Source organism: Candidatus Babeliales bacterium (assembly GCA_036260945.1).
Taxonomy (GTDB): domain Bacteria; phylum Babelota; class Babeliae; order Babelales; family JACPOV01; genus JACPOV01.
The window spans coordinates 403701-460006 of the sequence record DATALT010000002.1 but is presented as its reverse complement, the minus strand read 5'-3'; the positions used below and the strand labels follow the sequence as shown (position 1 = coordinate 460006).

Here is a 56306-nt window from a genome sequence, read left to right as displayed (position 1 = left end):
TGGCATTATCGGATGATAAAACGCTCAACTGGATAAAGGAAGTCCAGATGCTTTCTCCAGAATGGCAGCAGTTTGTGTCGCAAAAAAAAATTCTTGGGTACGATGACGTTGTACGCTTTGTACACAATGCAGACTATTCTGCACCTGCGTACAAAATGCTCAATGAAACGATCGCACAAAAAACGCGTAACTATGCAAAGCGGCAACTTACTTTTGGGGCAATGATGGTACGCACTCTTGGAAATCTTGAAGATGGGCCTTCAATTATTACCATTAACTTAACAACTACCAATAGTTGCGACGCGGCGCTGTATATTAAGGAAATGATCGCACAAAAAAAAGGATTATTATGAAAGATTTACATGATATAAATTGTACTTGTAACTGCCATCAAGATCCTTGTGTGATACTTGATAGAACTCAAACGGCAGTTGCAACATCTTTATTGATCGTATTATTAATAGGTGTATTTTGCGCCGGTTATTTAATGGGTAAAAAAGCGGCAGTGGATATGTTTACGCATGATGTTAACGAACAATCATTTGCTGATCGCTTACATCATTCAATGACAACACTTTATGGAACTGAACAATCAGTTCTTGATGGAGCTACCAATCAAGATGGTCAAAATAAAGAAGAAGTAACAACTCAGGATCTACCTGCGCATGCAGCTATTCCTCATCCAAAGATTGATGCAAGTGCTCAAACAGCCGCGTCTTATTATGCTCAGTTGATGAGATCAAACGTACAAAAAGACGCTCAAGTTTTAGTTGCCCGATTGCAAAAAAGAGGAATTGCAACTACGATAGTAAAACGAGTAAGCTCAGGTCGTTCGCGTGACGGTAAACCGATCACAAAAACTTGGTATACGGTCAACACCGCATCATATACAACAAGACCTGAAGTAGAAGCACTTATTAGTTCAATAAAAATAACCGAACCGTCGTTGAAAAAAGTGCAGATACTCCAAACAAAAAATCGCACTCAATGAAAGGTAGTAAGATCATGACATCTGCTCAACAACGCATGTTGAAAAATAAATTTGCAAAAGCAATTCTCTGGATTACTTTTTTTTCTATGGCCGGAGGAAGTTTGCTTTTCTCCCCAAATCTGTTTAAGAGATTTAGCGGCGGAGCGCCAGCTATTGGAACGGTAGACCATGCTGCAATTTCAGTAAATCAATTTCGCCAAAAAGTGGTTCATGAAGCAGAGCGCATAGAACTCTTTAAAGAACAAATGGGCCCTCAAGCTGAAATGATGATGCGCATGATGGGTATCAATGAAGATCCGCGCGTACTTGCGGTGCAATCACTTATTGTAGAAGCCATTCTTAATACCGTTGCAGACGCACTCGGCATTAAAATTTCTGGTGACTTCCTTGCGCGCAAAATGCAAGATCCAATATTTGTTGTTCAAGAATTGCGCGACACGGTTCCGTTCAGTGTTGTCGATCAACGCGGACAGATCTCTATGAATATGCTCCGCTATTATTTGCAAACTCACGCAATTACGCTTTCTGATTTCGAGCAATCTATTGAAGAAGCACTTCGCCGTATTATGGTACGCGATATGATTTGCCTTTCTCATTATATTTCAAACCAGGATTTGAGAGACGCGTTTATTGCGCGCTATATTCCGCGCGAATACAGTATGCTTACGTTAAAATTAGATAAATATCTTAAAGAGTTGCGTACAAAGCCACTTGATCAAAAAGAATTAGAAACTTTTTTTGCTGAACAAAATAGTGCTTCCAAGCGTTATTGGTCATCAGAAAAACGTTCAGCGAAAGTTTATGAATTTAAGCAGGATCAATTTGGTTTGAAAATACCCGATGAAGCGATTGAAAAATATTACAGCGATCACAAACCAGATTATCTAGAATCTCCTGTAGAAGTACAAGTGCGCAGAATTTTGGTAAAGCTTGATGAAAAGCTCCCAAATCAAGCTCTTGAACTTATGCAGAAAATTAAAGAAGAGTTGAAGCAAACTCCGGGTAATTTTGCAAAACTTGCTAAAGAACATTCTCAAGATGCATCAACCGCTTCAAAGGGCGGACTTCTTGGGTTTTTCAAAAAAGGCGAAATGCACGAAGCGCTTGAAAAAGCATCGTTTAGATTACAAAACGATGGCGATATTTCTGATATCGTTAAAACAGACGCGGGTCTAGAATTGGTGCAGCGAGTAAGTCGTAAACCGGCAGTTTATAAAACATTAGCAATGGTAAAGCCGGAAATTGTTAAATTGCTTACCAAGCAAAAATTTGATGAGCAATTTACTCGTGAAAGCCGCGCTCTGACAAATCAATTGCGCACCAAGCCAGAGATGATTGATGCTTTTGTACAAAAACATCAGGGTATTTCGCGCAATGCTCAAGTAAGCAGAAAAGATACGAGCCTCCTATCTCAGCGTATTTTCAAGAATCCACTTCACGAATGGACCACTTTTACCAGCGATGAAGGTATCGGCTATATTCTTGAGACAACCGGAATTGAGAAAAGTGCCGAAGTTCCTCTAGAAACAGTAAGAAAAGTAGTGGAAGATGATCTTTACTATGATAAAGCACGTAAAGCTATGAAAAAGGTGCTACGCGAAGCTCAAGCTAAAGCGAAAACCGCTTCTCTAGCAAGCCTGAAAAATGAGCTTGGTTGTCCGGTTGAATCGACCGGCATGGTAACGCCTGACGATAAAGAATCGATAGATGCACTTGAAGCTAAGCATTTCCCAATGAGCGCAATAAGCAATCTTTCAAAACCGGGGGCTTTGCATGCGGCAGAGCAAGGCGATACCGCCTATATCTTGAAATTGGAAAGCATGAAACCGTTCGATGAAGCCCTTTTTGCGCAGAAAAAACAGGAATTGATGGCAGAACTCTCCCAGCAGCAAAAAGAGCTTGCTTATAGGGGTTATATTGCGTCTTTATATAGAAATGCTACAATTAAACTTACTCAAGATAGTAATTCACAAAATGACAGTCTACCACTGGAAGATTAACTACTATGACCGCCCAACACGAAACGAAAATAGCTCCCGCTAAAGCGGCACCAGCTTCAGAGAATAGTGAAAACCTCAATAAGAGAAAAATGCTTGAACTTACCTTTGCGCAAATCGATAAGCAGCATGGTAAGGGATTGGTTATGTTTCTTGGTGATGCAAAACTAGAAAAAGCGCCCGTTATATCTTCAGGCTCGATTTTAATTAATGATGCGGTTGGCATAGGCGGCTATCCATTGGGCAGAATTGTTGAGATTTACGGTCCTGAAGCGTCGGGTAAAACCACCTTGGCCCTTCATGCAATAGCCCAAGCTCAAAGAAATGGTGGTATTTGTGCTTACATTGATGCTGAGCATGCTCTTGATACCTCGTACGCTGCAAATCTAGGCGTTAATATAAACGATTTGATTATTTCGCAGCCCGATTACGGCGAGCAAGGGCTCGATATTGCTGAAATGCTGGTACGATCTGGCTCGGTGGATATAGTTGTGGTCGACTCAGTTGCGGCTTTGGTGCCTAAGGCTGAGCTTGATGGTGATATGGGCGATGTTCACGTTGGGTTGCAGGCACGTTTGATGTCTCAAGCGTTGCGTAAACTGACCCCGGTTGTTCATAAATCAAAAACCGTGTTGATCTTTATCAACCAGATTCGCCACAACATTAATAGTATGCCGTTCGCCAATAAAGAAACGACCACCGGCGGTAATGCGCTTAAATTCTACGCATCACTTCGCTTGGATGTTCGTCGTATTGCGTCTCTCAAAAAAGACGACAATCATTTTGGTAACCGAGTTTCTATTAAGGTGGTAAAAAACAAAATGGCGCCTCCATTCAAGAAAGTTGAGCTTGATGTGCTTTTTGGCGAAGGCATAAGCCACGAGCTTGATGTTTTGGACGCTGCATTGCATTATGGTGTAGTGGAGCAGTCCGGTGCATGGCTCGCTTTTGAGAAGAAAAAATTTGCGCAAGGAAGAGAACAGGCTCTTGCTCATATGAAAGAAAATCCTGAGTTTGTGCTTCAGGTAGAAAGTGCTATCGCTCAAGTACAAGCGGCACAAAAAGAGAAATAACACCGTATAAAGGTAAAAATACGTTGAAATCAATTAATATTCAAAAAACTGATCAGTTAGTAAATGAACAAATTCGAGCTCCTAAGGTACAGGTAATCACCCTTGATGGGGGAAATGCAGGAGTCATAACACGCGAAGAGGCGTTGAAACTGGCTCGTGCTGCCGACCTGGACTTGGTTATGGTATCTGATACCGGACAAGAAGGAGTTCCGGTTGTAAAGATTATGGATTTTGGTAAGCTTTTATATGCCAAAAAGAAAAAACAGGCAGAAGCTAAAAAGCACCAAAAGACAATTCAGGTAAAAGAGATCAAGATGCGCCCTAAAATTGGCGAGCATGATTATCTTACCAAATTGAAGCAAGCTGCCGGCTTTTTAAAAGATGGTAAGCACGTGAAAGTGACTCTTATGTTTAGGGGTCGTGAAGCGGCTACGAGCAGAGAGCGTGGTGCTGAGATTTTTGAAAAAATCGACCTAACGCTTGCGCACGAGGGGCTCACTAATCTCTCGCACGAAAAAGACATGAAGAGTTCATCTATGTGGTCTCGAATTTATTTTGTTAAATAGTTGAAAGTTTTGCTATTATGCCTAAAATGAAAACGCACTCTGGTGCAGCAAAAAGATTTAAAAAATTGAAAAGTAATTTGGTAAAAGGCGCTAAAGCTGGCCGTCGTCATTTGATGACATGCAAATCAGCTTCCAAAAAACGTGGCATGCGCCGTGCGTTATATGTAAATAGCTGCGATATTCGACATGTTAAATCGTTATTGCAGTAGTAGTGATCGATAAGGATATATTATGACTCGTGTAAAACGTGGACTCGCAACTAAGCAACGTCATAAAAGATTATTAAAACAGGCTAAGGGTTATTGGGGACAACGCTCCAATATTATTCGTCGTGCAAAAGAAACTGTGCTACGCGCAATGGCTTATGCTTATAAAGGCAGAAAGCTGAAAAAGCGTGATATGCGTGGACTTTTCATTACTCGAATTGGTGCCGCTTCTAACGAGCGCGGTATGCCGTACAATAAATTTATGCATGGTCTTATGAAAGCCAATGTTTCTCTAAATCGTAAGATGCTTAGCCAACTTGCAATTTTCGAACCAGAAGCATTTTCACAACTGGTGCAACTCGCGCAACAATAGGTTTATTGACAGCGCTTAGTGCGCATCGGTACACTACCATCAAGTAGAAAAAATGATGGTGTACATGCGTAAAAAAGGGGAGCGTATGGAAATATTGCAGGCGCTTGAGCAAAAAATTATGCACCTTGCTGTGTTAGTTAATGAGCTCAAGGCAGAAAATGCTAGGCTAAGTGAAGAAAACGAAAAATTAGTACAAAAGCTTACAACAGTTCATAGCGAAGAGCTTATAAAAGAGCGTCTGGCTACGAAATTGTTCGTTGATGATCTAATTAAAAGTATTGATTCCTTAATAAGTAATGAAAAAGCATCATGAAGCGGGAAGCAAAAAAATATACGGTCATGCTTTTAGGTGAGCCGTATACGCTGATCAGCGATGAACCTGAAATGCACATCATGCAAGCGGTTTCCCGAGTCGATGCGCTTATGAACGAATTGAGCGAAAGCCTTAAGAGCAAAGACGCTAAGCGCGTTGCAGCACTTGCGGCACTTCAATTTGCTCATAAAAACCTATCGTTTGAAGAACAGTTACGTTCTTACCAAGACGAGCTTATTGCACGGATTAATCGCCTGACGGGATCGTAGGGTTATTGTTTTTTTGTGCGTTTGCATGCGTCTTTTTTGATGCTTTCCATAATGCTTGCCCTCTTGATTAATATTGAAAGAGCGCCACATCGCTAATGCGGTGGGCTTTCCAACGAGGATATCATAGAGAGGATCAACATGATGACGTTATTACTCCAGCTTGGGGGCGTCGCAGCCGCGTTAGCTTTTCTTGGAGGCATCGCGGTACTTATTTTTGCGAAATCAAAATATAATCAAGCACAGCGTTTTTTTGATGAAGCGGTTAATACCACAAAAAACATTAAACGTGATATTGAAAATGAGCGTCGCGAATCTTTGCTGCGTCTCAAAGATGAATTGCATAAGCGAAGAAGTGAATTTGATTTAGATATGAAGCGTGAGCGGTTAGAGCTCGAACGTTTTCAAAGTAAATTGAATGCAAAATACGAAACGCTTGAAAAAAAAGAGCAGCGCATTGAAGAGCTAACGCAAGAAATTCAGCAAAAAGAACGCAATCTTTCTCGCGCAAATGATCGTTTGCTCGTGAGTGAAAACAAAATTAAAGCTGTGTATGCCGAGCTTATTGCAAAACTTGAAAGCATTACCGGTATGACGCGCGATGAAGCTCGAAAAGAGCTTTATAATACGCTTGATGAAGAAGTGCGTATGAGCAGCCAAAAATGGATTCAAAAAGTAGAAGAAGAAGCGCGCCAAACAGCTAAAGACAAATCTAATAATATTGTCGTAACTGCAATGCAGCGTTATATTGCCGATCAAGTAGCGCCACATTCCTCAGGTATTGTTCATTTACCAAGTGAAGATATGAAGGGCCGCATTATTGGTAAAGAAGGCCGTAATATCAAGGCGCTTGAAATGGCAACGGGAATGGAATTTGTCATTGGCGATATTCCAGAAATAATCACTATTTCTGGTTTCAATCCGATACGAAGAGAAGTTGCACGCCGTGCATTGGAGAAATTAATCACCGACGGTAGAATTAACCCAACGCGTATTGAAGAAACGGTCGGACAGTGCGAAAAAGAAATCGACGAAATGGTTCAGGAAATGGGCAAAGATGTAACGCTTGAGCTCAATATTCAAGGTTTGCATCCTGAAATTATGACGTTGCTTGGAAAACTTTTCTTCCGTACCAGCTTTTCTCAAAACGTTTTAATGCATAGTAAAGAAGTTGGCCTTTTCTCCCGCATGATAGCGGAAGAACTTGGGCTTGATGGCACCATGGCACTTCGCGCTGGATTACTGCACGATATCGGTAAAGCGGTCAGCGCAGAGGTCGAAGGGCCCCACGCATTAATAGGTGGCGACATTGCTAAACGATGCGGCGAAGACCCACTTGTTGTAAACGCTATTGCTGCGCATCATGAAGAAATTATATTTGCTTCTATTTATAGCCCGATTATTATGATTGCCGATACGATTTCTGCATCGCGCCCCGGTGCTCGACGAGAAACGCTTTCTGCGTATATTAAACGGCTTGAGAAACTGGAAGATATTGCCTGTTCATTTGAAGGTGTTAAAAAATCATATGCACTGCAAGCTGGCAGAGAAGTTCGCATAATTGTTGAAGAAGAAATGCTGGATGATGATGCAGCAGCAACATTGGCACGCAATATTGCGCGCAAGATCGAACTTGAAATGGCGTTTCCTGGTCAAATTAAAGTAAACGTTATTCGCGAGAAGCGTTCAATCGAATATGCGCGGTAGATCATGAGCATTGTACGAATTTTACTCCTTGGAGATGTGGTTGGGCCTGCAGGATGCGCGATGGTGCAAAAGCATTTGCCAAAATTGCGTGAAAAGTATGAAATAAATGGCGTAATCGTTAACGGTGAAAATAGTGCGGATGGTCGCGGCATTACACCTAAATTAATGCACTTTTTTAAACATTTGGGTGTTGACGTCGTCACGAGCGGAAACCATATCTGGCATCACAAAGATATTTTTGAATATTTAAAATATAACACCGATTTATTGCGCCCTGAAAATTTCCCTAATGAATGCCCCGGAACTGGCGTTACTACTTTTTCAATTCATGGCCAAACAATTGGGGTTATAAATATTCAAGGACGCGTATTTATGCGAGAGCATCTTGCCTGCCCATTTAAAACGATGGATTCTGCGCTCACTTTTTTGCAAACAAAGACAAAAACAATCATTGTCGATTTTCATGCTGAAACAACAGCAGAGAAAATTGCCATGGGCTTTTTCTTGGATGGAAGAGTTAGTGCAGTTGTCGGAACTCATACGCATGTACAGACTGCGGATGAACGCATTCTGCCAAATGGTACCGCGTTTATTACCGATTTAGGAATGGCCGGTTCTCTTAATTCTATGATCGGCATGAAAAAAGATGCGATCATTAGGAATTTTATAACGCAAATGCCGGTAAAATTTGTTGTGGAAACAGAAAAACCATATTTTATGTGCGGCGTCGTTATCGAAATTGATACTGCAACTGGAAATGCGCTCAAAATTGAGCGTGTCAGGTTGGATGATAACGAACTCGTTGTCTCTTAGAGGGATGATCATGCGCGTATGCAGATTAAGTGTTTTAACGGTTGCATTATTTTTTGTATTGACTCAAAGTAGTGCTATGGATACGGGGATCGATTTTGAAGCATCCAAAAAAAAGATTGTATTTATTGCTTTCATAACGGCGGGATACCGAGACGAGGATATTAAGAAGTTCATGGAAATTGATCCCGAAGAGATTATAGATATTAAAATAAAAGCGGATTTCCAACACGAGGGAAGCACGATCGGGCGTGTCTATAGCGCTAAACTGAAAAAAGGCGGTTTGATTGTTGCCGATTATTGCAATTTTGAAGGTAAACAAACGAAAAAGTGCACTCGGTACGTTCCTAACGTTCAAGTACCCTTAGTTTTAGAAGAGGGTGAAAAATATTATACGATGATTGAAGAAAAATATCTTGCCCAAAAATCTCAGCGATCCACCATTCAACTTTCCAATAAAAACTCTCAATAATAAATTATTTTAAAACGATTTATATTTAAATATTGCAAATAGATTATTTTTCAATCTATGCTAGAACTATTGGTTGCATGCATGCGCTGGATTGAAAAATAAAAAAATGAGGGGGAGGGATGAGACTAATTCGATTTATTTTTTTGCCAATCTTTTTCTTATCTTTTTTTTATTACTCTTGCGCGATGGAAAATTCAGAAGTATCAGTGGTTAATGACCAATTATCAGATACACCACTTATAAAAAAAGAAACTGCATCTATTAAAAAACTTAAAATAGTTTCGATCACCAAAGAGCAAAATCTCGAGAACGGTATCTTCGAAAATCCGCACGGTGGTATTTATTATACCGCTAAATTGAATGATGGCACCGAATTGATCGCTGCACAGCACCGAGATGAAAAATTTTGCATTAAAAGAACCGATAGCGACGAGGGAATTATCATATCCGAGCCAATACCATCAGATTGTTTTGATGAAATTAAATTATTATTTGATCAACAAAATGGGATAAGGCCGATCAAATGATTCGAATATTAATCTGCATTTTATTTTCTATTTCAATCACCGCCATGGAAGCCGATATGGATGAGTCAAAGAGGCAGGAGTATGCGCAGATAGCGCTTTTTCAAAATGGATTTTCAAAAGAGGCAATAGAGAAACTTTCTATTGTTAATGCTGATGATATTGCAAAGGTAAAGCGTCTCACGTGCGGATTGGATACAGAAAATCAAATCCATAAAAATAAAATCTATATTGCAGAATTGAAAAACGGGGACGTTATTGTTACAGATTATTGCGAAGTAAAACAAAGAGTAACGTGCAAAAGGTTGGTGCAAATTCCTTTAGACCCAAAACTGATTATTGAGCTTCCCCTTAAATCATCGTACTATGAATTAATAGAAAAGCAATTTAAAAGTTAGCAAAGACTGGGTTAAATCTGTATCATAATAATATGAATTCATTCTTTTTTTTGCAGTTTTTCTTCCGCTTCTAAAAGTTTATTGAGGTATATAATATCTTCTAAGCGGCTGAGAGTACTAGGATGAGTTTCGCTACCGTCATCTTTCTCTTCTTTATGTAATACTTCCAGATGTTCCTGAACGAAAGCTGCATACTTTTTATCAGTTGAGGAAATGAGAAGATCCGCTTGTCTTTCTACTAAATGATTCATTGCTTTTGTAAAAAACAAATTTTCTTTTTTCAACCTTTCTTTCATCCAGGTTTCCCCTACAATGGCGTGCGTTATCTCATGAACTATTACGCCCTTGTTATATTCTTCGTTAGAGGTAACTTCAATATTCAACTGGATTTCACCATTTTTGATGAACGTAATGAGCTTGCCATCGCTTTCTTTTAATGTTTTCGGTTCATCTTTGAATGTTTTTACGTAAAAATATTTTTTGGATAATAGAGAATGACTATCAACGATGTTATTAATAAGCGATTGCAAGTTAGCCGGTATAGAATCTGAAAACTGGACGGTCGGGGCAGGGTCAATCATGGCATTATTTAAATCAGATGATTCTTTTAAGAGGGCTACTGTTTTCAGCTTAGGATTTTCCGTTTTGTTTTTTACCAACATATTGAAGTAGAGATGCATCCAACGGTAATTAAAAAAGCTAGAAATGAATTTCGCAATCGTAAGATCCTCTTGATGAATTAGTTTTACAATATCTTTTACGTCGTGCGTCTTATTGTACGGTTGCAAAATAGAAGTAAAGCGCTCATGAGACCCGCAAATCAGTGCTTTTTTGATAGGTAGTTGAGCAAGATCGTGAGTAGCATTATTATTTAAGGAACTTTGAAATTGGTTTTTAGTATTTTTAGAGTTTCCCTCCTCCATCGGGAAGAGTACGTGTGGAATTCCAAAAAGCGCTAAAAAGATGAGTGATTTTTTCATAGATTTCTCCATTTATTTACTATTTATTAATATTATGCCAAATAGGAAATAAATGTCAAGTGGGCTATTTTTCGAGCTCACTATAAGATTAGTTGGGCTTATCTATGTTTTTTTGATAAGCTGCTTCTGTACTGATGGGAAATGCACAATCTGGCTAATCTTCTTGATCATCGGAAAGATTTAAAGCTCTTTTATCACGAGCTTGCACTTCGGCAATTCCTGGTTGTGCAAGCGCTAAGAACGCTTCGCCATGCTTGGCGAAATCTTCTTGGTGCGGCAACCCATATTTTTTATAAAAAGCGTGCACCGCATTTTGGTACATTAGAGAATGTTCACTGTTCATTAATTTTCCGTGATCACCAGATGGAAGTTCGAGTAAATAAACATGCTGGTGCCCGGTTTCTTTCAATTTTATATACAATTTTCGCGAACACTGAACTGGAACGACTTTATCTTTTGCAGAATGCACAAATAATATTGGAACATGCTGCGGAATATATGAAGCAACTTTGCACGGAGCGATACCGTCCAGATTGAGAGAAGGGAACTGTGATTGTGCGATTTTGGCACCTATTTTTTCTGAAAAAGGAAGCCATTGTACGCCAAACCGCTTGAGAAGATGATTGATTACAGATTTGAACGAATCAAACGGAGATTCAAGAACGACTGCTGCAACATAATTAGGTTGCGCGAGTGCTAGCAAATTAAGAATCGTTGCCGCTCCGCGTGAAATCCCTGTTAGAACCAAACCAGCTCCGGGTAATTGAGCGAGCGCTGCCACGATAGTAGCATGGAGTTGATCAATATCTTTTTTTTGACCTAAATTTACATGTTCTTTTAGATACTCGCCTTTATCATTCTTTGCATCTGGAAAATTAAAAAGAACTACGGGATCATAAAGAAACCAATTCTGATTTTTTTTTAAATCTATTTCGGGCACTTGCGCAAAAAGAGCGAATTGTTGCTGAGTTGCGCCTAAACCGTGAGCAAATAAATAAGCAAATTGCGGTTTTTCTGCTTGTGAAAAACCTTTACCATCTTCAGCAGCACCAATAGCTAAAAATAAGCATATAAAGACGCAAAAAATACCCCATGCGCCTCTGCGCATTTGGAATATGCTCATTACTTAACTCCCCTAAACTATCCCTTGATACTAGTATAAAGAAGTTTTAAAGAGGCTCTCAAGGATTTAATAGATCATCAATAGAGCAAGCCTAATAATTTCTTTTTTCTTAAGCTAATTTCTTTATTTATTTGACACATTAACTATCTCTTTCTGAATTAATAGAGAAAACCAATAGGGCTTTAGTTAAGGGCTAATTTTATATAAAAAACCTAGCTGAATCGTTGATTTTGCGTGCTAGCCTTTGTTATCATTGTAATTAGGAGATGGGGAGGTAGTTAGAAGCTAAGCTCTCTACATGCGTAAGTATAGACGAGAGACGTAGGGTTAAACCTATGAGTTCCCATCTCACTTTCAATAAAATCGCCAAAATCTGGCGTTTTTTTATTTTAGAACTATTTTCCAGCACCGTGATTGCATGGATGATCAAAAGTGCCATTCTCAAGGTCTTTAATGCATCCAGGACAAACGGGCACGAATGCATCTTTAATCTTTTGGGCATGTTCCTTAAGTTTTGCTATACGCTCTTCAACCAATTCAGGATTTACTGATGGGGTGATAAATTCACGCTCGAGTGAATCGTAAGCATCCTGAGCTTTCTTGAGATTTGCATCCTGAGCTTTCACAAAACCGATTATGCATGCACGTATTTTTTGAACGAGACTTTTCTCCGCTTCATAATTATTCTGGGCCTGTTTTTCATTTTCTTGTGCAGTTATCGTTTTAGATTCTGCTGATTTCACTTTCGATTCAGCCAAATCGATTTTTGATTGAGCGATTTTTGCGGTATTTTCTGCGTCAATTAATTTTTTCTGATAAGCATAACTCGCCAACTCTGCCTGTGTTTGTCTAGCTGTTGCGTCAATTAATAAAGCTGCAGCTTCTTGTTCTTTTGCTTTCACTTTACGCTCTTTTTTTACTTCCAACTCCCGGTGATGGCGTTCCGTTTCTCGGCGGGTAAGCTCTTGCTTGTATTCAGGCTTTTCGCTCAATTTTCCTAATTCAGCGTTTAATTTCGTTATTCTGATTTCAGCATTTTTTTGAAGCATTTCAAATCGAGTGTTCTTTTTATCGCTTAATAACTCTTTTGATTTATTAAGCGTCTCTATTAAATCGGCGACTTCATTATTCAACATACTTATTTTGCGCATATGCGGATAAGGATTGGAAGCATCCGGCTTTGCAATTGGAAGCTCAATATAATTGTTTGCCAAATAATTGTTTATTTTAAGAAATGGCCAGCGGCTTTCGACTAAAATTGATAATTGTTTTGCAGCACTTCTATTTTTATTGATTTCTGAACGCATTTTATTAAGAAGTTCTTTTTTTTCTGGATTCAAATCTTTAAGTAGATCTGGTCGCATCGATTCTTTCAAAAGTGCATCCGATTCTGTAAAAAATTCTGAAATTTTTTCGGTTAATCTATCGGCTGCATTCCTATTGCTAAAGAGATAGTTTTCTGTTTCTTGCTCATCTTTAAAACTGATAATAATTGGATCTATTTTCTCTTGCAGTGCATCCGCTTTTAAAAGAAGTGAATCCACATTGGGCGGTGTTGAAGAATTATACCACCATAACCCAGAAGCGACCGATCCACCGATTGAAAGACCTGCAAGCCCAGCAAAAATCGGATTTTCATACCATTCTGTGCATTGAGCAGGTGCGGTAATTATCAAAAAAGTGGCCATAATTACATTCGAAATTTTCTTTTGTGCAGATACTGAATGATTCATTTAAGTTCCCATTTAATTCTAAAGAGCGTTTTTTGTTGAAATAATAGCAAATCTTAGCTTAAATAACCAACCGCTAGATCAAATAAATACTTACAATTAAGCCCAATAATTAAGGCAGCAGAAAGCCACGCAAGGATCGTGATCAAGCGAGAATTAACGTGCGGGCCCATTTTTTTTCTGTCGCTTGTAAACATGATAAGTGGAATAATCGCAAAACCTAACTGAAAGCTCAAAATGACCTGGCTTAAAAGAAGAAGTCGTGCAACGCTCGCATCCCCATAAAATAGAACACATATAATTGCAGGAACGAGCGCGATCGATCTAGTTAACAGTCTTCGCATCCAAGGTCTGAGACGTATTTCCAAAAAACCTTCCATTACAATTTGACCAGCTAAGGTCCCGGTCAACGTTGAATTTTGGCCTGACGCAAGAAGAGCCACAGCAAAAAGTGTGCTTGCAAGCGGAATTCCTAAAAGTGGGCTCAAAAGCTGATACGCTTGCTCAATTTCTGTTATTTCTTTGTAGCCTCGTGAATAAAATACTGCCGCAGAGACAATTAAAATTGCTGCATTTATGAAAAAGGCTATCGTCAGCGCGACAGTTGTATCTATCGTGCTGAACTTAATCGCTTCACGCTTACCCTCTTTTGTTTGATCATGTTTTCTTGTTTGCACAATTGACGAATGAAGATATAGATTGTGCGGCATTACGGTCGCACCCACTATCCCAATTGCTATGTACAGCATTTCAGGATGAGAAAATATTTCTGCTCTAGGGAGTAAATTTGAAATGATTAAGCCAATGTTGGGAGATGAAATAGCAATTTCGTACCAAAAGCAACCAGCGATGACCGTCATCAATAGAATTACTATTCCCTCAACGTATCTAAAATGGAATTTTTGCAAATAAAGCAATGCAAAAACATCCAGCGCTGTTAAGCATACGCCAATAAACATTGGGAGATTAAAAAGTAAATTTAAAGCGATTGCAGAACCTATAACCTCTGCCAAATCTGTGGCACAAATTGCTATTTCACACAATACCCATAAACCCAGCGTAATCGGTTTTGAAAAGTGATCTCTGCATGCTTGTGCCAAATCTCTTCCTGTAACTATCCCCAACTTTGCTGCTAAATGTTGCAGCAGGATCGCCATGAGATTTGAAAGCAGAATAATGGAGAGTAAGGTATAGTTAAACGCAGATCCAGCAGCAAGATCGGTTGCCCAGTTTCCCGGATCCATATATCCAACCGCTACCAAATAGCCAGGTCCACCAAAAGCAAGCATCTTCCGCCACCAAGGCCATGCAGGATTTATTGGAATCGTGTGATAACTTTCCTGCAAACTTGGGGTCGTGCGATTTTTGCGCCAAGCGTTAGCAATTGGTATGGTCAATTTTTCTGTAGTAATCATTGTTATCGCTTTATTCGTAATGTTAGTCGTTCTTCTATGATAAGCGAAAAAACGAGTTATCGATACTATTTTTTATATGGAAGTGTATGGTAAGATCTTTACATAATCAGGAGAGAGCCTTTATGAAAGCAATCAAAAATTTAATCTTGGCATTATGTATTTTTTCGAATGCCCTTAATGGGATGGAACAGAAAAAAGGTGAATTTGCATTAGAAAGAAACGATGATGATGTCGCACTCTATCCCGAACTTAACCGAAGAATCGATAGAAAAGGGAATGTGATCGGTACTGCCAACGGTCATATTTACTGGCAGCCAGATAGCAGCGTTGATAAAAATAGTATTAGTTTGAGCCCGAATGGAGAACGACTTTCCTATTGCAGTAGCGATGCGAACGGCAAAAATAGAATGTTTTGTTTTTATAACTTGCAATCCGAGAAAGCCGAAGCGCCTATAAAGCCAAAAGATAAGCCCGAACTCGATTCTCATTCATCAGCTTTTTTCGTAAGCAACGATCTGGTTTATCTGCATTCTGAACATGGGTATCCCCTGCACCCGGGAAGTGCGGTGGCGGATGATTTGCCGGTCTACACATTTTATGATCTTTCTACGCAAGGATTTACCAAAATAAAAAATAGAAAACTTTTGCGCGGGTTTGCGGCTATTAATTCAAAATCTGTTTTGTTTGCTGCAAGCGAAAATAAATCTCCCTATCGAATTTATGCAATAGATCCCCAAAATAAAACAATTAAAGAAACCGGTATTACCACGCGTATAACTCCGCATGTTGAATCAACGCAGGATGGATCGGTCGTTGCTATTGGCGATTTAGAATGTGTAAAGGCATATAGAGAGAAGAACGGCATGTACGATAGAGTTGGGACATGGAAGTTTTTAAGAAATCATATAACAGCTTTTGCTTTCGACAAAAACAATCGCTTAATCATTGCAACTGAAAATGGCGATATTTGCTTTTCTGATACTGAATTAAAAGCATCGCTTATTCTTTTGAATATTAACACGATTGCAAATCATGCAATAAAGGGTATCGAACAATTTTCAGGAATTGTTACAAAAATGATGCCACTCAATAATACGATTATTGCCACTATCATGGATACTAAGACGAAAAAGCGCGACTTATATCTTATTAACGGGGATTTTAATAAAAAACTAGAAGAATTAATAAAGGTGTGCAAGAAAGAGCTAGATAAAAGAAAAAATGCGTGTGTCACTTTATAATTTATAGTTATTAAAAAATTTTATTGTTTTTCTTTTAAGCTTTGGGCAAGCGGTTTTATTAAAGACATTCTTTTCCATTTTTCAACCATGCGTGCAATTGAACGGCTTTCGGTTGGTAATTCATCGTTCATGCCAAACCACTTGAGTTCTTTCGATTCTGAGTTTTGTACAAACGAATCATTACTGTTAACTGCAAGAAGAAATCGAACATCATAATGATAATGTTCTTTTTCCTTCTTATTTGCGGGAATGAGATGAATATCGATATCGAATATCTCAGTACTTACAGGCGCAATTTCATCAATCCCAGATTCTTCTTGCGCTTCTTTAATCGCGACCGCCAACACATCTGATTCACCATCGCAATGGCCGCCCAACTGTACCCACAAATTTAATTTGGCGTGGTGCATTAAGAGAACTCTTGAATGATCTTTATTTAATAACCATGCAGAGGCAGTAATATGCCCAATTTCTAGTGATCGTTCAAAGCATTCAGGATTATCGAGAATGAATGCGAGCATGCGACTTTTATATATCGCTTCTTCATTGGTTGGTACATAATTATTAAGGCATTGCAGCAATTGGTTTCTTTTCATTATTTTCCTTAATTTTCGATGTACGTTGTATATTTATCTGAACGGCCTTTAGCCTTTTCGATCGGATATTTTTTTCTATTGTGTTCCAGTTTTCGTTCAATCGCTTTTGCAATATCGGTATTAAATCTATTTGCAAATGCGAGCGATGCAATTAAAACATCGGCAAGTTCATTCTCGATTTCTACCCGTTTGCTTTCATTATTTTTTTCTTGAGATGCGTCGGTCCATAGAAATGGTTCCATGAGTTCTGCTGCTTCAGCAGCAATTGCCATGCTTAAATTCTTTAAACTATGAAATTGCGCCCATTCTCTTTCTGAAATGAAAGTTTCGACCTCATTTTTTAGATGAGCAATTGTGACGGTGGTATCTTGAGAAAACGGCTTTTTAATAATTTGCTCAATTTGACTTGCTAGAACTAGGTCTTTTTCTGTAACCCCGGCGGCGCTGTGTGTCCAGAGCGCCAAGGTTACCTTATTGTACGAGATGGAGATATCAGGGTGATGATTAATTTTTTGTGCATACTCACCAACTGCATTAACAAACCGCAGCGCTGTAGCAAAATCGCGCAGTTCAAATTGTTTGTTCATGAAGTTGTGGGTTGGAAGATGATAGGCGCGCCAACCTGGTAAATTCGAAATAAGATCATTAATTTCTTCCAGCGTTAAACGTGTTGGATTCATGACAGGTCTCCAGGGTCAATTTTTACTTTTTGAGAGCTTTATAGTATTTTAACATAAAAATATATTAATCGTAGCCGAATGGACTTTTATCAATGAGTACCAAATTGCCAGATATCAAGACCCAGTTTTCCGAATGGTATAATGAGGTTGTTTTTAAAAGTGAGCTTGCTGATCACGCACCGGTTCGCGGATGCATGGTAATTCGCCCGTACGGCTATGCACTATGGGAAAATATTAAAGAAATTCTTGATAAACGCATAAAGGAAACGGGCCATCAAAACGCCGCTTTTCCTCTTTTAATTCCAAAATCGTTTATCGAAAAAGAAAAACAGCACGTAGCTGGCTTTTCGCCGGAATTGGCGGTAGTAACCATCGCAGGCGGCAAAGAACTTGAAGAGCCATTGGTGATTCGCCCTACCTCTGAAACAATAATTCACTCTATGTTTGCGCAATGGATTAAATCCTGGCGCGATTTGCCAATGAAAATAAATCAATGGGCAAACGTCGTTCGCTGGGAAATGAGAACGCGGCCTTTCTTGCGTACTACTGAGTTTTGGTGGCAAGAGGGCCACACCGCACATGAAACAGCTCAAGAAGCCAAAGACGAAGCTGAGCAGATGTGGCGCGAATATATTAATTTGTATCAAGATTACCTTGCAATTCCGGTTGTTTTTGGCATGAAATCGGAGAGTGAAAAGTTTGCAGGAGCGGATGCAACGTACACGGTTGAAGGGATCATGAGGGACGGAAAAGCGTTGCAGCTTTGCACTTCCCATATTATTTCCCAGAATTTTGCGAAATCTTTTGGCATCATGTTTCAGGATCGCCAAGGAAATCAAGCATATCCGTATTTAACAAGCTGGGGATTTACGACGCGTTCCATTGGTGCTGTTATCATGGTGCACGGTGATGAAAAGGGCTTGGTTATTCCTCCAAAAATTGCGCCAATTCAAATTGTAATCGTGCCAATTTTCAGAAAAGATGCGGATACTCAGATCATTAAAGATGAAACGAATAAAATTGCCAAAAAATTAATCGGCCATGGTTATTCTGTTCACGTAGATGATCGAGAAGATGAAACGCCGGGTGCAAAATTTTATAAATGGGAACTCAAAGGAGTTCCAATGCGCATAGAAATCGGCCCGCGTGATGTTGCAAATGGCACCGTAATGCTGAGCGATCGCTTGGGGCTTGCAAAAGAAGCGGTTCCTATGGCCACCGTAGAAAAAGCGGTTGAAGGACGCACATTGCTTCTCCAAAAAACAATGTTTGACCGTGCAAATGAACGGCAAAGTGCATTGTGGCACACCGGCAAAAAACTAACTCAATTTGGCCCTTTGCTTGAGGCAGATAATGGTTTCTATAAAACCGGTTGGTGCGGTAAACCTGAATGCGAGGCACAATTAAAACATTATAAAGCGACGATTCGTTGCTTATTGCAAACCCATGAATTTGAATATTGTTTTAATTGCGATCTCAAGAGCAAAACTGATACGGTTGTGGCAAAATCATATTAAATAATTGCGCACCCTTCGATACAATTTTTAACTAAGTTAAAAATCATTCAGGGCGAGCTCAATTGGCTAGTTCTTCTGGTTATTTGCATGGAAATATCGATTTCAGTTTGGACAGTGCTGCTTAGGCTTAAGAAGTTTCCCACCCGGCGCTCGTCCTGAGTGATTTCGAATGCAATGAGAAATAGTATCGAAGGATAGCGCCTCTTAAAGAGACCAATTATGAAATCGGTAGTGAATCAATTTGAAGCATACTTGCTCACAGAAAAGCGGGTTTCCAAAAATACGTTTGCAGCATATCAAAGCGATATGAACCAATTTGTTCAATTTTTAAAAAACGACGAAATTGAGCTTGAAAACGTTACGGCAGATAACTTAAAATCTTTTTTGCATTTTCTTAAAAACGAAGAGATTGGGGCGCGCAGCATGGCGCGTAAAATCTCAACACTTAAACTTTTTTTCCGCTGGGCAAACGAACGGCTTTCATGGAAGGTGCAAGCTCATCAGCTTCGCGCTCCCAAACTGGAAAAAAAATTACCGACCTATTTAAAACCTTCAGAAATTGAACTGCTTTTGCAAACTGCTCAAGCAGATAGTTCGATTCACGGTAAACGCAATAGTGCCATCCTTTATCTTCTGTATGCGACAGGAATGCGCATTAGCGAATTGATTAATTTAGAGCTTGCACATCTTCAGCTTGAAAGTGGACTTATTTACGTGCTGGGAAAAGGCGGAAAAGGCAGACTCGTTCCGATTCCGGAACATATTACTTCAATGATCAGAAACTATATTAATACAGTGCGCCCACAATTAATGCCAGTGGAAATGGTTAACGCAACACCTTTTTTATTTCCAGTGCTTTATGGAAAGGTTGCAAAACCAATTTCGCGTCAATCGTTTTGGATGATTTTAAAAGAGTTGTGCGAACGTGCTGGCATCAAGAAATCTATTTCGCCGCATATGCTTCGCCATTCATTAGCGACGCATTTATTGCAGCAAGGGGCAAACTTGCGTTCATTGCAAATGCTTTTAGGCCATGAGAATTTAGCGACGGTGGAAATTTATACGCATTTAGAAAAAAGCCATGTACGCAAAGTGTACGATAAAAAGCACCCAAGGGCATAAAATTATTTAATTTGTTTGCGTCGATTAATTTCTTGCTCAATATTTGCAATGCGATCTTTAAACGATGGATGAGTTGCGGTGAGTTTTGCATAAAGATCGTTTCGATCTTTATGCAAATGACGCTTAAGGAAATTCTTCGCACCTATGAGTTCTGCATCTGTCGCATGCTGAATCATAAAATCATCTGCCTCTTTTTCAAAATGTCGTGAACATTTTTTAAATGCCAAGTAACCCGTAGCCGGCCCTAGAAATAAAAGTGAATAAGTAGGGCGTGAATAAATTAATTCTGGCCAGATCGTCCAATATGCTGCACCCAAAAGACCCATTTTAATTGAATGAGAGTAATCTTGATGGCCTTTTTCATCAAGAGTGATAGCGGATTGTTCTGCCGTTATAGGCCATATGGCCATACGCGCAGCTTCTTCTTTTGGTATATAGATAGTATTAAGTATCGTCGCCCATTCTGGCCCACAAGCAAATTTTTGCTGTTCATTCGGTTTAAGCAAACCTTTGGTGCGAAGAATTTTTTCTAGAGCTGTTTTTGTTGCGGGCGGGATATCGCCCGATTGATTATAATATGAATATGCAACTGCTCCCACAAACGAAAAAAAAGAGGTGCTGGCAAAAGTTTCTATTATAGAAGCAATTCTTTGCGTATAAATTCTAGGAATGGGAGAAGAATTGAGTGGTATCATAACGAGAATGATGAGATGCAGTATACGTTTTTTCACAGTAACCATTCTTGAAATTATTAAAAGAGATCCATACTCGTAAATAATTGATTACTTCTTCTCTTAATTTCTTCTTGCTTCAACTGACTACAATGATTATCCCATGCTTTTTCATAACCAACAACATATTTTTCATATTGCTCAGGTGTGAAACGCGGATAAGATTTTCCATCTTTTGCACGATGTTGCGCTTCATGCAATTGGCGAATGGTTTTAACAGCTTTATAACGGTCAAGACTATGTGGATGCGTAGAAGGCATCGTATTATATGGTTTCTCTTCGGCAAGAAATTTCCAATCATTCTCCATTATTTGAGCAGTTTTTAAATTTTTTGCTGCAGGTTCCTGATCTGAGCGATATTCCTTAAAATGGGAAATTGGGGCCCTTCCAATCTCTTTGCCTCTCATCCCAGTAACTTTGCTCAAAGTATCGGTAAATACGCCATCTCTATGAACTAAATGATTTATTTCATGTTCAATAGTCGCCTTTTGATTAAGTAGGGGGGAGTTAAAAAACATTTCTCCAACTACAAGTGCTTTGAACCCTATTACATTTGGATGCTCATATGTCGCAGCAAGTCCCGGGTCCGCATAACAGTCATAAACAGGCGCTGTGAAAAATATTGTTCCTGGAAGTTTATGTTCATCTACTAATTGTTTTATATATAGTTTTATTTCGGGATGAAGTATTTCTTTTACTGAATCGTCGAAAATAAGCTTTCGCTTCAATAATGACTCTTGTTCGTCAAGCATCTCAATTCGAGGACCAACCAATGATTCAAATTCTTGGATCCATCCTTCAAATTTAGGTCGCCATTCTTCTTTTGTGGAGTCCAACCATTTCTGTTTACTCTGCACAAAAGCCTCGCGGCCTTGTTTTTTGTGGATATCCTTAACGATTTCTTTTATAGAAATAGAGTTTTTTTCCATCTCTCGCGCAAGAGTATCCATTGGATGAGTTGAGCAGTTGCCTCGCAAAAAACAAGCTTTTTGCTCTCGATAATTTTTATCTTTGACCAAGTCGTATATGGTATTAAATTCTTTATTAGAAACAGTTTTTTTTATGAACTCTTGGCGCGCAGCTTCTTTTTTATCAGGCCACACATATGAACGGGCCAAACTCCACAGATCTTTGTGCTGTTGCGCGTCGCAAACATTCATAAATAGTAAGCAAGAGAGAGTGAGCAGAAAAGAGCGTTTCATCGTTTTTCTCAGTTTAATAACTTTATTAATTTTTATTTGCATCGTTCCATTGAGAATGAACACCAAAAGACGCGTAAATGAGTGATGTTCCCAATGCTATTGGAAATGCAAACCCAGAAACTGTTCGTGCAAAGCCAAAGCGTGTAGCGCGTAGTGCATGCTTGCCAAGTTTTCCAAAAAGATCATGTTCATAGGCGTTTAATTGCGTATATTTTTTATTTGCTATGCTGAGTTTCTGCATCTCTTGCGCGCATTTCATCGTCGCATTACCATTCTTATTTGCAGCGTAGCCAAAGTAACTTTTAAGGCCAAGGAATGCTGCCGATGCACCGGCAAAGTATTTGGACATAGTAAAACATTCTTCTGCTTGAAGATGAGAAGCGATGCGATCACTTAGGTTTTTATCTTGCGCGTTTAATCCTGCGGTCAGCGAAGCCGATACCAAGAGCGCAGCTATTATTCTTTTCATTTGTATTCCTGTTTAATAAAAAGCGCACTTTTTACAGTGCGCTTTTTAAAGATTGTTTAATTTCTAAAATTAAGCATTTTTCCATTTGTTATAGAAATGGGCTGCGCCAAATCCTAGTGATGTTATCATAGTCGCGGGCAGTGCCTTTGCAGATACATTGTACGAATAACGGAACAGTCTATTAGGCATAGTTCCGAATGTTTGCTGATTTGCTTTTGGTGCAGTTTTATTCATACCGTATTTGAAGATACTCTTTGCTGCAAAAGCGTAAGTACCGAACGTAGCAAATTTGCCTGCATTCTCTTGGTACGCTGATTTATCAGTTGCTGTTTTGTACAAGTATGCATACATATTTGATGCATAATTTTCTGCTTTAGTTTGAATACTCTTTAAAAAGTCGTTTGAAAGAGCAACGTTTGTAACGAGAGTAGATATCATTAATAGTGATAGTATTTTTTTCATAAGATAACTCCATTTTCTGTAAATTAAGTGTGAATGTAACTTAACACTATTAAGTATACCCTATGGGCATATATTGTCAACTTGAAAAGATTTTTTGTGCTTAAAAAGGCAACCTTACCAGTGGGGTTCAAAATAGGGATAGTTATAGGAGGCTAAAACAAAAATAGCCTCTATAAAAGAGGCTATTTTCTAACGTTGCTATACAAAAGGGATTTAGTGGCGGGCGTGAATATGTTTTACGGTAGGCGCAAGCATAATCCAGGTCCATCCCGTAAAAATTAAATCGATCCCTACAAACGTGCCGATTACCCATAATCCAGATACTGGCCATTGGTACCAAATTAATGCGCCAAGCAATACTGAAATGATACCATTTATGAGAAGCCATGTTTTATGGGGGACATTTCTGGTTAAAGCTACTGCGATTCTAAATATACCAGCGACGACAAAAAATATTGCAAGAACGAGCGTGAGCGTTATTGCATTGATTGCAGGATTAAAGAATAAATAAAGGCCTGCAAGGATATAAAGAATGCAAAGAAGGGCGTGCAGGAAAAAGTGGCCAGCACGATTCATTTTGAATGCTTTAATGCCTTCAAAAACACCACCGATAAGCAAAAAGAATCCAAGATACATTACTGATATAAGGGTACTGGTAAATGCGTAGATAACAGCTAAAACACCCAGAATTACCAATCCAATACCTAAAAGCATAAAAAGCGAGGCATGTTCTCGTAAATATTTAATTGTGGAAGCATTACTCATAGCGATTTCCTTTCTTATTTTTACTGTAGCTTAGCGATTTTATTTTTTAAAAAGCAATACAACGAAGCTTTCAGTTACAACGATTATTAATTGAGGTACGCTACTAAAAAAATCGCGACACTTTTTTTGGGAGAGCGAGTATGGAAAAAATATCGTGCATATTTAATTGCAAAGCGCCAAGCAGCATTGTTATTAATGAGTCTGGATATGAAGGCAATAAATGTTTTAATTGCGCACTCATTTATATTTCGCCGCGACCATCGATGCAAGAAGTATTGGATATTTATGGGCATAATGATGCGCATATTTCTGCACAATCGCACATCACGCAATCTTATTTTAAATATTTGCATAGCGTCCATACACTTTCTATTATAAAAAAATATAAAAAGTGCGGAGCGATTCTTGAGATTGGAGCTGGCGGCGGGCATTTTCTGGCGCAAGCAAAAAAAGATGGTTTTGAGCCGTATGCGATTGAACTTAATCCAGTACAAGCAACATTTATTTCTGAAAAGCAAAAAATTCCATGCGAAGAAAAGCCGTTTTCCCTTTCATCATTTGGGGCAACAAAGTTTGATATTATCTATCATAGCGATGTTATAAGCCATTTGCATGATCCGCATGCCGCGTTTTCTATGATGCATGAAAAATTAAATGAGGGCGGGTTTATCATTTTTGAAACGGGCAATTTAAGCGATGTTCACCCTCGCTATTATTCTCTTTTTAACTCATTTCAATATCCTGATCACCTTTTCTTCTTTGGCGAACAGAGCGTTAAAACACTTTTAGTGCAAAACGGTTTCGTTTTTAAAAAGATGTATCGTTATTCTATCGTTCTGCATTTAATGGTGTTGAAGCTTATTGGTTTGTTGAGCAAAAAAGATAAGCAGCAAAAAATTTCTCCTAATGCATCGGGCAATGCACCAGTAAAAACAAATCCTGTAAAGGATTTATTAAAAGATACCTATCATATTATGCTTTACACGATGCGATACAGACTCGGTGCATTGTTGCCTAAAAAAAATCGACCACAAACTATAATTGTTATTGCTCAAAAAAATTAACGTTTCAAATACGAATCGAGCGAATATTTTCCGCCGCCGGCAATAAAGAGGCCAATAAAAACAAAAAGCAACGTAAGAGCAGCTGAATACACTTGGAATGCATCACCTTTATTCCAATGCATCAAAAATGCTACGATCATGGTGAAAGTGAGAAAAGCTGATGCGATGCGCGTTCCTAATCCGAGCGTTAATGCAAAACCGCCAAAAAATTCAGCGCATGCAGCACAAAAGCCCCAGAAGGTTGGCCATAAATGAATACCTAGATTTGCCATGGTGGATCCCAAAAATTGCCACGTTGCTACGCCGCCCATTATTTTGGGAAATCCGTGGCAAATCATTAATATGCCGATCGTGATGCGGATAAAAGCAAAACCGTATTCTTTTAAAGCCGGTGATGATGAAAGTAAATTCTTGATCATAAACATTTTCCTTATGCGTAGAAGTTTTTAATAGCCAGCAACAGCAATAAAAAATTAATAATATAAAGCGATGTGCAAACTAAACAAAGAGCTTTAATTTTAAAATAAAGAAGGTAGGCAAGAAAGCATGAAAAGAGTGCGCCACCAATCGCCATTATCATCACAAGCAGAGGTATATGAAAATACGCAAGAACTGCTAGAGTTGCATAATAAATCATGCCAGTAAATGAATTTGAAATATAGAAAAGATGCGCATATTCGCTTTTCATTGGTTTGGTGCAAGAAATAGTATCGGTTAAATCGCACGCCGCTTTATAATTCTGATCCTCACTTACTTTTCGTTCAGTTAGAGCGGCATAGAGAGAGATGAAAAAACCGATTGCTGCAAGCAATAAAAAAAGCATAGATGATCTCCTTTTTTGATCAATCTATGCAATACAATTTCTTTAATGCAATAAAAAAATAAGCTGCGATAATTACCGCAGCTTATTAAAATAGTTAAAACAAGAAAGTCTTATTTAGTATTTTGCGAATTCCAAGCGCGGCTTAGCTTTTCAAGAAGCGTTTCTTGTTTTGCGTATCCAGCAGTTCTGAATTTAGCAAGTTCTTGTTCTTGTTTTTGAAAGAGCTTTTGCGCTTCTTCATGTTTTTTTTGCCAGAAATCATGCATCGCCTTCATATGTGTTTCATGCAATGCTAAAAGACTTTGAGTTTGTTGATCCGCGAGTTCTTCTTGATTTTTGCCAGCGGTGTTTTGGGCAGCCATTAAATTCTTAATGCTTTGGGCATTATCGCTCAAATGCTGTTTCATTTCTCTGACGTTGTGCTCCAAGAGATCATATTTTTGCTGATGGGTTTCGCCTTCCCATTTAAGCCATTGCGCTTTGTGATCAAGAATGGTTTTTTTCAAATCAATCAAATGCTGGAAACCATTTTGTGCATCGATTAATCCAGCGCTCATCACAAACGCTGCAATAAGTACGTATTTTATCATCTTCATTTATTATCCTTTTTTTATATTAAATAAATGCCCTAGTCGAAAAAGGGCTTCTCCTACCTCTTAGGATAATGGAATAAAAGGCCTGAAATAAAGGGTTTTTTACTATTTCGAGGATGTTTTTTATTGTTTTGGCAAGGCCAATTGTGTTAAAATTATAATTGTATTAAATAAAAAAAAATTAAGGAATTTTTAATGAAAAAAATTATGTTTTTATTAATCGCATTGAGTGCGTTTTCTTTTTCTCTCGTTGAAGCGTTTACTATAAACAAACCCCCATGCTCTTCGGAAGAAGCGTGCGTTAATGATAATAATTGCGAATGCTATTGTTCAGTAAAATGTGGCTATAGAAAAAAAGAGCTAGCAAAGGGCGATAGACCTGTATTTAAAGACGGTGTGTGTTGGTGTAAAGATTGGGATTATCAAAATTATCGTAAGCGCCATTGCGACTTAAAAGAGCAAGCAGCGGGCCAAGCGCCGACGCTTCCAGCTGCGCAACAGACGACGGCAGCTACTTTACCAACCCACAACTTACTTGATTATTAATCAGGCAGCTATTGTTTCTTTTTTGTAAGACTAGAAATAATATTTGAGATATTTGCTGTTAAAAACTTTTCTAGAAACGCGCCAATTTTTCTTTGCCTACCCGAGCGGGTGAGCGGAACGCCGATTTTGCGTCCAACTTTTGCTTTAAACCCCGAAATGCCAAGAAGTCGTTTCCACGAAAAACCACCAAAATTCATAGAGATCCCCACCTTAGTTAGTTGTCTTTTTTATCAGCTTAACCAATAAGAGAGTAAAAAGGCAAAAAATATGTTTTGGTGTTAAGACTGAAAGAGCGCCATAAGATCTTTGTTATTACTTTCTTTTGCATAATCGGCAACTGTTTTACCGTGTGCATCTTTAATGGTTGCGTTTGCATTATGCTCCAGTAAGTATTTCACGTTTTGAAGTCGCCCATTTTGTGCAGCAAGCATCAGAGCGGTTTGGCCACTTTTGGGATGTTGGTAATTAACAGAAGCATGGTGCTTGATAAGTGCGTCAACAATGTCGGTTGTTTTTCCCTGCGCCGCCATTAAAAGGGCGGTATTTCCTTTATCATCTTTCATGTTAACGAGTGAGGGATGGTTTTTAATAGCAACTTTTACTTGTTCAAGATGTTCTTGTTTGATTGCTGTAAAAAGATGAAGGAGTTCTTTGCTCATTTTGTTCCTCGTTATTTTTTTAGGGCAGTTGATAAATATATACAATGGTACTGTTTGACCACGTCATAGGTAGTTGAAGTGTATCAATAAGTTTAAAGTTATGCGGCTCTGGTAGCTTGCGCAAAGTGACAACTCGCAAGCCTTTTTTTAATTTTCCTAATTTATCACTCAACGATTTCATCAATTGATCAGAAAAACAGGTCGAGCACATAAAGACTACCGTTGCTTGATCCAATGGAACATCGCTTATGTTTTTATTAATGAATTTGATCTTATCTTTTTTGGCAAGATTGCGCTGCTCGATCTCTTTTTGTACAGAAAGAGCATTTTCGTACCGCGTTTTGGAAAGTTCAACGCCAACTACTTTTGCCGGAGTGGTGAGCCCAACTTGTACTACCAATTTACCAACGCCAGATCCTAAATCGTATAGCACATCGCTTTCTTTTAAATTAAGCTTGCTTAAAAGTTCTACGGCGCCCTTATGCGTAATCTCTCCATACGTTGGATTACCGCCTTGCTCGCGAATAGTGCTGCGCTCTTTTTCCGATATTGAAAAGCCATTTATATTTTTATAGAGATCATCGATAATCATAAAGCTGTCACTATTTGATAATAGAGAACTATCTTTGCTGAGCGCAAAACTTGAATACACGCTGCATGCAACTATACAGAATATCAATTTTTTCATAATAACACATCCTCTGGTATCACAGAAAATAGTGATACGACGTAAGAATATCTCAGATTGTCTTTATAACAGCTTTAAAATGAATTATTTTGACCATACTTCTAGTACTCGGTATAATCAAGAAAATAGCGCAGAAAATAAAAATGATTATAAAGGAATTTGTTCATGGCACACACATTTATTGTTGCGCAGAAAGAACTTTTCTCGATTCTTTCCTCGATGCAACCAATTTGTTCCAAGCGTACGACGCTTGATACAACATCATATATTTTATTCCAAGCTGGTCACCGTGAACTTATTTTAAAAAGTACCGATCTAGAAATTAGCTTGCAATCGAGCTGTTCGCTTATCTCAAGTTCTATTAATGATACCCTTACGTTTCTTGTTCCAGGAAAACGACTTTTTGATTTGGTTAAAGAACTTGATGGTGATATTGAATGCACTTTGAAAAATAATCAATTTTTTATTAAATCTGGCGCTGTTAATGTTGGTTTACATATTAAAGATGCACAAACATTTCCTCCATTTCCAGAACGCATCGAAAATCTCATGCATCTTGAAGCTTCATTCTTTGTTGATTTAATTGATAAGGTTGCGTTCTTAATACCGCCTAACAATGCAAATCCAGCGCTTAACGGTCTCTTTCTAGAAATTGATGGCCAAGCGTTTAAAATGACCACAACCGATGGTCATTGCTTGGCACAGGTGCGTACAAATAAATATGTGCTTGAAGGCATGCATCGTTGGTTGATGCCCCGGAGAGCTGTTTTTGAAATAAAAAAGATTTTAGAAAACGTCACAAGCCCTGCAATATTTTTGGGAACCTGCGGCAATCAATTAGTATTTTCAGGCGATACATTTAATTTTTTTACCAAGCTATTAGCTGATCAATTTCCGCACTATTCAGCAATTCTTGAAAGAAAAGATTTTGTGCCGGCAGTTCTTGATCGCGCACAATTTTTAAAAGCGTTGCGCCGCTCAACCTGCTTGCTTTCTGGACAGTTTTTAGCAACACAGTTTGGATTTGATGCTGAAAAACTTTTTGTTTCGATGGAAAATAAAGAAGTTGGATCGCTCAATGAAGAGCTTTCGCTCGATCAATTTACTGGGGCGCGTTTAGATATTCGTTTTTATTCTCCGTATTTGCTTTCAGGGCTTCCTGCCTTTGCAGACGATAAAATTACTGCTTATTTAAAGAACTCCACTAAGCCCATTATTTTTGAATCGGAAAAAGACGCGTATCAAATTACATATTTGGTGATGCCAATATCACCAACGCAAAATCTTTAGAGAAGTTGAGTGCAGATAAACTCGGTAGAACTCAAAAACTTTCGCTGCTTTCCTTCGTATGAACTTGATTTTCAAGCCCCCCTGGTACTTATTTCTGGCGCGAACGGATCAGGAAAAACATCGCTTTTGGAAGCACTTCATTATGCTTGCTATTTGCGATCGTTTCGTACGCATGTTCCTAAAGATCTTTTATTTTTTGGACGAGAATCTTTTTTTTTGAAAGTTGCGGTCGCAGCTGATAGCTTGGATCATGAACTTCAAGTTGGGTTCTCTTCAAGAAAAAAGTTGGTTAAAATTGATCAGCAACCGATAAAATCTTATAGAGAACTTATTGATTATTATCGGACTATTACATTGACTGAGGATGATCTTTTACTTATTAAAGGCGGCCCTGAAGAGCGCCGCCTTTTTATCGATCAAGCGGTGATGCTGCACAGGCCAGAATTTTTACAAGAATTAAGAACGCTCCGCTCCATTGTAGCGCAACGCAATGCGCTTGTTTCTCGCGTAGATGGCGCAGCGGATGAATCGTATTGGCTTTGGACGCAGCAGCTTTTTGAGCATTCACAAGAAATTGCGCGAATGCGTGCAGCGCTTTTATCATCGATCGAGATTCGGGTGAATCAGTTATTGCATCATTTTAAAGTCGAGAGCGGCATCGCACTAAGTTACAAATCTAAATGCGAAACACTCGGTAGTTCCTGGAATGAGTGGGTGGCAACGCAAGATAAATTGCCGTTTAAAGAGTTTGCAATGGGCAGAACTCTTTTTGGTGCGCATCTTGATGAAATAGATATAAAATTCAAGGGACAAGTGGCCAAAAGCTTTTCTTCTCGCGGGCAGCAAAAACTCATTCTAATGCTCCTTAAAATAGCCCAGCTTCAGGAGCTTAAAGCAACCAAAGGGCCTGCGCTCTTATTGCTTGATGACTTTATGAACGACTTTGATGAACCGACCGCCTTCAGGCTCATTGAACTGATCAAAGAAAATGCCCAACAGGCAATATTTACATCCCCCTTGGTAATAGGCCATTTTGAAGCGGCGCTGGTGGGGCAAGGGTGCCATAAGATCTCTTTGTGATTGTTTTATCTTTTCAGATGGAAACTTTGGGCGTTTTATAGGGCCTTTTGCAAATCAAGGCCGTTTGACAACTATCGAAAAAATAGGTACATTATCAGTAATAAATAATTGAAAAAAGCTTTAAAAAAGAGCTTTATTAAATAAAAAATTATTTGACATTCTAGCAATTTTAATCATAATGAATGATGTGTTGAAAAAGCAATTTTTCACGCATTTAACTTAGGCTTCATTACTACTCTCCTTTTTTCCACCGCACCGATGGTTCGCCATCAGTGCGGTGGTTTATTTTTTACCTATTTTTTCGCTTTATTTATCTTATCTTGAATTGATGTTTTGGTAAGGCCACCAGCCTGTCGAAGCTCTTTTACTTCTTGTCCATTTTTAAATACTAAAAAGGTAGGAAAAGCGTTTACTTTGTGCGCTCCAAAAAGCATTGGCGCTTCATGATAACTAACACGAACAAATTGGACATCTCGATTTTCTTTAGCAAGCGCCTCGAATGTTCCCGACTTATTAAAAGTTATGCAGTGGCTGCATGTTGGGCTGTAAAATTCTACAACAGCAATAGGCGCAGCCTGAAGATGAGCAGCGAATTCGTTATGATTTTTAGCAGTAGCTATTTCACCTGCATGTGCAGAAAAAATAACGGAAAGGCTCAGCGCGCAAATCGCAGAAAAAGAACGAATGTTCATAGGGATCTCCTTTGTTAAACAACATATACTACAAACTAATTTTACTATCTGAATTAATGCAAAATCAATTAATCCCTTTTTTGTTTTGTATGTGTTTTTTATTTGCTTTTTTTAAGAGTTCTTTCTAAATTGTAGGACATCTTTTACTCCAGAAATTTCAAATTTAATTATTGGAGTAATAAAAAAGAGGACGTATTAATTAACTCCAAAGGGAGGCGGGTGGATAGTGAAGTATCATACTATAAAAATTATGCTCCTTGCATTCAGCGTTTTCTCTGAAATTTTTTCGCTGAGTCCGATCGATATTCAACAGCAAGAACCTCTCAGACATCTTATTCTTCATTTTCCTTCCGTAGTGGGTAGTGAGAGCGATGCGCACCGGTTGGAAATAATAGAAAAAGATGCGCTTACAGAGATTAATAACGCCTTAATTGTGCAAAATTATCTCATTCCTTATGAAGACAATAATACTGCACGGCATTCCATTTGGGACTCAATTTCGTACCGTCTTAAAAGATTTTATTATTCACTGTTTTATTATAAATACTGCTCTGAATATCCGGATAAGCTTAATTACGCTTTTTATCCACGGCGCGATCCACATTTTGGTTTTTATACGATATATATTCCTAATGGTGTGCCGTATGAAAAATTTTCCTCCATTACGCATGATGTGTTTAAGAAAAAAAATCTTGAATGTTATATCGATGCTGATATTCCGATCTATTTAGCTGCGCAAGAAGAAAAAAATGAAAGAACACTAGGAGAGGGTTACTTTTCGCTCGATCAATTAAAGCATTTGAACGATAAGAATGTATATTGGTATCAATCTTTTCCCACCACTGGATTAGTGCTTGAAGAGCCTTATTATCCTCCAAAGTATCCTTATCTTCCGCATTTTTTTTCACTTTCTCAACTTGCGCCGCATCAGGGTTCAGGAATTACAATCGCATTGATTGATACGGGAGCATGTGCTTTTAAAGTGCAAGATAATCCCCATTATTATAAACACCGAGATATTGCGATTAATTATCCTCGAATTGGGTTTGAAAATTTAACCATTAACAATAGCACGAAATCTGGCCAAGTTTCTCAGTTGGTAACAGCTATTCAACCGCATTTAAAAAAAACTGTTCCGCCTGAATCGCTTGAGCAACTGATCGCACATTGGATTTGCGATTATGCATCTCGCAAAAGCAAAGAAGGGATTGAGAAATTTTTAGCAAAGCATGGCAATCAATCTATTTGCGATGCATCGGGATCTCTCAACAGCCAGGGTACCGCTCTCGTGCAAAAAGTTACAAAGGCGATAGGTACGTATTCTGTCGGTTGGCTTGATGAACCATATAATAAATATGCAGTACTTAATTTTTTACCGACTTCATATTTGAACGATCCGTCACAATTATTAGTAGCGACTCATGGAACACATACGCTTAGCCTCATTTCTGGATGTCCACCACTCAACGATCATCACATTGGAGGTGTTGCTCGACAAGCAACCGTAATGATGATTAAAGCCTTTAATGAAAAAGGGTTGAGTACCAAATCGCTCCTTATCGATGCGGTAAAAAAAGCGATCTCTGGCAACGCAGATATTTTAAACTTAAGTCTCAAAATTGCAGATCGTATTGACTTATCGCACGAATCGTCAAAAACACTTGCGCAATTAATTGGATTGACTCCGTATGTTGTCGCTGCATCGGGCAATGATGGCGGCAATAGCAGGCGGCCTACGCTTTCGTACCCGGCCCGATTTGAAACGGTAGCCTTTGATGTTGGCGCGTTTGGATTAGAAAATCATACGCCGGTTATTCCTGAATTCTCCCAATACGAAATTAATAAAGGACCGCTCTTTGTTGCACCGGGTGTTAATATTATTGGAGCAGGAATAATTCCAAACTTGCCTGAATCATCTATTTATATGTATCGCAGCGGTACCTCGATGGCAGCGGCGCTTACAAGTGGCTTTTTGGCATTGCTACTGGGTGAATTTAAAAACGATTTTACCAAAGATGAACTCTTAAATGTTTGCTATCATGCAACGTTCAAACTTGCGCCAACGCCCGATTGGAAAAATAAAACGATACTTGGCGTTCTGGATATGAGAACAGCTCTTTTTGTTTTACATTGTATTAAAGCGCTCAAAAAAGAATTTCCAGCGCAATCGTTTGAAGACTTAATGGCGGCTGTATTTATTAAACTATTAGAGCCTCTTGAACTCTATAGTAAAAAATATTTGAATAGCGTGAATCCTAAAGATAATTTTATAGCATTTATTAATCAAACACATGCTGAGCCGTTCCCAGAAAGCTTCAATGTGCCAACATCGGTTCAAGAGGGCATTAATCATATTATTAGTTCGATACGCTCAGAGATAGTAAGCCCGGAACGTAAAAGTTTGCTTCAATCATTAGGATTACCAGATCGTGCTCAGAAAAAACTTGCACATGATGCATTAAAAAACGATTCATGGGTAAAGCAAGCGCGGGGGATCAAAAATCGTTTGATTGCTGCACGTCAATTTGCGGATAATGTCGTTTAATAAAATGAAAAATAAGTAGCCAATACTGCCAAGAGAAAGAAAAGCGGCCAATAAATAAGTTTAGGGACTAAGTTATTTTTATATTGAATGAATTGGCCACCGCGTCCCATAACAAAAAGGGTGCTATTAATCGCAATAGCGGTGAGGAAGAAATAGCAAATGAAATAAAAGCTTTCTATGTAGCTTATTCCGATAACGCCCAACGCTTGCCGTAACGATACTTGGCTTAAAATAAGAACAAAAAGTAATCCACTCAACGCTATGAGAACATCCAGGTTGGTGAATCCCATCAAGTTTTCTTCTTTTGAGAAAGTAAGCAATAATATAAAGAGGAAAATGATCGTCAAGATAAGAAGAATAAGATAGGTAATGAATTCACCAATCAGCGTACGCTGACAAATAAATGAAAAATTAAATTGCGGTAAACTCATGAATGCAGTATTTGAAGAATCAAGCGTTGCATTATAATGATTTTTTCGATAATTAAAAAATGAACTTTGAAAAAACCAACTACTGATAGAAACAAGCGCCGAAATGCCGGGCAACGTTTTAGGATCGTTTTGCGTATAAGCATCCAGATCGGGAATGAGAATTGTATTTTCATTAAACACCGGGTGCAAGATGCGCAAATTAATATGGCGATGATCAAACGGATAGGTAAGGAACGTGTCGATCGCATATAATTTACATGAAAACTGCCAGAGATAATAATCTTCATGACCTCGCGAAGAGCTTTGAAGAAGATCGGTTTGTAAACTGAACGCATCGGGCATTATAAATGCCGGCTTTATAGTCAGTGACTTTGCGTAGCGCTGCCAAATGTAGCCACTTACCAACACACTTGGAAGCACATCGTTGGACTCTCGTGAAAAAATTATCTTTTCTAAAAAGACACCGGTGGGAACAAAATTCACATGCTTAAAAAGGGGCGACATAGAATATTTTTCCTGGAGCGATCCGATGAGAACATTAAGTTGGTTTTGGTCGGCGATCACCGTATAATCGGAATGGCGCTCCAGCCCATGTTTTATTTCCTGATTCCACAAGAAAAAAAGTTGCAGCGTACAAAAGAATGCAATAGCAATTGCAGCAAGCCACCATGCAACAATTGTGAAAAACCAGCTCGCTAAAAGTATACTTGCAAGGCACGCGATCAAAAGGCAGCCCATCGTGATTTGAAATATTTTGTGTCGTAAGGTGGTGCTGTGCCGTTCAGAAACGCCAATTGGATAGCAAATGCCCGCAATCTTTAGTGAATCAAGGCCCAGTGGGCTCACAACAACCCATGTTTCTTGGCCGCTCACCTCGTTTGGGAAATTAATGACGCCGCCTTGTGGGTTTCTTATGATTTTTTGTATGTCTTGATAACGCGCATCTCCCGGAAGCACAAACAGAATATCGAAAATAGAGCGTTCTCCTCTGTAGCCAATATGCGGCGTCGATGGATGCACAATAATAGTTCCATCTTCATGAATCAAAAAATTGAGGCTTGTAACAAGGGGATTGAGCGAAATAAGATGTTGCTGCACCGCAGAAAGTGGCAAGAGGAATAATATTCGCTCATTAGTTGAAGTAACAAGTTGATATGCTATTGCTTTTGTATTTAGGTTTTCAGAAAAGAACGGCTCTGTCCATTTGTTGTCTTGTGCAGATTGCGGCACGCTCACCGATTTTTTTTGATCTATTGTATCATTAGTCGTTTTAATAAGCGCAAAGGCGCTTTGTGTTGAAATATAATCGATCTCTTTAATGAGGGTAGGCCCTTTAAGAAATTTGATCGCATTATTGATAAATTCAGTTCGCGGTAATGATTTATTAAGAGTATAAAATTGAGTAATCTGTTCAGCTAACGTTTTGAGCTCTACGGTAATCGCTTCGGTAACGGAGGTGGTATTAGATTCTATAGCTTCTACCAAATCGGTGTTGAGTTTTAATTTGTAGTGATAATAATTAAAAATGAGCATGCTGGTACCGATGATCATTAAAATCAATAATAAAATGCCAATCAAAAACGGTATTTTGTATGGTTTATAATCGGCTACTGCAATTTTATTATTCACGGCGCACCCATTTTTTAACATAATAATGATTATCGGAACAAGTTTTTTTCAATTTGAATTTTGACTCGACGCTCTTTTTCTCTTAAGATTCTGCGTAAAAAACCATGTTAATAGCAATAGATTTATCGTATGTAGCCGATTTGCACCAATTCTTTGCCCATTGCATCATAGATTGCCCAATCTTCGGGTGTCCATGTTGCCAGTCCGTCAACATAACGGTTGTACATGCAAAAAGCTGCGGCGATAAGAACGGTATCGTGAATTTCTTTATCGGTAGCCCCCGCCTCTTTTGCTCGTGCAATATGTGCCGGTGTTACTGACTTTCCATTTTTTTTCACTTGCTGCGCGATTGCCAAGAGTGTTTTGAGTTTTTCCGATATCGGTGCTGTTTGGTAATCGTTCTTAACTGCGTCCACCGTAGCCAATGCGCCATTATCCAACCAATGGGCAGCTGCCGCGCTGTGACTATTGCAGCAAAAGTTGCATTCATTAAGAAATGAAACATAAGATGCTATAAGTTCACGTTCTCCTGAAGATAAAGTGGATTCGCCGCGCAATAATACTTCTGCTAGCATGGAAAGTGGTTTTGCAGTTTCTGAACAATAAGCCAGGAGGCTAATGATTCCAGGAAGTGTCTGCTGCAATTCTATATGCGGAGCTGAATAGATTGCTGAATTAATGAGGAAAATCAGTACATAGAAAATAGAATATTTCATTTTTCATCCTCGAGGATAAATAAAGATACCGTTCGGGGGTATATTTATTAGAATGAACTACTTTTTAGTAAACAACACCGGTTTGCTTAGTTCTCATGGCTCGATATTTGTTATGTCGATTGCGTTTTTTAGGACCGGGGTAGTTGTCTAAATCCCATTGTTTACAATAACAAAAAACACCGTTGGGATCATTTTCGACATATACGAGATTATCGTCAGCTTGTCTTTGTCTAAAATCACCTTTTTCTGAGCAAAAACATTCGTTTGAGCTTTCGCATTGCTCGCGAGAGAAATGTTTTCTTTTTTGGTGATATGCATCAATCTGACCAAAAGCAACAACAGCAAAAATTAATAAAAATGCGTATTTTTTAAAAACCATAAATGCTCCACGTTTAAAGGTGTTTTGATACTTGAATCGATCATAACTGCTAGCTAAATCGAAAAACAAGAATCAGAATAGTGCTATTTTATGTGCATTCTTAGATATTGTTGTGCCAAAGAATTATTCTGTTTACCTTTCCAAAGCCCGCATAAACTGATAGCGATTGCATCTGTGACGTCCGCTTTTTGCACAACACCTACAGTAGGAAACAATCGATAGACAACTCGGGCAACTTGCTCTTTTTGTGCGCTGCCTGATCCGGTTACTGCAAGTTTCACTTCGCTTGGGGAAAGTTCGTGGAGCGCCGTTTTATACGTGTCGGAAAGGAGATAAACAATACCGCGTAAATAACCGAGCTTTAAGAATGTTTGCGTGTTTTTTCCCAAAAAAGGTGTTTCAAGTGCAATATCGGTAACCCCGAATTTCTGTATTTTTTCTAGAAAAAGCGCGTGAAATATACCGACGCGTTCGGGCAAGCTTTTCGTTGGGGACATTTTAAGGAAACCATAATCAATAAGATGAGCCCTGCCCCCTTCATGCTTAATAATCGCAAATCCTGTTACTGAAAACCCTGGATCGATGCCTAAAACTATCATTGCTCTTCCTTAATTAACATCCTTGGCGATTTGATTATATATCAAAAAAATAATCAGTCATCTTTTGCGGTTTTTTGTTGAATTAGCCTAGTTTATGTCTTATTTTTTTTAGATGTACGACCATTCGCCTCGCGTAATTGCTTATGGCATTTTATGCGTTCCCTTATTTCGTTCAATAAAGCTATGAGTTGGTTCTTAAGAGGATCTTCATCTTTTTTGAGATGCATTTCGGATTGTCTCAGTTTGGCAACTATTTTGTTTTTTAACTGTTCCAATTCTCTATATGAAAAACGACCCAACTCTTTGTCAAGATTAAGATTTAATTGACCATAGTGGAGCATGTTAGCTTTTAGTTTAACTTGATCGGTCGTTCTTGTTGCTTCATTAATTAAAAATTGTTCTTCCAAAATAGACTCAAAGGTTTCAGAAAGAAAAGGAGCCCGCTCTGCAAATAATTCATCTAGCGAATTGATATTACTTTCGCCTGACACGGTTTCAAGAACCGGTGGCGATGCTAATGGTTCTGCTGAAAGATGAATCATAGGCGGGGGTTGTGTAACTAATTCTTCATTGTGCTGAGGTGAAACATTTAATTCTCCTACAAGAGGTTTTTTTGCAGCAGTTACATCTTTCATTTGCATTTCAAGCTCAGCCAGCTTGGCAGATCTTGATTTCTTTTTCCAATTTTCATGAGGACCCTTCGCTGAAGGTAATTCCGCTAGAGGGTTGACATTGCTTTCATCTGAATTAGTTGCAAGTAACGGGGGTGATTCTGTTTTTGGAATAATTATAGGTGATGCTAATACTTTAGGGATGATAGCATTAGAAGCTCTAAGTACCCCAATCTCTGTGCCTAAAATTTCTCTAAAATCTTCTTCTAGGTTGCCTGAATATTTAATTACGTGTTGTGGGTTTTCAAGACGAATTTCAGATCTATTATCAAATTCGACCAATTGTCTTTGGGCAATCGTGTTAAGAAACATTTCGCTGAGGAATAGTTCCATAAGCTTATTCGTTTTCGCCTGATCTTGCTCCATAGTGAGCAATAAGAGAGATTTTGTGCAGAGTGCCACGAGGCAATATGATTTGTGGGGCATTAGCGATTTTCCCGATAACAATGTTACGGGCAAAGCTGCAAACAAGAATTACACTTTTTATCCTACCCAATCAGCACTTGCAGAGTCAATTTTATTATTGGCAATATTTATTCGTCGTAATCGAGATCTTCAAAACGAGTGAGCTCTCGGATGAAATTGAGCATCACCGTCCCGGTAGGCCCATTCCGTTGTTTACCAATAATTACTTCAGCAAGAAGTGGATTTTCTGCATCGGGATTATAAACGCTGTCGCGGTATAAAAACATAATAAGATCCGCATCCTGCTCGATTGCCCCAGATTCTCTTAAATCTGAAAGCATAGGCCGTTTATCCACTCGACTATCCACAGCACGTGAAAGCTGTGAAAGTGCAACAATAGGTACCTCAAGTTCTTTAGCAAGCGCTTTGAGCGATCGAGAAATCTCTGAAACTTCTTGATGGCGGTTTTCATGTTTTTTTGCGGTGCGAATCAGCTGCAAATAATCTACGACGATGAACGAAAGTTTGTGTTCATTTTTTAGTTTGCGCGCTTTTGCGCGTAATTCCATCAATTCAACCATCGCCGTGTCGTCTATAAAAAGTTTCATTGATGCTAATTGCGCTGCCACGTTGGTCAATTCAAGCCATTCGTCTGACGAAATCGTTGCATTTCGTATATTATGATGAGAAATACCCGCCTGGGTTGAAAGCAAACGGAGCGTCAGTTGCTCTGCAGACATTTCAAGAGAAAAGAAACCGACCGTGTACCCTTCGCGCGCCGCTTGCGATGCAAGCGCGAGCGCTAAAGCGGTTTTGCCCATTGATGGTCGCGCAGCAAGTACAACAAGATCACCCTTTTGAAAACCGGAGGTCATCGCATCAAGCTTTTTAAAACCCGAAGGAATACCAGTGATTCCTTTGCTATGGCTTTTGATATCAGAAAGATACTCAAATGTTTTTTTAAGCCAGATATTCAGCTGAACAAAATTTTGGTTTGTCCGTTTATTCGAGATCTGGAAAATCGTTTGTTCTGCAGCATCAAGTACAACATCGATGTCTTTTTCATTTTGATCGTAGCAAGTGGTGATAATTTGCGTTGCAGAACTAATAAGCGAACGGAGCGTAGACTTTTCTTTAATAATGCGCGCGTGATGGGTCACCATCCCAACAGCGGGAATATCTTCTTGCAAAGCAAGTAAGTATGAAATGCCACCGATTTCTTCAAGCTTATTATTTTTTGTCAGCGCATCCTGCAGCGTCACCAAATCTACGCGTTTTTGCTCTTGGGTGAGTTGCGTTATTGCTTGAAAGATTACTTGGTGCGCAAGGTTATAGAAATCTTGCGCGCTGATAATCTCGATTACGTTGTGAATATACTCATCATTGAGCAAAAGAGCACCAAGGACCGCCTTTTCAGCTTCCAGGCTATAGGGCATGGTTTTGCCAAGCAATTTTTCGGGTTGTGCAACCTTGTGCTGACTGCGCACGGCATCATAAGCCATAGCTTCCTTGTATTATTCAGGTGCCGGAGCAACCGTTAATTTAATTTTTGGTTGTAAACGCGAAGAGAGCTTAACGATAACTTCGTAACTTCCTTTTTCCTTAATCGGCTTTTCAAAGATAATTTGGTTTTTTGCAACCTTAACACCCTTTTCTGCTAAAAGTTCTGCAACTTCTGCTGGTGCAATAGATCCAAAAAGTTTCGTGCCGTTGGCCATTTTTCTTTTGAGCGTTACATGAATAGATTTGATTTTTTCAGCAAGCATTGAAGTTTCAGTGGCGATAACTTCTTTACGATGTTCGACCGTTTTTTTCTTTTGCTCATAAAACGATTGATTTTCTGCAGTAATTTGGACGCCAAGTTTATGCGGGATTATATAGTTTGCTGCAAATCCATCAGATACTGAAATGATTTCGCCAGCCATCCCAACTTTTTCGACATTTTTTAGTAAGTAAACTTTCATACGATGCCTTTCTTAGCCATTGTGTTCTTTTTTAATCATACCGGTTTGATCAAAAAAAAATAGGTATCGGTTTTGATGGGGCGTTTTAAAAGAGCCTTTTTTTAGGGGCAAAAAAGACAACATTGTCCGCAGGGTGTACCTTTATGGTTGGCCAAAAAGGAACCTTTAGGTTGCACTTCTATACCCGCTCACGATAAATGTGGTCGGCTCGTCAGGCTTTTCGGTTGCTCTTTTTTCTATAGTGCATGAAAATGATCGTTGTTTGTTTGCCCTAAGATTAATAGTTCCGTTCAGGAGAATGCAGGAATTCGTTTTTTTTGAAAATCCCAGCTCAGCATTTGTTAATGTCAGCTTTGTTTTCTTTCCGTCAATGGGCAGTAAAAGTTTGTGCCCAGCCGTTGCCAATTGCTGCATAATTTGATCAAAGCGATGTTTTGTCAGCCCTATTGCCCAAGAACTTAATGCATGGGTTGCCCCAACCGCTAGCAGGTCTTGTTGATGCGCCGTTGCTAGTTCATCGAGGTAGCCCACCGATTGCCAAACAATACTGGTATAAAGAAGTATAAAAGCGATCATTATAAGAATCATAAGGGTTGCAAAACCTGCTGACTTCTTTGCCATTAGATCGCTCCTGAGATTGCATACCATTGCTCCGCTTGGTAAGTTTTTTTGTTTGGTAACTCAAATTCAGCCTTTAAAATAAGCGAACTCACTACAATTGGCTGTTTATTAATAGTTTGTATTTCAAACCGTGCCTGTTTTACCTTATCAAAAATGAGTGATTTGCTTTTTTTAATCCACTGATTTTTTTTGGGTGAATAAATGCCGCTTAAATACCACAATTTGCTTGCTTCAATCAAAAAACCTCGGTGTTCTTGCCCGTTGCGGGCTACAATAATTTCGTTAGCCGAACGCACGCTCCAATGCTCTATCGGTTTTTCAAAATGCTTAATAATTTTTTTGAGTGCAGCAAATGATGTATGAATTTGAACGAGGCGTTGCGCCGTTTGTTGCTCCTGGCTCATAACGGTAATTCTGCGCGCAGTAAAGCTGATAATAAGCCAAGAAAGAAAAAGCGCGAGAGCAACATATATACTTAATTCAATTAACAAAAATCCGGAGTGGACGCTCTTCATGCTAGGGGCCCTTGAAATGTTGAAGTACGCTCTACCCCTTGAGCATCGTGCCAAATTACTTTTAGTTCAATAGTGCTGCCAAAGCCGGGAGTTATCGATTTGCCAAAGATCTGATCGGCCAACTCGAATGAAACTGAATGAACTCTCCAGATATATTCATAGCTTTGATTTTTCATGCGGCCCGTTTGACGAAAATGATCGTCTACTTGAAGCCGCTCAATAAGGCTCGAAGCTTGGCGGATCATATCAAGCTTTCTTAAAGCAGTTGCGCGATGAGTTGCAAGAACGCTATGCCATTTTATAATAAGCGTTAAGCTCACGAATGCAATCGCTGTTGCATATATGAGTTCTGTGGTTAAAAACCCTTTTTTTTTAGTAACACATCGCATTTTTTGGGTCACCGGCACAAAGATTAGTGTTTGAAATTAGGCTCGTCCGCGAGTATGCTGTAAATTAATTTTTACCCATACCATAGTATGAGGACTTTTATGAATAAATTTCTACTTATAACTTTTTTTTCATTATCAATGGGCTTTGGCATAGTGCCACTTTGTGCCCAAATAGCGGGAGGCTCCACATCCGCAGCAACGGGGCAAGGAATGCGCGATATTCCCGATCTTCCTCCATTAAGTGAAGAAGAACTAGAGCTTTTTTCACAAATTTTTGAAAACATGGATGAAAAAACTCTTGAAGCACTTGCACAAATAGGTGAGGAATACATCAAAGAAATGGAAGCGCAAGGAAAAGATCCGTACGAAATTTTCCGCGAACCGATGATTCCAGCAACCCCGCCTGCAGCAGTTACAAAGCCGATCGAACCCAAAATTCCAACGGGCCATCCGATCATTTTAATGCCACCAGCAAAAACAAAAGAAATGCGTTTGATCCTGCAAGAACTTGCTGATCAAATTGAGCGTATTGCGCGCAAGGCGGAAAGCGATCGTGAATTTGCCGATGCACTAAAGCCATGGAAATATCATTTTGAAGACATTGTGTATTTTGCACATCAAATTGAGCAAGAAAAAATCGTAAATTATCTTTTTGATAAAGATTTTGATACGCTTCTTTCATCAATTAAAGAGCTTCATCAAACACTCGGCATGCTCGAGCCGCAATTTTATGTTCCAGAAATTTCGATCGATGCCGATAAATCGTACGGAATTTTGGGAGTAACTTCTCGTACACCATTTCCAGAAATTCAGCTGGCGTATCAAAATTTATTACGCGAAAAAAGCCCGGCGCTTATTAAAAAACAATTAGAAGGCAAACCGATAGATGAGCTCGGCGTTGCGCTTGATATCAACGAAGATCAATTGAATGCTGTCAATAAAGCATATCAAACTATTTTAACGCGAGAACAATCAAAGCAAACACTTGGCAGTATTTTGCAAGCGGTGCAAAAAGCTATTTATACGCAAGAATTTATAACAAATGCAAAAAAACTTTTGCAAAAATATGAGCCTGAAGCGCTTAAAATAAAAGAAGAGCAAGAAAAACGCCAATCCGCTGCGCGAAAGGAACAAGAAGAAGCGATTAAGCGCCGCCCACCATTAGCGCCTCGCGTTTTTGAGCCTGCATTTGGACGAGTAGGTGGAGATTTGGGGTACACACCTACCGGCTCTAATTATCCAAGTTATCCTTCGTTTCCTTCTACTGCAGTAAATGCTGGGCCAGGAAAAGCGGCCGATAGCACAAGCCCTTCAAAAGCTGATAAATCTGGGGATAAAAAGAAGGACGAGAAGAAAAAAGACGACAAAAAGAAAGATGATAAGAAAAAGGATGATAAAAAAGAGGAAAAGAAAGAGGGCTCTGAAAAACGAGTAAAAGTTCCTGAAGCTGCATCTGAACCGGTAAAAAAGAAGCTCGAAAAAATACTAGAACAACTTGAAGGCTTTAGCGATTATTTGACTAAGAAATCTATAACGCGCGGCGGCGGGGTTGCACCGGTTGCCAAGGTTTCTCCAAAGGATCTTTTCAAAGATCTTGAAGGATTCTTAACTGGCCCTGTTGCTTCACCGTACGATCCGAACATGCCGCTTTTTGTTCGCGCGAAAGACATGATCTCTGCGTTAACTGAAATGACCGAAGCGGTTCACAAAATCAAGAAAGAGGTACGAAATACTGGCGACCTTTCGCGGCTTGAAAAGCGTGAACTAAAAAAACAGGCACAAGCGCTCTTTCAAGATTACGAAAAGCTTCTGATGCAAGAAATACCCGAACTACTGCGTATCAAAGTTACGCCAGATTTTAAAATTATTCCTGCGGCAGGCGGTGCGCCAAAAGATATTAGCAAAGAAATGAAATATCTTCTTTTTGGCATAAACGATGGGCTTGATACAACGCTGAGCCCGCAAGATTTTGCGGTACTTATGCAACTCAATCCGCCAATTATACCTGCAGGCCCCAGCACGCCATCGCAACAAGCAAGTTATATGGGTCAATTCATGGATGCTTATCAGGAAATGCTGAAAGAGCTAAAACCTGAGCCGATAGCAACAGGAGGAGTCCCTGTCATTGCAACGTAAACATCATTTTTTTCAATAATAGAAAAACCCCCGAATGAAGTCGGGGGTTTTTCTATTATTGAGTAATTTTTTAAGGATTATTATGATTCTTTGGCTGTAGTTCCAAGAAAACACGCAATAATTTTGGGCTTAGCTTTCTCAACATTCAATGCGGAAAATGCAACTTCTTTATATTCTTCAAGCGCACCATTCAGCTTTTTTATCAAGTCTGACCTTTTAAAGGTCATATTGCCAACTTGTTCAGTAAAGTTTGTTTTTTCCGCAAAGTCTTCGAATCCTATTCCCTCTAAAAGCGATTCTAAAGCTTCCTGTGATGGTAATGTTACCAACTTATCCATTCCATTGCTCATTGAAGAAAGCGACAACAAAACTAAATTAATTATTATTTTTTTCATATTGCCTCTTCTCTTTAACTTCAAAAATTTATTTCAACTCGCCGATCTCTATAAGGAACTCAATAGATGGCTCAGGGTCTTTCAAAACGCATCTTAAGAGTGCGGCTTTGGTTCTTTCCTTATAGGATGCCTGATAATTGTCAGCTGCAACTGTTACTTCGGTAAAAACCGCTATAATGTCTGTTTTATTTTTAATATCACCAAGAAAATTTGTATTGTCTGCCAAATAGCTGAATCCATTTTTCTTAAGATTTTCTCTTATTGTATCAGTTTCGAGTAAATCGACATTTATATCCTTGGAAACCATTCCTTGAATAGTTGTTAAATTAATCAACAACACGGCAAGAATAAGAATTTTATTCATGTATTCCTTTAACAAATTTGCAGCATTACGTTAATACTTCTTTGCAGCGATTGCATAAATGATATTCGTTATTATTCTCTTCCCATTTCCAGCAGCGAGGGCATTTATTTCCGCGTGCGTGTTCAACTATTAAAGAAAAGCCTTTCAAATCCGATTCTTGCAAGTTTTTTGGCGAAAGCTCCACTTGAAATTGCGAAACGATCAAGAATTCTTGAAAGAATTCCTCAATCTTTTCATGATGGCGTTCAAGTGATGCAAAAAAATCGTTCAGAATTTCATTTCGATGCTCATCAAAATTGAAATAGACCGATACGCGGGCTTCAAGCGAATGCTTAATAAGATTTTCGGCACGTTTTTCCTCAATCGCTTTAAGTATCGCGCTACGAATTTCTTTTAACAGTTCCCATTGTTCTTGCGACTCAGTAACGAAACTGAGCTTGCGAATTGCATCTGCCGTTTCTTGCGCACGCCCTTCAAACGGATACCAATCGATTCCTTGCACCGATGATTGAGCGGTTCGCGCAATAATTGATTGCCAAACATCGGCCAGGTTGGTAAACGATTGCAGATGAATGGAGTCTTTTTTCTCTTTTTGATAGACATCCGAAATATTTTCAGCTGTAAATGAAAGTACTGGAGCCATTAATCGCGTCAATGTATCGAGAATATACCAGCAGGCAGTTTGCGCCGATCTGCGTGCTTTACCGTCGGCTCGCTCGGTGTACAAACGATCTTTGATGACATCAAGATAGAATGAGCTTAATTCTTTTGAGCAATAGTCTGAAAGCTCGTGAAATACTGCAGTTAAATCTGCCATTTCATAAGCGGCACGAATCGAGGCGTTTAAATAATAAAGCTGCTCGAGCGCATAATGATCGATTACCATCATTTCATCAAGAGGCACTAAATCTTTTGCTGCATCAAAATCGTAAAGATTTGAAAGCAGGAACCGGCACGTATTGCGAATTTTACGATAAACTTCTGAAACGTTTCCGATCAATTCCTTAGAAACGATCGCATCACCAGAATAATCGATGCTTGACGCCCATAAGCGCAATCCATCGGTACCTATTTGTTTGATCATCTCGTCGGGACTTACCACGTTTCCAATCGATTTGGACATTTTATGCCCTTTTTCATCGACTGTAAATCCGTGCGTTAAAATGCTTTTCATAGCCGCCTCTTTTTCAAGCACTAAGCTTGTGAGCAATGAACTCTGGAACCATCCACGATGCTGATCAATTCCTTCAAGATACATATCGGCAGGAAAGCGGAGTGCTGGATTTTTTTTTAAGACTGCATAATGGCTTATGCCAGAGTCGAACCATACATCCAGAATATCTTTTTCTTTAGCAAACGTTGTTGATGAACATTTTGGGCATTTAAGCTTAAAAGGCAGTTCATGCATTTTAAGATCTTGCCAATATTCAATCCCCTCTTTTTCAACACCCTTTGCGACAAACTCTACGAGTTCTGGAGTAATTATTACATGCTCGCATTGTGTGCAAAGTACCGCAGGAATTGGCACACCCCAACTGCGCTGGCGAGATAAGCACCATTCAAGGCGCCCTTCAATCGTCGCTTTCAAAAAATTACCGCTGCGTTCAGGTAGAAATGCTATTTTTTCAATTGCTTGAAGCGCTTTTTGCTTTAAGTTGCCATGGGATAAATTGCAAAACCATTGGTTTGTTGCGCGGAAAATAAGCCCGTTATGGCAACGCCAGCAATGCGGATAATTATGTTTTATTGAACCTTTGAACCACATGCGATTGAGTGCAGCTAATTTTTTAATTACCCAAATTTGCCCGTCGGTAACCAACATGCCTTCCAGTTCTTTTGGTTCAATACTAGGTAGATATTTGCCATCGGCACTAATTGGGCTAAAAATCTCAAGGTTATTTTTTACGCCGACTTCGTAATCCTCAGGGCCACAACCGGGAGCGCAATGAACGAATGCGGTGCCATCATCAAGCGAAACTGAGTCGTCAGCAATAATTGGTACTCGCAAATTTTCAATGAAAGGATGTTCAACCTGTGCGCCCGCAAGTTGTTCCCCCTTAATTTCTGCAATTATTTCCGCTTTTGCATTATTAAGCGCCATTACTTTTTCAATAAGCGATTTTCCAATAACTAAATACTCGTCCCCCGCTTTGATAACGGCGTACATGGCACTTGGTTTTGCAAGTACCGCGCGATTGAGCGGAAGCGTCCAAGGCGTTGTTGTCCAAATCAGGAAGCTTATTTCGTTTCCCGCTAAAGTAGGAAGCAGTTTTTTTACTGCGTCAGCGGCGAGTGGAAAACGAACATAAATTGAAGGATCTTTGCGCTCTTTGTGTTCGATTTCAGCGGTCGCGAGTACCGTTTGATCGTGAAAACACCAAGGCACTGTTTTTTTCTTTTTTTCCATATACCCGTCGGCAACGAAAGTGCCAAAGGCGCGAATGGTTTCTGCTTCGTATCTTGGGTTCATCGTCAAATATGGATGATCCCAATCCATTACAACGCCAAGCTGTTTAAATTCTTTGCGTTGTACATCGATCCACTGCTGCGCATACGCGCGGCATGCTTGCAAAAGTGCAAGGCCATGAAGCTCCGGCTTTTCTTTTGTTACTTTAATTTCTATTGGTAAACCATGGCAGTCCCAACCTGGGGTTACCGGCACATGTTTGCCAGCCATGCGCTGCGATTTGGTTACTATATCTTTCAAAATTTTATTGTAGGCGTGCCCCAAATGAATATGCCCATTTGCGTACGGAGGGCCATCGTGCAAAATAAACTTTTCGTTTCCTTCATTCAGTTTAAACGCTTTTGCATAAAGATTTTCTTTTTGCCAGCGCTCCAGGAGTATCGGATCATCAATGTTATGATTAGGGCGAATTGGAAACGTGGTCGTCGGTAAATTGAGTGTATCTTTAAAGCTTATTGGTGATTTTTCGTCGACCATGAATATCCTTCATAATATCAATTTTTTGCAAACAGCCTTTAAATAAGTATACTATCGGTATTCTTTTTAGCCAATCGTATTGACAGGGTTAGGGTTTTTAATGTTTTTTTTCTTGTTATTGTGCATTTTTTTGAGCAACCAATTGATTTATACAATGGAGAGTAAAGGGCACAGTGCCGCTAACACAATTATTCTTAAAAAAGGAACGGATAAGATTGGCATCGTTTCGCTCGGATCTGAAAAAAATATACGCAAGATTTTTGGTGATCATATTGCAACCGCCCTATATGCAATTGAAGAAGAAAATCCTGGCTTTCCCGGAGAGCTTTTACTTGAACTGCATCGCGATATTTATCCCAAAATTGATCAACGAATCTTAAAAAATGTTAATAACATTACTTTTTTTGGAGAAAAGAGGAAAAATAAAGACCAATTTTTATTTTCCGTGCATATAGATTCTGAAAAAAAAGCAACGTACCATTTCTCTCCGGCCGCTCTCGCAAAGAGTTTTGACGTGCCGATAGAACAAATTTTTAAGCCAAAAGAGATCATCGATGATATTTAAGACGCTTTTTTTAATGGGTATCTTTTCTCCATTATTTCCAATGGATTGGAACGAAAAGCCATCCCTTTTGATATCGTTTGAGAAAAAATCGACTATAGCACATATTTTTGGCCTCAAAGCTGGCAATGAATTGATTCTGCAAGCTCAAAATAATAAAACTGAGCAACCTTTTACCCCATTCTATAAGCATGAGATGATAAGCGGTATTCCTAAAATAATTCCTAAAAATTGGTGTACGTATAAACAAATAATTTTTGCTGATCCTGAAATGCGACCGATGTTTGCAATAATTCCCGTAAGCACCGAACAGTATAGATTTCTGTTTGACCGAAACAAAATTAATTTTGAATCATCTTCGAAAGTATATCTTGCGATAATTAAAGGAGGTTCAGCTACTCATGGCACTAAATGATCTTCTGACTTCTCGTAAGTCCCTGGGAATTTGGGGGTTTGGTGTGGTCGGTAAATCCGTTGCGCAATTTCTTACCGATTATCCGGTAAAATTATCGGTAATGGAGAAGCGATCACTTTCTGATCAAGAGAAAGAATATTGCACTCAGCATTCGATTACTTTTTTTAGTGAAGAGCAAAAAAGTGAGTTCCTAAATTCTAATGATGTTATCATCCCAAGCCCAGGAATTGATCTGCGCGATGACGCACATTATCGTTCTAAATTCTTAAGCGAACTAGACATCTTTTCTGAAATTTTTACAAAACCGATAATCTCGGTAACGGGAACAGTTGGAAAAACTTCAACAACCCATTTTCTTTCTACCTTTCTTTCTCAATCGATGCGAGTTGCAACCGGTGGTAATATTGGGACCGGGATGCTGGATTTAATTGCTCATCAAGAGAATAAAGATTGTGCTGTTCTTGAGCTCTCTAGCTTTCAACTTGAATATTGCAAAATGTTCGCACCGCAATTGGCAATTTGGACAAATCTCTATCCAAACCATCTGGACCGACACGGCACGATGGAACAATATTTAAAGGCAAAGTTGAATATAATGTGCAATCAAAAGAGTGGGCAACATGCCTTAGTGCCGGTGGACCTTTTAAAATTTGATGCGATTAAAAATTATTTGGCCTGCGCTCCGCAATTAGTATCTTTTTTTTCTGAACAAAAGATCGATATACATGAGTTGAATGCAATAAAAACGCATAAATTATTTTGGATTGAAGATGATAAAATAGTGGTGCATCAAAATGGCTTAACCAAACCACTCATTGCAATTGAAGAATTACCTAAGCATTCATTTGTGGAAAATTGGATTGCTGTTGTGGCCGCAGCAGAAATTTTAAATAAGCCTATCGATCCCATACGTACTATTTCTTTTGAATCTGATGTACTCAGCCATCGGCTGGAGGCAATTAAAACCAAACAAGGAATAATTTTTTTTGATGATTCCAAAGGGACCATCGCGCAATCGACGCTCGCGGCAGTTCGATCATTTAACAATCAACCGTTGGTATTAATGCTTGGTGGATTGAGCAAGGGCGTCGATAGATCTGCATTAATTGCTGAATTGCCATCCACGATCAAAGCGATCATTTGTTTTGGAAAAGAGGCTGATCAGCTTGCACAATGGTGCGCCGCGCGCAATTTCATACATTATTCTTGCCCAACCCTTGAAGACGCCTTTCAAGCATGCACCAGCTATGCCGACGCTCAAACGCCGGTTCTTTTCTCGCCCAGCGGCTCAAGCTACGATCTTTTTACCGATTACAAAATGAGGGGTAAACGGTTTAAAGAGTTGGTCGCGCAGCATTACACGATTTTATAATTATTGACCCATCTCTATATATTGGTGCCACGCCTCGTTTATTTTGAAAATAAACCTAGAGGAGTTATATGAAGTTCGTGCATCATTATTTTATTTTATTCCTTTGTTCTATAGCGCCAGCAGATCTTTTATCCCAACCTCCACGACTTATTATTACGTTTGTTATCGATCAACTTTCATGTTCGAATTTTATGAAGCTGTCGCCCTATTTTACTGGTGGATTTAAACGTTTACTTGAGAATGGTGTTGTGTTTAGGAATGCAACATGGCCCCATTCACTACCAAGTACGGGCCCAGGACACACGGGATTGGTGACTGGGACTATTCCATCGGTTCACGGCATTATCGGTAATGATTGGCCCGATCAAAATGGCAATAAGGTTATGTGCGATGGCGACACTCCGGAAAACGCGGCAGTTTTTTCACCTGATGGTTTTTATGATTTTGGTAAATCAACGCGCAATACGATGGCCGATACCGTTGGCGATCAAGCGATGATTGCATCAACGGCAGAGCGTCCGTTTGCTGTCTATTCTATTTCAGGAAAGAGCAGATCAGGAACTGCAATGGCCGGAAAGCTTGGTAAAGCAATTTGGTTCGATGATAACTCCGGGCAATACACATCGAGCAAAGCTTTTTTTGATGAACTTCCCACCTGGCTCACTTCATATAATGATCAGATCAAAAAAAAGATTACTGCGTATACGTGGCAACCGTATTTTATCACTTCTCATAAAGCATATTCTTGTACGAATCCAAATAGTAACAAATATGCGCGCGCAGAGGAGATTTTGAACGTACCCATGGAACTAAATGAGGAGAATCCAAAAGAATTTTATCATCTGATTGAAAGAACCCCCCTTTATCACGATTTAATTCTTGGCTGTGCCACAGAATGTTTAGATCACTGCCTGAAGCAAGATCCCGTGCCCACGATTATTTTGTGGATCGGATTGAGCGGCACCGATAAAATAGGCCACCTTTTTGGCAACAGCAGCAAAGAATATTGCGATATTCTTTATCACCTTGATGCACAACTTGATAGATTTATGAGAGAAGTTGGCACCAGAATTAACCCAGTCGATACCCTTTTTTTACTTACATCAGATCATGGCAGTATGCCAATTGTCGAACTCCTTACCGAAAAGAAATTTAATTTAGCAAAAAGAATTAATACGGTTGATTTAACAAATACCTTAAATAAAACTGTTGAAGAAAAAATCGGAATACAAAATCTTATAACGTTAGTTGATACGCCCAATATTTATTTTGATCAGAAAATATGGAATTCCCTGGATCAAAAAAAACAATCCACGGCCCTAAAGTTACTAAAAAAAACGATCCGTAAAACACCTGGCATTAAACAGGTATGGACCTACAAAGAGCTAGAAAAAGCTTATTTTCATTTGTGGGATAAGGGGCAGCTTTATAAAAATCAACTATTTCCAGGGCGATCAGGCCAATTAATTTTTCAGGTTTACCCGTATGTTTACGCAAGTAAATATACAACTGGCGCGGGACATAAAACGCCGTACGAATACGATATACACGTTCCGCTTATCTTCTATCAGCCAAACATTATTTCAGATAAACGGGTAGATAAACCGGTCTTAGTTCCGCAAGTAGCGCCGACCATTACCTCCATTTTGCAAATACCGCGCCCATCGGCTGCTTTATTTGGCGAATTGCCAGGTATTTCGCATTAAAAAACGTGCAATGAATTCGAGAGTAATTTACACTTATCGCAAATCATATAAACCTTTTGGATGCACCATGTTAAAAAGACACACAATCATATTATTCATTATGCCATTTTATCTGAACTCGATGGATGATAAACAACTTATACTTGGATCCCAATATTATTTTACCAGCGGTAACTTGCAAGGAACAATCGTGACCATTGAGGATACCGCTGAACGACTTATGGGTAGTACTTTTTTATTACATATAAAAAATACGTCGCTTAACGATCCAGACGGTAAACCTGTTAAAAAAGAGAAATCTTTAAGAAATGTTTACTTTGCAAAAGATGAAAACGGCCAAGGATATTTTATTGATTCTTCTATGGTTGAAAAAAAATAAAGGAAAAATATGTTGAAAAAATTATTAATTCTCAGCGTCATTCTACAGAATACTATTCTAGCCCTGGAGTACGAAAAGCAACTTGAAAATGAATCAGTTATCGTTTCACTGATAAAAATAATGCCCCAAGAAGAAATTGGTCTGCATTACGATATTTTTCCACAAGTGGTTTTCGCGCTTCAAGGCGGCAAAATTACGCGACTAGAAGCTGATGGCTCAACGACTGACGTTGAATTCCCAACGCAGCAAGCAGTATTTAGGCCTTCGGAAGATGAATCCAAAATTCATAGAAGCGTCAACAATGGATCTGATGCAATCGAGCTTATTATTGTACAATTAAAAAACCAACTCACTAAAAACCCATAAATGAACCTACATAATATTCAAGACGATGAACTTCTAGATATTGTAAACGATGAAGATAGAGTAATCGGTCAGCAATATCGCTCTGTAATTTATGTAAATAATTTACATAATTATCGTGGCATTAACGGATTTATTAAAAACTCTCAAGGACAACTGTGGATTCCGCGGCGGACGGCGCATAAAAAACTTTTTCCTTTAGCACTTGATACCAGCGTTGGCGGGCACGTAATGTCTGGAGAAAGTTATCTTGAAGCATTTGCGCGAGAGACGAAAGAAGAATTAAATCTTGATATTTCAGAATTAAAACATAAACAAATAGGTTATTTTACGCCAGCAAACCATTCAGTTTCCGGTTTTATGCACGTATACGAAATAGTATTGGACACAGAGCCGCATTATAACAAGGCTGATTTTATTGAATCATACTGGCTTTATCCGCATGAAATTATTGAGCGGTTGCATAACGGCGATAAAGCCAAAGATGATTTATCAAAACTCATAAAGCTTTTATATAAGTGCTGACGGATGTGGTTGTTCTTTCATTCATAAAGAATTTCATTGGGTTTTTATCTATGTTCCAGATGTTTTGCTTAAACGGAATGGAAATAGAATCCAGTTTTGAAGGTATAACTATAGCTAATTATTATGAAGCTGAAATTGATAGGCTTAAAAAAGAAAATGAAAGATTAAGAATAAAATATGCAAAAATAAAAAAAGAAAGATCAGAGATCACCACGGAAATGATTTCTTTTCGTTACAATTTTCTAGCGAGTTTGGACAGAGAAAACAAACTTAAAGATCTATTAAATGATAGGTCCAATAGTCCTTCCTTTAAAGAAATATGTGAGCGGTTCAATCGTGCTTCACTTCAAAACTTCTCGATGAATCAAGTTCGTTTTTTGAGCGCTGTCGCAAACCTTGGGGATGCGATGGAAAAATCTCGGTGGAAATTAATTGAAACCAAACCAATTGATGACTTTATGTGGATACATGATTTTACAACGAATTCTTTAACAAAAGCTCAAAAAAAAATAACTGAACAGAATGCTCAGATTGCTAATTTAGAAAGAAGTATTGCCAATAATTTTCAAATACCGAAACGATACGTGATGTATACTATTATCGGTACCTTAGGAATTACCTGGTTTTATACACAATTTTTCCCCTTACCTTGCGTGGTTCTGAAGTGAAACTAGAATTCGAGATTAGGGCTAAAGACGATTTATCAAGACTGTTAAACATTTGTATCTATAGTCCTCCAATCATCGTGAGTGATTTTTTACACAGTTAAAAATTGTATCGAACGATTATACGCTTCCTACGGTCAAGAAATTTGACAATGCAAAAGTTAATCGCGTTCCAAGCAGATGATTTGCTAGTGGTCCGAGCGTAAACGAACGATCTGGCGAAAAATATGGATCAAATTCTGCGTTATTATCCAGCATGCAATCGGCGCTATATGCTCCAAGTGCAGCTGCCCAAGGCAATCCGGTAGCGGCTGCAATATAATAGACCGATTTCATAGTTTGGTCTCTTCCGGCAAGCGGAAACAAATCTTTGCTGACGCCTATTAAGCCTGGCCACATATATTCAAATGAAACTGGAAAATGGGGATATTTTTTTTCAAAATAATTTTCAAGCAAAGCTGCTGTGCTCATATTATTATGCGTTTCTTTTTTTGCATAGGTATCAATCAGCCGAGCTCCGCCAAGAAGTAATCTGTTTTCGCCCGTAATCCTATAATAATGGTAGACCAAATCTGTATCCCACACCATGCAGAGCTTATCAGGAAAAATTTTCTGTATATCGGTATCAGAAAGCGGCGCCGAAATCATAAGATTTGTTTGCACATGATACAAATTGTTTTTTAAAGCGGGAAGCGAACGCGCAAATCGGTCGGTGCAGATAATAATGTGCTCAGCTTGTACCTTTCCTCCAAACGTCGTCACTACATGATCTTTTATATCGATCACCGGCGTTTCTTCGTAAATACGAACTCCGGTTTTTTCAAGCACCTTTTTCATGCCAGCGCAATAGCGATAAGCATGGATGCCAAACGTATCTGCGTAGCGCACCGCACCAGAATAATGCTCACCAGTTATTACTTGACCGATTTCATCATGCGTATACAAACGACTTTCATAATTAAGTTCCTGGCGCGTTTGATATTCGCGTCTAATTTCGTTTGTAAAAGCACGATCACTGGTGGCGACTACCAATGTATCCTGTTCTTGATAATCGCAATCGATTTCATGTTTTTTGATGTTTTCTTTAATGATGTGAACGCCCGAGAGTATGAAATTCCAAAGTTTTCTCGCTTCTTGGGCACCATACTTTTCTTTAAATGTGCGAAGTGGCAATTCCGAATCGGGCGTAATAAATCCAGAACTTTTTCCGGTTGCGCCGGAGCCACAGAAATTTTTCTCAAGCAGAACGACTCGCAGACCACGCTGGGCAAATGCTTGCGCCGCAGAAAGGCCCGCCATACCGCCTCCAATAATGACAACATCGGTTTTAATTGATTCTTTCAGAGGACGGACTTCATTTTTTTCTAAATACCAAAAGACTTGATCGTACGGTAATAAGTTTGGATAGTTCATGTATATTCCCTTTTTTTTCATATCTTCGAATTTAATATTGTAGCAAGAAAAAATAATCGGTAAGCTTGCAGCATAAGATCAAGTTAATACATTTTTTTATAGTCAAGCAGTTATTCAACTAAAAAAGGAATACATGATCAAACCAAAAATAATGACAATCTTGTGTATTTCAACCTTTACTTTTAACGTTGTTTGCCAGGATCCACAGTCCTTCTTTAAATCATGCAGAAAAGCTATTTACGGCTGGATTTCTGGATTTAAACCTCGAAGAAGTATGCCGCACGCCCATACTGCGAATGATCCTCGAGTAATGAAAATTTTTAATGGGCCATTCAAAAATGAGGAATTTTTTTTTGAACAGCCTCTTCCTAACTCCGCGGTAAATCTTTTTGACTTAAACGACCAATTTCCGGTTGGTTCTTATGTCCAAGTGATAAGTGAGCAAGATCTTAAGCCTCATTTAGTGGAAGAATTTAATAAATATCAGCGTGGTGAATTTTTAGGCAATAATGCTTTCTATAAAAGTGAACCTCTCTTTAAGGGAAGAATCTTTTATGGCACGCTTTTGAGTAATAAGCGATCCGTATGTATTCACGAAAGTTGGCTCGAGCAACCCGTTGGTGTGAAATAAAGAAATGTATATAGAGCAGAAGCGACTCAAGACCGATCTGCGTATTTTCTTAGGAGTGGTTTGCGCGCTCATTGTACTCGGATTAATTTTCGTGTACTCATCAAGTTCTGTTTTCGCGCTTGAAAAATGCGGATCAGCCCACTATTTTGTCAAAAAACAATGTTTTGGGATCCTGCTTGGTTTTTTCGTGTTATTAATTACCCGTTTTTTACCATTATCACTGATTGAATCTTGCTCATCTCTCTTTTATCTTGGCGCGTTAGGATTAACTGCGCTTACCTTTGTTCCCGGTTTAACTCTTAAAATTCACGGTTCAAATCGTTGGTTATCGTTGGGCGGGTTTTCTTTTCAGCCAAGCGAACTTCTGAAAATTACCCTTTTAATGTACCTAGCTGCCTATTTAACTAA

The 56306-nt window shown here is 38.9% G+C and carries 65 protein-coding genes (2 of these 65 cut by a window edge); 33 read left to right on the top strand and 32 right to left on the bottom strand.

The window, feature by feature from the left end:
* The 14 genes from miaA to VHO47_02870 all read left to right on the top strand — a co-directional run.
* Nucleotides 1-353, top strand: the final stretch of a protein-coding gene (gene miaA / locus VHO47_02935; GenBank protein HEX2978049.1) for a tRNA (adenosine(37)-N6)-dimethylallyltransferase MiaA. Its footprint begins 667 nt before the window's first position; only the last 353 of its 1020 coding nucleotides appear in the window; the start codon falls outside the window, past its left edge; its stop codon occupies nucleotides 351-353.
* Entirely contained in the window at nucleotides 350-991 is a 642-nt protein-coding gene (locus VHO47_02930; protein HEX2978048.1) for an SPOR domain-containing protein, read from the top strand. The genes miaA and VHO47_02930 overlap by 4 nt, the downstream gene beginning before the upstream one ends.
* Nucleotides 992-1005: 14 nt before the next feature.
* On the top strand, nucleotides 1006-2991 hold the full coding sequence (locus VHO47_02925; protein HEX2978047.1) for a peptidylprolyl isomerase: 1986 nt from the start codon (nucleotides 1006-1008) through the stop codon (nucleotides 2989-2991).
* Nucleotides 2992-2996: 5 nt separating this feature from the next.
* Entirely contained in the window at nucleotides 2997-4061 is a 1065-nt protein-coding gene (gene recA, locus VHO47_02920) for a recombinase RecA (protein ID HEX2978046.1), read from the top strand.
* Nucleotides 4062-4084: 23 nt separating this feature from the next.
* The gene (infC, locus tag VHO47_02915) at nucleotides 4085-4627 is read left to right on the top strand and encodes a translation initiation factor IF-3 (GenBank protein HEX2978045.1); all 543 of its coding nucleotides are present in this window, start codon (nucleotides 4085-4087) and stop codon (nucleotides 4625-4627) included.
* A gap of 17 nt (nucleotides 4628-4644) precedes the next feature.
* On the top strand, nucleotides 4645-4836 hold the full coding sequence (gene rpmI / locus VHO47_02910; GenBank protein ID HEX2978044.1) for a 50S ribosomal protein L35: 192 nt from the start codon (nucleotides 4645-4647) through the stop codon (nucleotides 4834-4836).
* Nucleotides 4837-4858: 22 nt separating this feature from the next.
* A complete protein-coding gene (gene rplT / locus VHO47_02905; GenBank protein ID HEX2978043.1) occupies nucleotides 4859-5206 on the top strand; it encodes a 50S ribosomal protein L20 in 348 nt (115 codons plus the stop codon).
* Between the two features lie 85 nt (nucleotides 5207-5291).
* Entirely contained in the window at nucleotides 5292-5519 is a 228-nt protein-coding gene (locus tag VHO47_02900) for a hypothetical protein (GenBank protein ID HEX2978042.1), read from the top strand.
* Entirely contained in the window at nucleotides 5516-5788 is a 273-nt protein-coding gene (locus VHO47_02895; protein HEX2978041.1) for a cell division protein ZapA, read from the top strand. The genes VHO47_02900 and VHO47_02895 overlap by 4 nt, the downstream gene beginning before the upstream one ends.
* Before the next feature lie 138 nt (nucleotides 5789-5926).
* Entirely contained in the window at nucleotides 5927-7492 is a 1566-nt protein-coding gene (gene rny / locus VHO47_02890) for a ribonuclease Y (protein HEX2978040.1), read from the top strand.
* Between the two features lie 3 nt (nucleotides 7493-7495).
* Nucleotides 7496-8305, top strand: coding sequence for a TIGR00282 family metallophosphoesterase (locus VHO47_02885; GenBank protein ID HEX2978039.1), 810 nt, complete (start codon nucleotides 7496-7498; stop codon nucleotides 8303-8305).
* Nucleotides 8306-8315: 10 nt separating this feature from the next.
* A complete protein-coding gene (locus VHO47_02880) occupies nucleotides 8316-8774 on the top strand; it encodes a hypothetical protein (GenBank protein HEX2978038.1) in 459 nt (152 codons plus the stop codon).
* Nucleotides 8775-8893: 119 nt separating this feature from the next.
* Nucleotides 8894-9301 carry a hypothetical protein gene (locus tag VHO47_02875; GenBank protein ID HEX2978037.1) on the top strand — a complete coding sequence of 136 codons (408 nt, stop codon included), beginning with the start codon at nucleotides 8894-8896 and terminating at the stop codon, nucleotides 9299-9301.
* Complete coding sequence (locus VHO47_02870; GenBank protein ID HEX2978036.1) at nucleotides 9298-9696, top strand: hypothetical protein; 399 nt, start codon at nucleotides 9298-9300, stop codon at nucleotides 9694-9696. Before VHO47_02875 ends, VHO47_02870 begins: the two co-directional genes overlap by 4 nt.
* A gap of 38 nt (nucleotides 9697-9734) precedes the next feature.
* Here VHO47_02870 and VHO47_02865 read toward each other — a convergent pair whose 3' ends face one another.
* The 4 genes from VHO47_02865 to VHO47_02850 form a co-directional block, all read right to left on the bottom strand.
* Nucleotides 9735-10676, bottom strand: coding sequence for a hypothetical protein (locus VHO47_02865; GenBank protein ID HEX2978035.1), 942 nt, complete (start codon nucleotides 10674-10676; stop codon nucleotides 9735-9737).
* 154 nt (nucleotides 10677-10830) lie between these two features.
* Nucleotides 10831-11799 (bottom strand): prolyl oligopeptidase family serine peptidase, encoded by a 969-nt coding sequence (locus VHO47_02860; protein HEX2978034.1) that lies wholly within the window; start codon nucleotides 11797-11799, stop codon nucleotides 10831-10833.
* Nucleotides 11800-12194: 395 nt separating this feature from the next.
* A complete protein-coding gene (locus tag VHO47_02855) occupies nucleotides 12195-13532 on the bottom strand; it encodes a hypothetical protein (protein HEX2978033.1) in 1338 nt (445 codons plus the stop codon).
* A gap of 53 nt (nucleotides 13533-13585) precedes the next feature.
* Nucleotides 13586-14944 (bottom strand): Nramp family divalent metal transporter, encoded by a 1359-nt coding sequence (locus VHO47_02850; protein ID HEX2978032.1) that lies wholly within the window; start codon nucleotides 14942-14944, stop codon nucleotides 13586-13588.
* A gap of 122 nt (nucleotides 14945-15066) precedes the next feature.
* On the opposite strand from VHO47_02850, the gene VHO47_02845 reads away from it, so the two are divergent.
* Nucleotides 15067-16185: a hypothetical protein gene (locus tag VHO47_02845; GenBank protein ID HEX2978031.1), complete on the top strand. Its 1119-nt coding sequence runs from the start codon at nucleotides 15067-15069 to the stop codon at nucleotides 16183-16185.
* Between the two features lie 20 nt (nucleotides 16186-16205).
* Here the strand turns inward: VHO47_02845 and VHO47_02840 are convergent, their stop codons facing one another.
* Nucleotides 16206-16781 carry an NUDIX hydrolase gene (locus VHO47_02840; protein ID HEX2978030.1) on the bottom strand — a complete coding sequence of 192 codons (576 nt, stop codon included), beginning with the start codon at nucleotides 16779-16781 and terminating at the stop codon, nucleotides 16206-16208.
* Between the two features lie 8 nt (nucleotides 16782-16789).
* On the bottom strand, nucleotides 16790-17461 hold the full coding sequence (locus VHO47_02835) for a 4a-hydroxytetrahydrobiopterin dehydratase (GenBank protein HEX2978029.1): 672 nt from the start codon (nucleotides 17459-17461) through the stop codon (nucleotides 16790-16792).
* 92 nt (nucleotides 17462-17553) lie between these two features.
* Between VHO47_02835 and proS the strand changes: the two genes are divergently transcribed.
* Together proS and VHO47_02825 are read left to right on the top strand one after the other, a co-directional pair.
* Complete coding sequence (gene proS, locus VHO47_02830; protein ID HEX2978028.1) at nucleotides 17554-18978, top strand: proline--tRNA ligase; 1425 nt, start codon at nucleotides 17554-17556, stop codon at nucleotides 18976-18978.
* Between the two features lie 219 nt (nucleotides 18979-19197).
* Nucleotides 19198-20100, top strand: a complete 903-nt coding sequence (locus tag VHO47_02825) for a tyrosine recombinase (GenBank protein ID HEX2978027.1) — start codon at nucleotides 19198-19200, stop codon at nucleotides 20098-20100.
* A gap of 2 nt (nucleotides 20101-20102) precedes the next feature.
* On the opposite strand, the gene VHO47_02820 is transcribed toward VHO47_02825, so the two are convergent.
* The 5 genes from VHO47_02820 to VHO47_02800 form a co-directional block, all read right to left on the bottom strand.
* The gene (locus tag VHO47_02820) at nucleotides 20103-20831 is read right to left on the bottom strand and encodes a M48 family metalloprotease (GenBank protein ID HEX2978026.1); all 729 of its coding nucleotides are present in this window, start codon (nucleotides 20829-20831) and stop codon (nucleotides 20103-20105) included.
* 20 nt (nucleotides 20832-20851) lie between these two features.
* Nucleotides 20852-22033, bottom strand: a complete 1182-nt coding sequence (locus VHO47_02815) for a hypothetical protein (protein ID HEX2978025.1) — start codon at nucleotides 22031-22033, stop codon at nucleotides 20852-20854.
* A gap of 25 nt (nucleotides 22034-22058) precedes the next feature.
* Nucleotides 22059-22502 (bottom strand): hypothetical protein, encoded by a 444-nt coding sequence (locus VHO47_02810; protein HEX2978024.1) that lies wholly within the window; start codon nucleotides 22500-22502, stop codon nucleotides 22059-22061.
* A gap of 69 nt (nucleotides 22503-22571) precedes the next feature.
* A complete protein-coding gene (locus VHO47_02805) occupies nucleotides 22572-22964 on the bottom strand; it encodes a hypothetical protein (protein HEX2978023.1) in 393 nt (130 codons plus the stop codon).
* Between the two features lie 213 nt (nucleotides 22965-23177).
* Nucleotides 23178-23729 carry an HdeD family acid-resistance protein gene (locus VHO47_02800; protein ID HEX2978022.1) on the bottom strand — a complete coding sequence of 184 codons (552 nt, stop codon included), beginning with the start codon at nucleotides 23727-23729 and terminating at the stop codon, nucleotides 23178-23180.
* 140 nt (nucleotides 23730-23869) lie between these two features.
* Between VHO47_02800 and VHO47_02795 the strand changes: the two genes are divergently transcribed.
* Nucleotides 23870-24793 (top strand): class I SAM-dependent methyltransferase, encoded by a 924-nt coding sequence (locus tag VHO47_02795; protein HEX2978021.1) that lies wholly within the window; start codon nucleotides 23870-23872, stop codon nucleotides 24791-24793.
* Here the strand turns inward: VHO47_02795 and VHO47_02790 are convergent.
* From VHO47_02790 to VHO47_02780, 3 genes are all read right to left on the bottom strand, one after another.
* Nucleotides 24790-25212 (bottom strand): DoxX family protein, encoded by a 423-nt coding sequence (locus VHO47_02790; protein HEX2978020.1) that lies wholly within the window; start codon nucleotides 25210-25212, stop codon nucleotides 24790-24792. The genes VHO47_02795 and VHO47_02790 overlap by 4 nt on opposite strands.
* Before the next feature lie 11 nt (nucleotides 25213-25223).
* Entirely contained in the window at nucleotides 25224-25616 is a 393-nt protein-coding gene (locus tag VHO47_02785; protein ID HEX2978019.1) for a vitamin K epoxide reductase family protein, read from the bottom strand.
* A gap of 110 nt (nucleotides 25617-25726) precedes the next feature.
* Nucleotides 25727-26212: a hypothetical protein gene (locus VHO47_02780; GenBank protein HEX2978018.1), complete on the bottom strand. Its 486-nt coding sequence runs from the start codon at nucleotides 26210-26212 to the stop codon at nucleotides 25727-25729.
* Nucleotides 26213-26404: 192 nt separating this feature from the next.
* Between VHO47_02780 and VHO47_02775 the strand changes: the two genes are divergently transcribed.
* Nucleotides 26405-26755 (top strand): hypothetical protein, encoded by a 351-nt coding sequence (locus VHO47_02775; GenBank protein HEX2978017.1) that lies wholly within the window; start codon nucleotides 26405-26407, stop codon nucleotides 26753-26755.
* A gap of 8 nt (nucleotides 26756-26763) precedes the next feature.
* Here VHO47_02775 and VHO47_02770 read toward each other — a convergent pair whose 3' ends face one another.
* The 3 genes from VHO47_02770 to VHO47_02760 all read right to left on the bottom strand — a co-directional run bounded on the left by VHO47_02770 (nucleotide 26764) and on the right by VHO47_02760 (nucleotide 28102).
* A complete protein-coding gene (locus VHO47_02770) occupies nucleotides 26764-26952 on the bottom strand; it encodes a hypothetical protein (protein HEX2978016.1) in 189 nt (62 codons plus the stop codon).
* 81 nt (nucleotides 26953-27033) lie between these two features.
* The gene (locus VHO47_02765; protein HEX2978015.1) at nucleotides 27034-27414 is read right to left on the bottom strand and encodes an ankyrin repeat domain-containing protein; all 381 of its coding nucleotides are present in this window, start codon (nucleotides 27412-27414) and stop codon (nucleotides 27034-27036) included.
* Nucleotides 27415-27433: 19 nt separating this feature from the next.
* Nucleotides 27434-28102 (bottom strand): hypothetical protein, encoded by a 669-nt coding sequence (locus VHO47_02760; protein HEX2978014.1) that lies wholly within the window; start codon nucleotides 28100-28102, stop codon nucleotides 27434-27436.
* Between the two features lie 165 nt (nucleotides 28103-28267).
* Between VHO47_02760 and dnaN the strand changes: the two genes are divergently transcribed.
* Together dnaN and recF are read left to right on the top strand one after the other, a co-directional pair.
* Nucleotides 28268-29392 (top strand): DNA polymerase III subunit beta, encoded by a 1125-nt coding sequence (dnaN, locus tag VHO47_02755; protein ID HEX2978013.1) that lies wholly within the window; start codon nucleotides 28268-28270, stop codon nucleotides 29390-29392.
* A 9-nt stretch (nucleotides 29393-29401) separates the two neighbouring features.
* Nucleotides 29402-30472: a DNA replication and repair protein RecF gene (gene recF, locus VHO47_02750; GenBank protein ID HEX2978012.1), complete on the top strand. Its 1071-nt coding sequence runs from the start codon at nucleotides 29402-29404 to the stop codon at nucleotides 30470-30472.
* Between the two features lie 293 nt (nucleotides 30473-30765).
* Here the strand turns inward: recF and VHO47_02745 are convergent, their stop codons facing one another.
* Complete coding sequence (locus VHO47_02745) at nucleotides 30766-31164, bottom strand: thioredoxin family protein (GenBank protein ID HEX2978011.1); 399 nt, start codon at nucleotides 31162-31164, stop codon at nucleotides 30766-30768.
* Nucleotides 31165-31390: 226 nt separating this feature from the next.
* Here VHO47_02745 and VHO47_02740 point away from each other — a divergent pair, with 226 nt between their 5' ends.
* Complete coding sequence (locus tag VHO47_02740; protein ID HEX2978010.1) at nucleotides 31391-33709, top strand: S8/S53 family peptidase; 2319 nt, start codon at nucleotides 31391-31393, stop codon at nucleotides 33707-33709.
* Here the strand turns inward: VHO47_02740 and VHO47_02735 are convergent.
* The 10 genes from VHO47_02735 to VHO47_02690 all read right to left on the bottom strand — a co-directional run bounded on the left by VHO47_02735 (nucleotide 33706) and on the right by VHO47_02690 (nucleotide 42028).
* Nucleotides 33706-35769, bottom strand: coding sequence for a hypothetical protein (locus VHO47_02735; GenBank protein ID HEX2978009.1), 2064 nt, complete (start codon nucleotides 35767-35769; stop codon nucleotides 33706-33708). The genes VHO47_02740 and VHO47_02735 overlap by 4 nt on opposite strands.
* Nucleotides 35770-35891: 122 nt before the next feature.
* A complete protein-coding gene (locus tag VHO47_02730) occupies nucleotides 35892-36485 on the bottom strand; it encodes a peroxidase-related enzyme (GenBank protein HEX2978008.1) in 594 nt (197 codons plus the stop codon).
* Between the two features lie 64 nt (nucleotides 36486-36549).
* Nucleotides 36550-36864 (bottom strand): hypothetical protein, encoded by a 315-nt coding sequence (locus VHO47_02725; protein ID HEX2978007.1) that lies wholly within the window; start codon nucleotides 36862-36864, stop codon nucleotides 36550-36552.
* Between the two features lie 83 nt (nucleotides 36865-36947).
* Nucleotides 36948-37463 (bottom strand): crossover junction endodeoxyribonuclease RuvC, encoded by a 516-nt coding sequence (locus VHO47_02720; protein ID HEX2978006.1) that lies wholly within the window; start codon nucleotides 37461-37463, stop codon nucleotides 36948-36950.
* Between the two features lie 92 nt (nucleotides 37464-37555).
* Nucleotides 37556-38500 carry a hypothetical protein gene (locus tag VHO47_02715; GenBank protein HEX2978005.1) on the bottom strand — a complete coding sequence of 315 codons (945 nt, stop codon included), beginning with the start codon at nucleotides 38498-38500 and terminating at the stop codon, nucleotides 37556-37558.
* Nucleotides 38501-38667: 167 nt separating this feature from the next.
* Entirely contained in the window at nucleotides 38668-40041 is a 1374-nt protein-coding gene (gene dnaB, locus VHO47_02710) for a replicative DNA helicase (protein ID HEX2978004.1), read from the bottom strand.
* 12 nt (nucleotides 40042-40053) lie between these two features.
* Nucleotides 40054-40503, bottom strand: a complete 450-nt coding sequence (rplI, locus tag VHO47_02705; protein HEX2978003.1) for a 50S ribosomal protein L9 — start codon at nucleotides 40501-40503, stop codon at nucleotides 40054-40056.
* A gap of 165 nt (nucleotides 40504-40668) precedes the next feature.
* Nucleotides 40669-41124 carry a hypothetical protein gene (locus tag VHO47_02700; protein HEX2978002.1) on the bottom strand — a complete coding sequence of 152 codons (456 nt, stop codon included), beginning with the start codon at nucleotides 41122-41124 and terminating at the stop codon, nucleotides 40669-40671.
* Nucleotides 41124-41639, bottom strand: coding sequence for a hypothetical protein (locus tag VHO47_02695; protein HEX2978001.1), 516 nt, complete (start codon nucleotides 41637-41639; stop codon nucleotides 41124-41126). The genes VHO47_02700 and VHO47_02695 overlap by 1 nt, the downstream gene beginning before the upstream one ends.
* Nucleotides 41636-42028, bottom strand: a complete 393-nt coding sequence (locus tag VHO47_02690) for a hypothetical protein (protein HEX2978000.1) — start codon at nucleotides 42026-42028, stop codon at nucleotides 41636-41638. The genes VHO47_02695 and VHO47_02690 overlap by 4 nt, the downstream gene beginning before the upstream one ends.
* Nucleotides 42029-42127: 99 nt before the next feature.
* On the opposite strand from VHO47_02690, the gene VHO47_02685 reads away from it, so the two are divergent.
* Nucleotides 42128-44164, top strand: coding sequence for a hypothetical protein (locus VHO47_02685; GenBank protein HEX2977999.1), 2037 nt, complete (start codon nucleotides 42128-42130; stop codon nucleotides 44162-44164).
* An 80-nt stretch (nucleotides 44165-44244) separates the two neighbouring features.
* On the opposite strand, the gene VHO47_02680 is transcribed toward VHO47_02685, so the two are convergent.
* Genes VHO47_02680 through ileS form a run of 3 tightly spaced genes read right to left on the bottom strand, consistent with a single transcriptional unit; the run spans nucleotide 44245 to nucleotide 47867 of the window.
* Nucleotides 44245-44559, bottom strand: a complete 315-nt coding sequence (locus VHO47_02680) for a hypothetical protein (GenBank protein ID HEX2977998.1) — start codon at nucleotides 44557-44559, stop codon at nucleotides 44245-44247.
* A gap of 28 nt (nucleotides 44560-44587) precedes the next feature.
* Nucleotides 44588-44923, bottom strand: a complete 336-nt coding sequence (locus tag VHO47_02675) for a hypothetical protein (GenBank protein HEX2977997.1) — start codon at nucleotides 44921-44923, stop codon at nucleotides 44588-44590.
* 25 nt (nucleotides 44924-44948) lie between these two features.
* Complete coding sequence (ileS, locus tag VHO47_02670; GenBank protein ID HEX2977996.1) at nucleotides 44949-47867, bottom strand: isoleucine--tRNA ligase; 2919 nt, start codon at nucleotides 47865-47867, stop codon at nucleotides 44949-44951.
* 100 nt (nucleotides 47868-47967) lie between these two features.
* On the opposite strand from ileS, the gene VHO47_02665 reads away from it, so the two are divergent.
* The 8 genes from VHO47_02665 (at nucleotide 47968) to VHO47_02630 (ending at nucleotide 53857) form a co-directional block, all read left to right on the top strand.
* Nucleotides 47968-48432: a hypothetical protein gene (locus VHO47_02665; GenBank protein HEX2977995.1), complete on the top strand. Its 465-nt coding sequence runs from the start codon at nucleotides 47968-47970 to the stop codon at nucleotides 48430-48432.
* Nucleotides 48422-48844 (top strand): hypothetical protein, encoded by a 423-nt coding sequence (locus VHO47_02660; protein HEX2977994.1) that lies wholly within the window; start codon nucleotides 48422-48424, stop codon nucleotides 48842-48844. The genes VHO47_02665 and VHO47_02660 overlap by 11 nt, the downstream gene beginning before the upstream one ends.
* A complete protein-coding gene (gene murD / locus VHO47_02655) occupies nucleotides 48831-50216 on the top strand; it encodes a UDP-N-acetylmuramoyl-L-alanine--D-glutamate ligase (GenBank protein ID HEX2977993.1) in 1386 nt (461 codons plus the stop codon). The genes VHO47_02660 and murD overlap by 14 nt, the downstream gene beginning before the upstream one ends.
* Nucleotides 50217-50284: 68 nt before the next feature.
* A complete protein-coding gene (locus tag VHO47_02650; GenBank protein HEX2977992.1) occupies nucleotides 50285-51922 on the top strand; it encodes an alkaline phosphatase family protein in 1638 nt (545 codons plus the stop codon).
* Nucleotides 51923-51989: 67 nt separating this feature from the next.
* The gene (locus VHO47_02645) at nucleotides 51990-52301 is read left to right on the top strand and encodes a hypothetical protein (GenBank protein ID HEX2977991.1); all 312 of its coding nucleotides are present in this window, start codon (nucleotides 51990-51992) and stop codon (nucleotides 52299-52301) included.
* Nucleotides 52302-52310: 9 nt separating this feature from the next.
* Nucleotides 52311-52667, top strand: a complete 357-nt coding sequence (locus tag VHO47_02640) for a hypothetical protein (GenBank protein ID HEX2977990.1) — start codon at nucleotides 52311-52313, stop codon at nucleotides 52665-52667.
* Nucleotides 52668-53189 carry an NUDIX domain-containing protein gene (locus tag VHO47_02635; protein HEX2977989.1) on the top strand — a complete coding sequence of 174 codons (522 nt, stop codon included), beginning with the start codon at nucleotides 52668-52670 and terminating at the stop codon, nucleotides 53187-53189.
* Nucleotides 53190-53239: 50 nt separating this feature from the next.
* Nucleotides 53240-53857: a hypothetical protein gene (locus VHO47_02630; GenBank protein ID HEX2977988.1), complete on the top strand. Its 618-nt coding sequence runs from the start codon at nucleotides 53240-53242 to the stop codon at nucleotides 53855-53857.
* 117 nt (nucleotides 53858-53974) lie between these two features.
* Here VHO47_02630 and VHO47_02625 read toward each other — a convergent pair whose 3' ends face one another.
* A complete protein-coding gene (locus VHO47_02625) occupies nucleotides 53975-55267 on the bottom strand; it encodes an FAD-binding oxidoreductase (protein ID HEX2977987.1) in 1293 nt (430 codons plus the stop codon).
* 133 nt (nucleotides 55268-55400) lie between these two features.
* On the opposite strand from VHO47_02625, the gene VHO47_02620 reads away from it, so the two are divergent.
* On the top strand, nucleotides 55401-55898 hold the full coding sequence (locus VHO47_02620) for a hypothetical protein (protein HEX2977986.1): 498 nt from the start codon (nucleotides 55401-55403) through the stop codon (nucleotides 55896-55898).
* 4 nt (nucleotides 55899-55902) lie between these two features.
* On the top strand, nucleotides 55903-56306 hold the 5' end (the start) of the coding sequence (gene ftsW, locus VHO47_02615) for a putative lipid II flippase FtsW (protein ID HEX2977985.1). It continues 706 nt past the right edge of the window; 404 of the gene's 1110 nt are visible here — the first part of the coding sequence; its start codon is at nucleotides 55903-55905; its stop codon lies off the right edge, out of view.

What these genes read in the sequence shown, in the direction of transcription:
- VHO47_02795 (HEX2978021.1), top strand. Translation starts at nt 23,870, where the DNA reads ATGGAAAAAATATCGTGCATATTTAATTGCAAAGCGCCAAGCAGCATT.
- VHO47_02680 (HEX2977998.1), bottom strand. Translation starts at nt 44,559, where the DNA reads ATGAAAAAAATAATAATTAATTTAGTTTTGTTGTCGCTTTCTTCAATG.
- ileS (HEX2977996.1), bottom strand. Translation starts at nt 47,867, where the DNA reads ATGGTCGACGAAAAATCACCAATAAGCTTTAAAGATACACTCAATTTA.
- rny (HEX2978040.1), top strand. Translation starts at nt 5,927, where the DNA reads ATGATGACGTTATTACTCCAGCTTGGGGGCGTCGCAGCCGCGTTAGCT.
- VHO47_02695 (HEX2978001.1), bottom strand. Translation starts at nt 41,639, where the DNA reads ATGAAGAGCGTCCACTCCGGATTTTTGTTAATTGAATTAAGTATATAT.
- VHO47_02930 (HEX2978048.1), top strand. Translation starts at nt 350, where the DNA reads ATGAAAGATTTACATGATATAAATTGTACTTGTAACTGCCATCAAGAT.
- VHO47_02835 (HEX2978029.1), bottom strand. Translation starts at nt 17,461, where the DNA reads ATGAATCCAACACGTTTAACGCTGGAAGAAATTAATGATCTTATTTCG.
- VHO47_02800 (HEX2978022.1), bottom strand. Translation starts at nt 23,729, where the DNA reads ATGAGTAATGCTTCCACAATTAAATATTTACGAGAACATGCCTCGCTT.
- VHO47_02775 (HEX2978017.1), top strand. Translation starts at nt 26,405, where the DNA reads ATGAAAAAAATTATGTTTTTATTAATCGCATTGAGTGCGTTTTCTTTT.
- VHO47_02715 (HEX2978005.1), bottom strand. Translation starts at nt 38,500, where the DNA reads ATGGAGCAAGATCAGGCGAAAACGAATAAGCTTATGGAACTATTCCTC.
- VHO47_02650 (HEX2977992.1), top strand. Translation starts at nt 50,285, where the DNA reads ATGAAGTTCGTGCATCATTATTTTATTTTATTCCTTTGTTCTATAGCG.
- recA (HEX2978046.1), top strand. Translation starts at nt 2,997, where the DNA reads ATGACCGCCCAACACGAAACGAAAATAGCTCCCGCTAAAGCGGCACCA.
- VHO47_02925 (HEX2978047.1), top strand. Translation starts at nt 1,006, where the DNA reads ATGACATCTGCTCAACAACGCATGTTGAAAAATAAATTTGCAAAAGCA.
- VHO47_02675 (HEX2977997.1), bottom strand. Translation starts at nt 44,923, where the DNA reads ATGAATAAAATTCTTATTCTTGCCGTGTTGTTGATTAATTTAACAACT.
- VHO47_02640 (HEX2977990.1), top strand. Translation starts at nt 52,311, where the DNA reads ATGTTGAAAAAATTATTAATTCTCAGCGTCATTCTACAGAATACTATT.
- VHO47_02725 (HEX2978007.1), bottom strand. Translation starts at nt 36,864, where the DNA reads ATGGTTTTTAAAAAATACGCATTTTTATTAATTTTTGCTGTTGTTGCT.
- VHO47_02685 (HEX2977999.1), top strand. Translation starts at nt 42,128, where the DNA reads ATGAATAAATTTCTACTTATAACTTTTTTTTCATTATCAATGGGCTTT.
- VHO47_02840 (HEX2978030.1), bottom strand. Translation starts at nt 16,781, where the DNA reads ATGAAAAGAAACCAATTGCTGCAATGCCTTAATAATTATGTACCAACC.
- VHO47_02665 (HEX2977995.1), top strand. Translation starts at nt 47,968, where the DNA reads ATGTTTTTTTTCTTGTTATTGTGCATTTTTTTGAGCAACCAATTGATT.
- VHO47_02760 (HEX2978014.1), bottom strand. Translation starts at nt 28,102, where the DNA reads ATGAAAAAATTGATATTCTGTATAGTTGCATGCAGCGTGTATTCAAGT.
- VHO47_02825 (HEX2978027.1), top strand. Translation starts at nt 19,198, where the DNA reads ATGAAATCGGTAGTGAATCAATTTGAAGCATACTTGCTCACAGAAAAG.
- VHO47_02765 (HEX2978015.1), bottom strand. Translation starts at nt 27,414, where the DNA reads ATGAGCAAAGAACTCCTTCATCTTTTTACAGCAATCAAACAAGAACAT.
- VHO47_02875 (HEX2978037.1), top strand. Translation starts at nt 8,894, where the DNA reads ATGAGACTAATTCGATTTATTTTTTTGCCAATCTTTTTCTTATCTTTT.
- rplI (HEX2978003.1), bottom strand. Translation starts at nt 40,503, where the DNA reads ATGAAAGTTTACTTACTAAAAAATGTCGAAAAAGTTGGGATGGCTGGC.
- VHO47_02785 (HEX2978019.1), bottom strand. Translation starts at nt 25,616, where the DNA reads ATGCTTTTTTTATTGCTTGCAGCAATCGGTTTTTTCATCTCTCTCTAT.
- VHO47_02625 (HEX2977987.1), bottom strand. Translation starts at nt 55,267, where the DNA reads ATGAACTATCCAAACTTATTACCGTACGATCAAGTCTTTTGGTATTTA.
- VHO47_02900 (HEX2978042.1), top strand. Translation starts at nt 5,292, where the DNA reads ATGGAAATATTGCAGGCGCTTGAGCAAAAAATTATGCACCTTGCTGTG.
- VHO47_02850 (HEX2978032.1), bottom strand. Translation starts at nt 14,944, where the DNA reads ATGATTACTACAGAAAAATTGACCATACCAATTGCTAACGCTTGGCGC.
- VHO47_02810 (HEX2978024.1), bottom strand. Translation starts at nt 22,502, where the DNA reads ATGAAAAGAATAATAGCTGCGCTCTTGGTATCGGCTTCGCTGACCGCA.
- VHO47_02885 (HEX2978039.1), top strand. Translation starts at nt 7,496, where the DNA reads ATGAGCATTGTACGAATTTTACTCCTTGGAGATGTGGTTGGGCCTGCA.
- rpmI (HEX2978044.1), top strand. Translation starts at nt 4,645, where the DNA reads ATGCCTAAAATGAAAACGCACTCTGGTGCAGCAAAAAGATTTAAAAAA.
- VHO47_02845 (HEX2978031.1), top strand. Translation starts at nt 15,067, where the DNA reads ATGAAAGCAATCAAAAATTTAATCTTGGCATTATGTATTTTTTCGAAT.
- dnaN (HEX2978013.1), top strand. Translation starts at nt 28,268, where the DNA reads ATGGCACACACATTTATTGTTGCGCAGAAAGAACTTTTCTCGATTCTT.
- rplT (HEX2978043.1), top strand. Translation starts at nt 4,859, where the DNA reads ATGACTCGTGTAAAACGTGGACTCGCAACTAAGCAACGTCATAAAAGA.
- VHO47_02865 (HEX2978035.1), bottom strand. Translation starts at nt 10,676, where the DNA reads ATGAAAAAATCACTCATCTTTTTAGCGCTTTTTGGAATTCCACACGTA.
- VHO47_02870 (HEX2978036.1), top strand. Translation starts at nt 9,298, where the DNA reads ATGATTCGAATATTAATCTGCATTTTATTTTCTATTTCAATCACCGCC.
- VHO47_02855 (HEX2978033.1), bottom strand. Translation starts at nt 13,532, where the DNA reads ATGAATCATTCAGTATCTGCACAAAAGAAAATTTCGAATGTAATTATG.
- VHO47_02700 (HEX2978002.1), bottom strand. Translation starts at nt 41,124, where the DNA reads ATGGCAAAGAAGTCAGCAGGTTTTGCAACCCTTATGATTCTTATAATG.
- murD (HEX2977993.1), top strand. Translation starts at nt 48,831, where the DNA reads ATGGCACTAAATGATCTTCTGACTTCTCGTAAGTCCCTGGGAATTTGG.
- VHO47_02805 (HEX2978023.1), bottom strand. Translation starts at nt 22,964, where the DNA reads ATGAAAAAAATACTATCACTATTAATGATATCTACTCTCGTTACAAAC.
- VHO47_02745 (HEX2978011.1), bottom strand. Translation starts at nt 31,164, where the DNA reads ATGAACATTCGTTCTTTTTCTGCGATTTGCGCGCTGAGCCTTTCCGTT.
- VHO47_02660 (HEX2977994.1), top strand. Translation starts at nt 48,422, where the DNA reads ATGATATTTAAGACGCTTTTTTTAATGGGTATCTTTTCTCCATTATTT.
- VHO47_02780 (HEX2978018.1), bottom strand. Translation starts at nt 26,212, where the DNA reads ATGAAGATGATAAAATACGTACTTATTGCAGCGTTTGTGATGAGCGCT.
- VHO47_02770 (HEX2978016.1), bottom strand. Translation starts at nt 26,952, where the DNA reads ATGAATTTTGGTGGTTTTTCGTGGAAACGACTTCTTGGCATTTCGGGG.
- VHO47_02895 (HEX2978041.1), top strand. Translation starts at nt 5,516, where the DNA reads ATGAAGCGGGAAGCAAAAAAATATACGGTCATGCTTTTAGGTGAGCCG.
- VHO47_02730 (HEX2978008.1), bottom strand. Translation starts at nt 36,485, where the DNA reads ATGAAATATTCTATTTTCTATGTACTGATTTTCCTCATTAATTCAGCA.
- VHO47_02635 (HEX2977989.1), top strand. Translation starts at nt 52,668, where the DNA reads ATGAACCTACATAATATTCAAGACGATGAACTTCTAGATATTGTAAAC.
- VHO47_02880 (HEX2978038.1), top strand. Translation starts at nt 8,316, where the DNA reads ATGCGCGTATGCAGATTAAGTGTTTTAACGGTTGCATTATTTTTTGTA.
- VHO47_02690 (HEX2978000.1), bottom strand. Translation starts at nt 42,028, where the DNA reads ATGCGATGTGTTACTAAAAAAAAAGGGTTTTTAACCACAGAACTCATA.
- dnaB (HEX2978004.1), bottom strand. Translation starts at nt 40,041, where the DNA reads ATGGCTTATGATGCCGTGCGCAGTCAGCACAAGGTTGCACAACCCGAA.
- VHO47_02620 (HEX2977986.1), top strand. Translation starts at nt 55,401, where the DNA reads ATGATCAAACCAAAAATAATGACAATCTTGTGTATTTCAACCTTTACT.
- VHO47_02720 (HEX2978006.1), bottom strand. Translation starts at nt 37,463, where the DNA reads ATGATAGTTTTAGGCATCGATCCAGGGTTTTCAGTAACAGGATTTGCG.
- VHO47_02860 (HEX2978034.1), bottom strand. Translation starts at nt 11,799, where the DNA reads ATGAGCATATTCCAAATGCGCAGAGGCGCATGGGGTATTTTTTGCGTC.
- proS (HEX2978028.1), top strand. Translation starts at nt 17,554, where the DNA reads ATGAGTACCAAATTGCCAGATATCAAGACCCAGTTTTCCGAATGGTAT.
- VHO47_02815 (HEX2978025.1), bottom strand. Translation starts at nt 22,033, where the DNA reads ATGAAACGCTCTTTTCTGCTCACTCTCTCTTGCTTACTATTTATGAAT.
- VHO47_02630 (HEX2977988.1), top strand. Translation starts at nt 53,240, where the DNA reads ATGTTCCAGATGTTTTGCTTAAACGGAATGGAAATAGAATCCAGTTTT.
- VHO47_02645 (HEX2977991.1), top strand. Translation starts at nt 51,990, where the DNA reads ATGTTAAAAAGACACACAATCATATTATTCATTATGCCATTTTATCTG.
- VHO47_02790 (HEX2978020.1), bottom strand. Translation starts at nt 25,212, where the DNA reads ATGATCAAGAATTTACTTTCATCATCACCGGCTTTAAAAGAATACGGT.